Genomic DNA, 57,671 nt, shown 5'->3' with positions numbered 1-57,671 from the left:
ATGTCTTTTGCTTGCTTAGCAAGTGGGTGTATCTCTGGGGAAGCTAAATCGACTACCCGTTCGATGGCTGTATTGATCATTTCTAGTGCAAACATTAGTGCTATTAATAGTAGCACAATATACCATTCGATACGAGATAAACCCGTTAAATAACCAGCCAATATAACAATAATTGCACTTACTACATGCGATTTAAAATTCTGTTCTTTACTCGCTGTTAGGATGCCTTCTATTGCATAGCCAAAAGATCGCAAGTATTTGCGCCAATCCATTTAGTCTCGTCCTAAACCGAAAGTCTTTAATATGTCATCTTGCTTTGCAAACATTACTTTTTCATCTTCTGGCTCCATATGGTCATAACCAAGTAAATGTAAAAAACCATGCACTGCTAAAAAGCCTAATTCTCGCTCAAAGGAATGATTGTATTCCTCAGCCTGCTCTTTTGCACGATCGGTTGAAATAATGATATCGCCTAATATTCGTGGCATACCTTCAAACGTTACTTCTATTTCCCCCTCACCCAGCTCCTCTAATGCAAAGGAAATAACATCTGTTGGCTGATCCTTGCCACGGTATTCACGATTAATATCTTGAATCGCCTCGTTCGTAACAAACGTCACAGAAACCTCTGTTTCTGGCTCAATGTTTTCAATACTCGCAGCATGCTGCAATAGCTTTTCAACAAGCTCCGTATGCTGTACTGATACTTCATTTGTTTCATCTGTAAAATCAATTGTTAAAATCATAGATCCTCCTACTTGTCTGCCTTTGGATATTCAATACGTGAGTGGAAAATCCCATTCAACGTTTCACAAAGAACTCTCTCTATACATTTTAACTCTTTTATTGAAATATCGCATTCATCAAACTGATTATCCTGTACTCGATCATCAATAATAGCTCGTACTAGCTTATGAATTTTTTCAGCATTAGGTTCTTTCATTGAACGAACCGCTGCCTCTACACTATCCGCCACACTAATAATGGCCGCTTCCTTTGTTTGAGGTTTTGGCCCAGGATATCTGAACGTAGCTTCATCAATGGATTTCCCCTGCTCTTTTGCTTTAAATAAGAAAAATTTTAACAAACTTGTTCCATGATGCTGTAAGGCGATATCAATTATTTCTTGAGGCATTTTATAGCGTTTTAACATGTCAGCTCCGTCAGTCGTATGGGCTATAATAATTTCCGCACTCGTTTCAGGTGGTAATGAATCGTGTGGGTTAATACCAGACATCTGGTTTTCAATGAAAAAAGCTGGACGCTTTGTTTTACCAATATCATGATAGTAGCATCCAACACGGGCTAATAATCCATCAGCACCAATTTCTTCACACGCTGCCTCCGCTAAGTTCGCAACCATTACACTATGATGATATGTGCCTGGTGCTTCCATTAGTAATTTTTTTAATAATGGATGATTCGGGTTGGATAGCTCGATTAAACGTAGTGACGATAATAAGCTAAAGGCTGATTCAAAAAATGGTAAAAGTCCCATTGTTAAGGCCCCTGAAAGTAAAGCAGATAACATTGCTGCAATAAAATAAAACATTAATTCTGGTAGGCCATAGGATGATTGTGTCATTAATAAGTAAAAGGCGATAAAAGCCATATTCACAAGTGAAATCACACCAACCGCATGTAAAATATGTGAGCGCTTCTCCACACTACGTAAAAAGAATAGGCTGGCAAATCCGCCGAAAATGATATACAACGTAATTTCCATCTGCATTACCGATGAATAGCCTTCTTGAAAAATAACCCCAGCTGAAGCAGCTGTCATCACTGTAATCAAAACAGCCGCTCGCTCATCCGCTAACAATCTTACTAGCATTGTAGCTAATGCCGTAGGGAATAAAAAGGCAATCGTTACATCAAAGCCGCCAGACACTAAGCTAATAAACTTCATGAGCAGTATAGACAAACTATAAACAATTACTGTTACTAAAAGCGCATTACGTTTTTTTCGTTCGTCCGCCTCCCAACGCTCAAATAAAATATACATGAACATCATTTGCAGTAAAGTGAGAATAATCAGTCCTGCAATTGGCTTTAAGGAAGCTTTATTACTAATCATCCCCAATAGCTCTAGTTGACGGTACGCCTCATTATCAATAATTTGACCTTCCTGCACAATAATTTGACCTTGTAAAATTCGTGTAGGCTCTACACTTTCCTTTGCCTGTTCTTTTCGAATTTTTGTTTGTTCCTCATTGATTGTTTCATTTTCAATAATACTTGTCCGTCCTATTAACACCACTGTATTGAATATTTTATCTGGATACCCTCGTTGTCCGCGAATCTTTGTTTCAAAATCATTTTGAGCAACAAAGACATTTTCTGGTCGAATGGATTTTTGTAAATATTCCTCTACAAATTTGGATAATTGCGTACTTGTTCTATTTAAGTCTTCTTCACTTTGCACTAATAAAGCTTCTAACTGCGAATCTGTAAAGATTAAAGGCATCTGGTCTTCATCTATGGATTCAAACTTTTTGCGAAGCTGTGTAACTTGGTCGGCAATGGGAATAGGTTCCTTACTGCTTGCAACATCCTTTTTTACTTCTAGTACATAGTCAAATAATGATGTTACAATCGCTGCTCTTTGCTTGGCGACATCCTCCGAAAATTGATAGACCGAATCCACCGCATTTGCTGCTTTTTCTCGCTCTTGCTGTGTCTTATAAGTATCTTCGATCGTTTTAGTAGATCGTACGGTTTCAGGCGCAAGCTGTAATGGTTTGAAATCATATGTAACTCCTTTAACATTGCCATACATAAACGCAAATTGTAGGCCACCTGTTAAAATGAGAATAATGATAATAAAGTAGCGAAAACCGATAAACTCTGTAAATTTTCGAAGTTGTTTCTCCATCTGGCACCTCCTCTATCTACCTACTATCATACCAATTCAACATACATTTTTCTCGAAAAATGTAATAAGAAAGCAAAAAACAGCTATACATTTTCGTATAGCTGTCACATTTTTTTCCATATACTGATTGATTTTATGTTTACGACATTCGTCGACAACCCATTTCCCAGCGCGCTTCGCTTTCGGGACAGACTTCTTTAAAACTCGTTGCCCCTGGCGCTTCGCTTTCGGGGCAGACTTCTTTAAAACCCGTTGCCCCTGGCGCTTCGCTTTCGGGGCAGACTTTAGAATTGCTTTGCAATTCTAAAGTTGCTGTTCTTCGTAGGCTTGGATGATTTTTGCTACGATTGGGTGACGTACGACATCGCCTTGTTCTAATACTTGGAAATGTATTGATTTGACATACTTTAATGTACGTTCAGCTACGATTAAACCAGATTCTGTATTTTTAGGTAAGTCAATTTGCGTTTTATCCCCTGTAATGACCATTTTAGAGCCAAACCCTAAACGTGTTAAAAACATTTTCATTTGTTGATGGGTTGTATTTTGTGCTTCATCTAAAATAACAAAGGCATCATCTAATGTACGACCACGCATATAGGCTAGAGGCGCGATTTCAATTGTTCCACGTTCAATTAGTCGTTGCGTCTGTTCTGCTCCGTAAATGTCGTTTAAAGCATCATAGAGAGGTCGTAGATATGGATCTACCTTTTCCTTTAAATCACCCGGCAGAAATCCTAAAGACTCTCCTGCTTCAACAGCAGGGCGAGTTAAAATAATACGCTTCACGTGTCCATTTTTAAGTGCCTGTGTTGCCATGACTACCGCTAAATACGTTTTCCCAGTACCGGCAGGACCAATACCAAAAACAACGTCTTTGTGACGGATTGCTTGTATGTATTCTCGTTGACCAATTGTTTTTGCACGAATCGACTTACCTTTCGTCGTACGGGCTATTTCTTCATCATATAGTTCTGCAAAATATTCGATTGTTCCTTTTTGTGTCATTTCAATAGCTGTTGTGACATCACGTTGATCAATATTAATTCCTTTGCGAATGACCTTCAATAAGGCATGCAGAAGAAATGTTGCCTGTTCCTTAGCATTTTCTTCACCCGCAAGTTGAATTTGTTCACCTCGTGTAATGATATGAACATTCAGTGCTTCTTCAACTAATTTCATATTTGCATCGGAAATACCGAGTAGCATAACCGCTTCATTTGGATTATCCACTTGTAATACAGTTAACTGTTCTGACATAATCATTCTCCTTGTAGGCCTTGTATTGGACTTGCAATGTTTTCATTGACTAAAAATAGAACTTTCCCTTCAACTGTACCATTCCCCCACTTTGCCTGTAAAAGGTTTTCTTTTTTGATAATCGTTTTTTCAGGCAACGAACGTAGCACCTTTTCATGCAATAGAGGGAGAAGTAATGTCTCTATTTTCGATTCATCAAGCTCAACTTGTACAGTTTTCGTCTGCTGTTCCTCTACAATTGAAACATAGGGGTCTAACCAATTCGGTAAATCCTTTTTTTGTACATAATCTACTTTTTCTTGATGTATCCCCTTCACCAATACTCGCCATTGCTTTTGTTGGACAGTTTCCATTGTAATTTTCGTCGGAATTTTAAAGGAGCACTCTAACCAATAATCTGCATAAACCTCTCCCTTCGCACCAACAAAAACCTGATCTGTACCACTTTCTATTACGCCACTTACGAGGACATCCCCCTCATAGGCTGTATCGTTTATTGAAATTTTTCGTTCACCATTCTTAATATTAAAGTGCGTAATGACTCCGCTCTTAGTCGCTACTAAATGAGAGGCTAATTTCTCATTTGTTTGTTCTGTTTGTTTCGGTGACTCCTGTGGTCTAAGTATGACCCTTCCACCATGTTTATCAATATGCACCCATGATAGCTCTCGGTGTTGTTCTAACAGTTTTTGACGTATGGCAGTATTAGAAGGTAACTGTTTTTTAGAGAGTGGTGTTTCTAGTTGAAAAGTATTTTGAAAGGTCTTGCCTAGCCGTTGCTCTAATTCTGGCGTCGCTGCTTCGATATCCACCCGCCAAATGACTTGTGCACATAGGATTGGAATGACAATCATCAAGGCTAAACCAAGCAAAGTCCAAAGCTGTGCACGTAAAACTTGTAGCTCATCTGCATAAAAAACAGCCATTTTTAAGCGAAAGCGTCTACGAACGCGACGAATTTTCGGTAAATAATGCATCGTTGTTTCAAAGGAAACTTCTTGCTCACGAAAGACTACACGTTTTAACGGAATATGTTGAGCATGCAATGCTTGAATAAAAGGATGAACATTTTCATGCCGCTTTATACGTACAATGATTGGCCGATTATTCCACATTTAGCTCACACCCATATTCTTTGTCTTTTTCATATGAATCTCCTGTAGATTATTTACCGTGAGATGAAGCATTTCTTCCTTAAGAGCGTTAATAGTCACTGATTCTGCATTAACAGTAATATGATAATCTGCATAGTCAAACGAGCAAGTCGTCGCATCTGCATGGATAAAACGGTAGGGTCCAATAATTTTTAATGATTCATATTCTAACAATTCAAGTAGCGGCGTTAATTGAAACAATTTTTTCATAAAAAATGCCTCCTTCTTCGGCAATATATGCAGCGAAAAAGGAGGACATGCTAGTTATTTTCGTTTTGCTTTTGGCGGACCTAATATTTCAGCCATCACGATTGCTTGCACGAGCTCATTTTTAGATTGAGGCAATCGAAAAGTTGCTGGTTCAACTGCTGTGTGTGCCTCTTTTTTCCCAGCAGCAAGACGTCCCCTATTTTCTCGATTAGAAGAACGACTAGGTACATCCGCTTGAAGGACAGGCGGAGCAACATAGCTTGGAACTTCCTTCTTCTTCTGCGCTTCTACTTTAGGCTCTTCGGCTTTCTGATTTTCAGGAATCCATTCGCCTATAAAGTCCCGCGCAAAATCCTCAAAGCTTTGTGCTTTCCCTGTACGATGTGGCGTTTCCTCCGTTACTGGTGGCTCAACCATTGTGTCTTTATTAAAAGGAGGCATCTGTTTCTGAGGCTTTTTATTTTTTGATTTTCCGAAAATAGAGCTGACTATAGCAATTATGGCAAAGAGTATTAATTGTTCCATATGTTTAGTTCCGCTCCTTTCCGTTATTAAGCATTCGGTTCATTCGTTTCAGGTTTATCTGTGCTTACTTTTGAAATCGAGTCACGCATTGCAGTATCCGCTTGAATGTTACGATAGTTCATATAATCCATAATCCCCAGATTACCAGAACGTAATGCTTCAGCCATCGCTTGCGGTACTTCCGCCTCCGCTTCTACTACTTTCGCTTTCATCTCTTGAACACGCGCAATCATTTCCTGCTCATTGGCAACAGCCATCGCACGACGTTCCTCAGCTTTTGCTTGCGCAATGTTTTTATCCGCCTGTGCTTGTTCAATTTGTAATTCTGCACCAATGTTTTTACCGATATCTACGTCAGCAATATCAATGGATAAGATTTCAAAGGCTGTCCCTGAATCCAAACCTTTTGATAAAACGGTTTGTGAAATCATATCTGGATTTTCTAAAACTTCAGTATGATGGGTAGCCGAACCGATTGTCGAAACGATCCCTTCACCAACACGGGCAATAACTGTTTCTTCTCCAGCACCACCGACTAAACGCTCGATATTGGCACGTACTGTAATACGAGCTTTAGCTTTAACTTCAATCCCGTTCATTGCTACACCTGAAATAAATGGCGTTTCAATAACTTTTGGATTAACAGACATTTGAACTGCTTCTAATACATCTCGACCAGCTAAATCAATCGCAGCACAACGCTCAAACGAAAGTTCAATATTGGCACGATGAGCCGCAATTAACGCATTAACAACACGGTCTACATTACCACCTGCTAAATAGTGACTCTCAAGTTGATTGATTGTAACAGGTAAACCTGCTTTATGTGCTTTAATTAACGGATTGACAATTCGAGAAGGAATTACTCGACGTAAACGCATCCCAATTAATGTGAAAATACTAACACGAACACCTGCAGCCAGTGCAGAAATCCATAGTGCTACCGGTACAAAGGTAAAGAATACCGCGAGAACTATGAATAAAATAACCAATCCAGCAATTGGACCAATTAGAGCTAAATCAAATCCCATTTTCTATTCCTCCATCTCTTTATCTGTTCGTCTCACAACAATACGTGAGCCTTCTACTTTAATAATTTCTACATGTTGATTTACATCGATATAGCCACCTTCAGAAACAATATCAATGCGTTCATTACCAAGAACCATAGTACCTGCTGGACGAAGTGGCGTAAGCGTTTTCCCCACTTTACCTAGCAGTTCTGTGCGATTCACATTGGACACATACCCTTCCTCAGTCGTAGTTGCATCCATTAACACAAGCTTGTTTAAGACATGCAGTTTTTTCCCGAAAAATTTCATCAGAATCACCATTCCTATCATCGCTATCACCAACGCAATGAGAATTGCTATTATCATTTGCATCATATTTGCACCTGCCAGTATCAGACTTAGCACTATTAATACGCCACCTAAAATACCAACAATACCACCGGGGACAAAAAACTCTGCAACTACAAGCGCTAAACCAACAATAAATAACAATAATGTTTCATAACCCGCAAAGCCTGCAACCATATGTCCGAAGAAAAATAAACCAAGTGCTGATAACCCCATTATACCTGGAACGCCAAAGCCTGGCGAATAGAGCTCCATCACAAGTCCTAAACTTGCGATTGATAATAAAATCGGGACAATGATTGGATTTGTAATAAAACGAGCCAATTTTTCAGAAAAGGTCGGTTCGATTGAAACAACATCGCTACCATTCAGGTTGGTTACCTCTAATAGCTTTTGAAAATTTTTAACTGTTCCTTCAGAGTACTTGACCTTTAATGCTTCAGAGGCTGATAAAGTTAACAAGTTTTTCCCTTCCGCACGATATTCAGGCAGGTCATAATTAGAATCAGCCATTGCTAAAGCGTACTTTGGATCACGCCCAGATGTTTCTGCTGCTGCTTGCATTTGAGCAAGCCAGGCACTATTAGCCTTTAAATCTGCTGCATTCCCAGCTGAATCAATGACCGCTGCTGCACCGATTGTTCCATTTGGTACCATGTAGATTTCATCCGCATGTAAGGCTATAAAAGCACCTGCTGAATGGGCATCCTTATTAATAAAAGCAATCTTACGTATATCCGAGGCATCCATAAGCATGGCGATATCACTTGCTGCATTTACAAAGCCACCAGGCGTATGTATATCTAAGATAATGGCCTCGGCATTATTTTCTTCAGCCTCTTTAAAAGCTCGTTCTAAAAATGCGTGAAGTCCTCGCTCTACTTCATTATGAATAGGAACCTGGTAGACCTTACTGCTTGCAAAAGCCGAAGTTAATGGAAACGCTAACAAAAAAGTCATCCATATTACTAATAGATAGCTGAGGATTCTCCGTTTTCGCACCTTTTTCCCTCCCTTCTAACATGCTTCTCCTCTTATATACGGTCTATCATGCGAAAAGTTTCACAAATCTTAAAAGTTTATTAACTTCTTTAATTCTATTCCAAATACCAACACTTAGTATGTACAAAAAAGCCGAATGAATCAACTTGATTTCATTCGGCTTTTTCTTATGTACGTAAGAATGAGCAATGTAAAATACCTGAAATTAATCAACATTGTGATTAATCTCAGGTATAACTTTGTCTGCTCAGTGAATCATACAATTGCGTGTTATGAACGTAGGGATTTTTAATGGGAAATTAAATTACCACTTACGTTTACGTGCAGCTTCTGATTTCTTTTTACGTTTTACGCTAGGTTTTTCGTAGAACTCGCGCTTTCTAACTTCTTGAATTGTACCACTTTTTGATACAGTACGTTTGAAGCGGCGAAGAGCATCTTCAAGCGATTCGTTTTTGCGAACGACAGTTTTTGACATCTCTCTTTCCCTCCCTCCGAACACACGTCAATACACAATTAGGCAAATAACCTTCTGTTGTGTACTAAAAAATTATATCGTATTGTCTAATAATGGTCAATAGAAAGTGTGCGAAAATATCAAGTGAATTTTTGGTTTTATTTTTGCTCGAATTATTAATGAATATTTCGCTCACAATATAAAATAATTACATTTTCCTATTAATTAAGGGGTTTACAAAAAATAGAATATGGGCGTAGAATAATCACATTCAATTTCATATCGGCCAAATCTCAAACGTTGAGAACGGAGGACCCAATCTTTTGGGGTTAATTCTGCTATTGCAGAAGGGATGAGAATCTCTTTCGCCATCCTACCCGTCAGCTAACTTCGTCGGCTAAAGCGAAGGAGGTCATACAAGACCACCATTAAAAGCATGTTTTTCTATGCCTGTGCATGCTTTTTTAGTAGGTCTTTTTATTATGCCGTTTAATAAAAGATTAAGGAGAACACGATGAACAATTTTAAAAATACATTAAATCCTCCCAAAATTCTCGTACTTGGTTTTGCATTGATTATTGTGATAGGGACGTTTCTTTTAACGCTGCCTTTCTCCACTGAGGATGGGAACGGACTACCCTTTTTAGATGCATTATTCACCGCTACCTCTGCAACTTGTGTCACAGGGTTGATTGTTGTGGATACAGGAGATACATTTTCCATTTTTGGAGAATTGGTGATATTATCATTAATCCAAATCGGTGGCCTAGGATTTATGACATTTGCAACTTTATTATTTTTAATACTTGGAAAGAAAATTTCTTTAAAAGAAAGATTGTTGCTAAAAGAAGCATTCAATAATATTTCGATTGCTGGTCTTGTTAAATTAGTAAAAAGAATATTGCTCTTTACAGCGTTAATTGAAATAATCGGCGGCCTTATTTTAACTATTCGTTTTTCATTTGACATGCCGATAGGAAAAGCTTTTTATTTTGGATTTTTTCATGCCATTTCTAATTTCAACAACGCAGGATTTGATTTAATGGGTGGTTTTAACGGAATGACATCCTACGTAGATGACCCATTTGTTGTTTTGACAATTTGTGCGCTAATTACAATTGGTGGCTTAGGATTTATTGTCATGAATGAATTGTATGAATATCGAAAGACAAAAAGGCTCTCCGTCCATACAAAAATTGTCTTAGCGACTACACTTCTATTGACTGCTAGCGCAACCATTTTGATTTTTTTATTTGAATATAGCAATTCAAAAACAATCGGTCCATTATCTGAGTGGGGCAAAATATTAGGTTCTTTTTATCAAGCTGTAACACCAAGAACAGCTGGGTCCAATACTCTTGCAATTGGTGACTTAACCCATTCCACATTATTTTTAATCATTCTCTTAATGTTTATAGGAGCTGGGTCTGGTTCCACTGCTGGTGGTATTAAGATTACAACCTTCGCTGTATTAGTAGCTACCATGTGGTCACAAATCAGAGGGAAAGAAGATGTTGTTTTATTTAAACGTCGAATTGTCAACGAAACCATTTTAAAAGCGTTAACTGTCACAATGTGTGGCGCCATGATTGTTATAGTTGTGACAATTCTTCTTAGTATTATTGAACAACGGCATAGCTTCATGATGTATTTATTTGAGGCTACCTCTGCCTTTGCTACTGTTGGTCTTTCGATGGGACTAACGCCAGAACTAACACCAGGTGGTCGTGTTCTTATTATTTTGACAATGTTCGCTGGAAGACTTGGTCCATTAACTATAGCTTTCGCCATTACAAAACGACGAAAAAAAGAGGCTTTTCGACATCCAAAAGGAAATATTATGATTGGATAATCAAATTAGAGGAGTGTGTGATCTATGGCAATCAAACAATATGCCGTAATAGGCTTAGGAAGATTCGGAACAAGTGTCGCCCGACGATTACATGAAGCGGGACAAGAAATATTAGGAATTGATGTAAATGAAGAAAGAGTTGAGGATGCAGAACCCTATGTAACCCATGCAGTAGTAGCTGATACAACAGAAGAAAAAGCTTTAACATCCCTTGGTATAGGAAACTTCGATTGTGTCATTGTGGCAATCGGTAACGATATGCAGTCTAGTATTTTAACTGTGTCCTTATTAAAAGAGCTAGGAATCAAAAAGGTTATTGCAAAGGCACTTGGTAAAAGACATGGACAAGTCTTAGATAAAGTTGGTGCTGATTGGATTATTTATCCTGAACGAGATATGGGAGAGCGCGTGGCAAATCAGCTACTATCCCCCAATATGCTGAATTATATCGAACTATCCAAGGAATACAGTATTGAAGAAATTATGATTCCCTCCAAAATGGCTGGGCATAATTTGCGGGATTTAGATTTGCGTGCAAAATATAACGTCAGCGTGATTGCGATCGTGCGTGAAGGTGAAATTATTATTTCTCCATCTCCAGAGCAAATTATTGAAAAGGAAGATTTATTGGTGATGATCGGTCATCGAAAAGATCTTACTTTATTTTCTAACATTCAATAGCAAAGAAAAGGCTGTTTCAAGTTCACTTGAATACAGCCATCCATTTATTTTTTGTCTTAGAAAATTTTCTTCTGATTTCTGTCATCTTTTAAAATTTCTACTGCCTCTCTAAAACGCTGGGAATGGACAACCTCACGTTCACGTAAAAACTTCAAGCTATCATTTAAATCCGTATCATCTGATAAATCGATAATCCATTGATATGTGGCACGCGCTTTTTCTTCAGCCGCAATATCCTCATACAAATCCGCAATAGGATCTCCCTTAGCCTGAATATAGGTTGCTGTAAATGGTACTCCTGAAGCATTCTGATAAAATAATGCTTTATCATGATTCACGTAATGATCCCCTAGACCCGCTTCCTTTAGCATTTCTGGCGTAGCGTCTTTTGTTAGCTTATAAATCATCGTAGCAATCATTTCTAAATGAGAAAATTCCTCAGTCGCTATATCGGTTAAGAGCCCTACCACTTTGTCTGGAATGGTATAGCGCTGGTTCATATAGCGAAGGGCCGCTGCCAGTTCCCCATCTGCTCCTCCATATTGCTCTATTAAAAACTTAGCAAGCATTGGATTACATGTACTAACTTTCACCGGATACTGGAGCTTTTTTTCGTAATACCACAAAGATTATTCCTCCTAGTCTTTAGATTAGACTTGCCATGGCCATGGTGTATCAATCCAGTTAAAAGGATAATTCGAATAACTTCTCCCAAAATTCATGAGCGGTCCATATTTTTGTTCAAAATCAATTTTGAGCTTCATACTTTTCTCTGTATTTTCATTAAATTGCTGAATGGCATCATAATCGTGTGGATGGGTGTCTAAATAGAGGTTTAATTCAACGATGACGAAATCAATTGCCTGAATTTCTTCTAATTGTTTATAAAATTCTGGTGGCATCTTTTTAGTCATGCTTCATCCCTCCTTTTTAGGGGAATTGGGTATGGGCTAAATAATTGGGGCCATAGTGTTCCAGCCATTAAAGCTTCCCTTGGGGTTTGGAATTGTGGTAGTCCGGGTGGTTGAAAACCCATATATAGTTGTGGTGGCGTTGAATAATACTTTACTTCTATGGGCTTACAGGGATCAAAGGGGCTAATATAAGGCTTCCAATACTTATACTGTGTAAACATGGCATCCTCCTTCCTGATTCACATTCATCAGTGGAGTATATGTGAAGAAAAAAATATTATTCTAATTGCACACAAAGAAGCCACAAGCTCCTACAATAAATTGTATTAGCTTGTGGCCAATCGATATACGAATTTTAATAGTTAGAATCAGCAATTAAACCGTTCATAATGGCCACACCAGAGCTTGCCCCAATACGTGTTGCACCAGCTTCCACCATTTTTTTCATGTCTTCTAAGCTACGAACACCACCTGAAGCTTTAACGCCCAGCTCAGGACCTACTGTTTTACGCATAAGCGCAATATCTTCTGCTGTTGCGCCACCAGTAGAGAAACCTGTAGATGTTTTCACATAGTCAGCACCCGCAGCTACCGCTAGTTCACATGCTTTCACTTTTTCTTCATCTGTTAATAAACAAGTTTCAATAATCACTTTTACAAGTGCATGACCTTTTGCTGCTTCCACTACTGCCGCAATATCAGCTTGTACCAGTTCGTAGTTCTTATCCTTTAATGCGCCGATATTAATAACCATATCTACTTCTTTTGCACCGTTTGCAATTGCATCTTTTACTTCAAATGCTTTAACAGCTGGTGTATTAGCACCTAATGGGAAACCAATAACGGTACAAACTAAAACGTCTGAACCTTGTAATAGCTCGCTGCTGTGTTTAACCCACGTTGGATTTACACAAACAGAAGCAAAATTAAATTGTTTAGCCTCTGCACATAATGTTTCAATTTGTTCTTTTGTTGCCTCAGCCTTTAATAATGTATGATCAATCATACGCGCAAAATTTTGTTCCATTGTTAAACGCTCCTTCACTAAGCAAGATGTACGTACCTCTTCGAATCATATCATTTTTTCACGTTGGCGTCTAATTTCTTTCTATATAATAAAAGCTGAAATGTAAACTTTTAAGAACACAGAAGTTATCAGATGACTATATTGAAGCAAATCACTTAATTATTTCACAAAAAAATCTTATATGTACTGATTTCATAAGGTTTATGTTATCATAAATCACGTATCTAAAATATGTACACCAAAAAACTATTTAAATGTTGCAAACACAAGGTAATGTGAATTGAAAGGATGATATATATTATGAGTAACGAGCGATCAAAAATCGTGAGTTTCCATACTCTAGGTTGTAAAGTAAATCATTACGAAACAGAGGCAATTTGGCAGCTGTTTAAAGAAGAAGGCTATGATCGTACAGAATTTGATCAACAGGCAGACGTTTACGTCATTAATACATGTACAGTTACGAATACTGGAGATAAAAAATCTCGTCAGGTTATTCGTCGAGCAATCCGCCAAAATCCGGATGCAGTTATTTGTGTAACAGGATGCTATGCTCAAACATCCCCTGCAGAAATTATGGCTATCCCTGGTGTCGATATCGTTGTCGGAACACAAGATCGTACGAAATTACTTGGTTATATTGAACAATATCGTGCGGAACGTCAACCGATTAATGCTGTACGTAATATTATGAAAAACCGTGTATACGAAGAATTGGATGTACCTGCATTTACAGACCGTACACGTGCTTCATTAAAAATCCAAGAAGGCTGTAACAATTTCTGTACATTTTGTATTATTCCTTGGGCGCGCGGCTTAATGCGTTCTCGTGACCCACAAGAAGTATTACATCAAGCACAGCAATTAGTTGACGCTGGTTATCTTGAAATTGTCTTAACCGGTATTCATACAGGTGGCTATGGACAAGATTTAAAAGATTATAATCTTGCTCAATTACTACGTGATTTAGAAGCTAATGTGAAAGGCTTAAAGCGTCTTCGTATTTCATCTATTGAGGCTAGTCAATTAACGGATGAAGTAATTGAAGTACTACGTGAATCAAAGATTGTCGTGAATCATTTACATATTCCGATTCAATCTGGTTCTGATACAGTATTAAAACGTATGCGTCGTAAATATACAATGGAATTCTTTGGTGAGCGCTTAACAAAATTACATGAGGCTCTACCTGATTTGGCTGTTACTTCAGATGTAATCGTTGGGTTCCCTGGCGAGACAGAAGAAGAGTTTATGGACACATATAACTTTATCCGTGATCATAAATTCTCTGAGCTACACGTTTTCCCATTCTCTCCTCGTACAGGAACTCCAGCTGCACGTATGGAAGATCAAATTGATGAAGACATTAAAAATGAACGTGTCCATCGACTCATCGCTTTAAACGATCAACTAGCAAAAGAGTATGCTTCTCGTTTTGAAGATCAAGTGCTAGAAGTTATTCCTGAAGAATTTGTGCATGATGGCAGTGAAGAAGAAGGCCTTCTAACAGGCTATACAGACAACTACTTAAAAGTAGTTTTTGAGGGTCCAGAAAATCTAATCGGACAACTTGTAAAAGTAAAAATTACACAAGCAGGCTACCCTCACTCAAAAGGACAATTTGTACGTGTTTTAGAAACAGTTAATTAATATTGAAAAAAAGGGGTTGCCAATTTTTATAGGCACCCTTTTTTCATTGAATGGATATCATTCTATTGCTATTCATTCAAATATCATTAAGGACAAATCATATTGTACATTAATTGCTTCGAAAGATTACCAAAAGTAAACATCGATTCATATATCCTCAAATTCAATTTTATACTCTATTATTAGTCCAACTAAATACACTTTTATTGATCTATCCTACAATCAGAAAATTAGTAGTACAAACAAATATCTGTTTGTACTACTAGCTTTGTTAGTATATTATAAGTCGTTCTGCTTTCCTCTAATCTAGCAATGATCAAGGACTAGGAGGAGGTGTAAGTCCTAAGAGAACTGGCGTTATTACACTGCTGCCAGCACCAAGACGAATTTGCTGAACTTGCAATACTTTTACAGTAAGTTCTAAGACAATTTTTTCACGTAATGTGCTGAATGTTCCTTCAGGAGCTGCCATAATTGGTGAAAAATCAAGTTCGAAGAAGTTTGCTGCTACTAATTCACCAAATGGTTGTTCATTGTATTTAACGAGATTTTGGAAGAATGCCTTATCTAATCGTGCATCCATTTGCGTTCTTTCATTAAGGAAGTTCGCTTCCGCAAACTCGGAAATGCCTAGGATTGGTGTAGCTCCACCAGGTGCTTGTGGGAAAATAAGGTCTGTAAAACCTGAAAACGGTACGTCTGCAATTCTGTCTCGAAGTGCTCCATTACATGCTGATGAAGCATATTCAATATTTTTCCGAATATGTCCTGCTACAAATAATTTAGCTCTTGTTACTCTAAAGAAATCAGTGCCAGCAATACGAGCAAAGCTAACTGGTACTAGTTTTACTTGATTTAAGAAGACATTCTTTTTCACTCGTTTGATTTCTGTTGCAGCAGGGCTAAGTGTAATATCCGACTCGACAACAATTTGCAATGTTGGTTCTGCCAGTACAACCGGAACTTTAATAGTTGGTGTTGTAACTGGTGTAGTGACTACGGGTGTAATCTCATTCGTTAATGGAATTTGTTCAGTTGATGTTACAGGACAAGGTTGAAATTGACTTTCTAATTGATCGCTCAAAAAATTTCCCTCATTTCATTTTTTTAGTATTAGAGAGCTCTCCTATCGCTAGAATATGTGGCAATTAAATCTATACATAGACGTATATATTAGTTTTTCATTCATTTTATTTGAGTTGAGCGATAAATTTCTATAATCCTCCAAAACCTTCCCCGTCAAATAAGACTTTAATTTTTTGGACTTGTAGCATATGGATAACTAATTCTAATACTATATTTTGACACAATTGATTGGGATGAATGTCTGTCTCAATGGGCTTATTAGACACTGTATACTCAATATTGTGCTGTATATAACCTTCTATAAATAAATTCCCCTTTAATACCGTACATGTTCCATTATCTGATGTCTGAGATTTATAAATAGGTACAAATCTATAATCGGACAGTAGCACCTCATTTGTGATCTCTTTAACTTCTTTAATACCTTCATCAAAAGCTATATATTCCTCCATACATATTTCTATTTTGTATTCCCCTAGCACAACAGGAACTCGTATATGTATAAAAGAATCAGAGGAATAAGAGTTAGTTTCTCCTTTGTGAATTGTTTGCGAGTTATGTAAGGGAACTACTCCTGATTTACACGGATGACGATACTTATTTTTTTTATCATTTTTATCAGTCCTTATTAAAGAAATCATTTGATTAATGTTGGAGCGAACCAAACGATAATTAGGTTGTTCAGGGTAATCCCTAATCGTGTGGAATAACTTAGTTTCAAGTTGAGGTGTTAGATCGTCTTGTAAATCAAGAAATTCAAATGTAAACTGTTGAACATTTTCACCATAAATAGGAGCATGAAGAAAATCGGTAATTTCTACAAAGGTGGAAAAGGGACTTTTTTTGGTTGTGGTGTATACTTCCCCTTGTTTAGAGGTTGGACTCGCCTTATCAAGATCTGGTGGATTGTTTGACTTTAATTTTTCTATGTCATCTATATGTATATTATGTTCAACCTCAGGAAGAGCTTTATTGGGGAATTTTAGATTACTGTCTGCTTGAGTTGTTAAACCTTGTTCTTCAGACACGTTCTCATTACTATTTGGTAGATAGTCATTTTCTTCCGTATCATTTGATTCTGTAGGACTTGCTAGTTCTTGATTGGAGGCTATCTGATCTTTAATTAAATCCTCGACATGGTCCGCATCGATATGTTGAAATTGTTCGTTGTTCTCCTCTACTATCGGTTCGATAGGTATGTGAAGCCCTTCATTGGAGGTGAGTTGCTCTGATATGGTTGGTTCCTCCGGTAGACACTTCTCGATATGTGAGGGGTGGTCGTATTCTTCCTCAGAATTGGTTTCTGTAAATAGAGGTTGTTCTTCATGGATGATTAGTTGCTCGGTTATTGTCAGTTCCTCCGGGAGACTTCCATCGTTCGCTTGGAGATGGTCGTCTATATATATGAATTGCTCTTCATGGTTAGCTAATTGTTCCGTTAAGATCACTTCTGTGTGGCTCTCACTGATAGCTAGGGGATGGTCTTTTTCTTGCGCAACATTTGTTTCTTTATCTATTGGTAGCTCTTCATTAGATGCTAATTGTTCAGCTAAGCTAGCATCCTCCCTGAAGTGCTCAAAATTTGGATGATGTTCGTGTTCTTCCTCAATAATCGTATCAGTAAGTATGGGTAGCTCTTCATTAGAGATTACATGGTCTGTTAAAGTGGATTCCTCTGCAAGTATTGATATATCCCCTATTTCATCAAATGCATTAGTATCTCCGTTATAAGTAGGTTCTAATGGTGATTCGTGATCTATTTTAGTCTGATACGTCCACTCACTATATTTATTTTGTTTAGAGGATATTTCCTTCATCTCTCTAAAGTTAATCCATGGAGTTGCCATTCGTTCACTCCCAAATAATGATTTGACAAAAAAAGCACAACAATAAACAAACTTTTTTTGTTATCAGTTGCGATGATATTAATTCCTTTAAAACATGTTATATGATCGGAAACTTACAATACTAATTACAATTCATATTATGCATTATTTCTACTTTTGTCACAGTCCCCTCCATGAGATATGATTGTACATGTTCTTTTATATTGCAAAAAAGACAGTTAAAAGTTCAAGTAAAGTGAACTTTCAACTGCCTGACAACATATTTGATTTTATATTAGCTTTATTGTTACCATATCTGCTCCACTACATAAAAATATTAACAAGACTCAGTAGGAGGAATAATTTCAGGGACAATTGGTGTTGCTGGTGGAGTAAGCCCTGGAAGAACAGGTGTTACTACACTACTTCCAGCGCCCAAACGGATTTGTTGAACTTGCAATACTTTTACAGTAAGTTCTAATACAATTTTTTCACGTAATGTGCTGAATGCTTCTTCAGGAGCTGCCATAATCGGTGAAAAATCAAGTTCAAAGAAGTTGGCTGCTACTAATTCACCAAATGGTTGTTCATTGTATTTAACGAGATTTTGGAAGAAAGCCTTATCTAATCGAGCATCCATTTGCGTTCTTTCATTAAGGAAGTTTGCCTCCGCAAACTCGGAAATACCTAAGATTGGAGTAGCGCCACCAGTTGCTTGTGGGAAAAATAGTTCTGTAAAACCTGAAAACGGAACATCAGCAATTCTATCCTGAAGTGCTCCATTACATGCTGATGAAGCATATTCAATATTTTTCCGAATATGTCCTGCTACAAATAATTTAGCTCGTGTTACTCTAAAGAAATCCGTGCCAGCAATCCGTGCAAAGCTAACCGGTACCAGTTTCACTTGATTTAGAAAGACATGCTTTTTCACTCGTTTGATTTCTGTTGCTGCAGGACTAAGCGTAATATCCGACTCGACAACGATTTGCAGTGTTGGTTCTGCCAGTACAACTGGAATTTTAATAGTTGGCGTCGTAAGCGGTGTAGTGACTAGCGGCGTAATCTCATTCGTTAACGGTATTTGTTCAGTAGATGTTACTGGACAAGGTTGAATCTGATTAATAAATTGTTCACTCAAAAAATCCCCTCATTTCATTTATAGTATTAGTGAGCTCTCTATCGCTAGAATATGTCGCAATAAAATCTATGTATGGACAATGAACTTGTTCACTTACATATTTTATTTGGAATGTTTGAGCCTGTGATTTTCCGGGGTGACTTTGACTATCCTTTATGTATTAGTAATGATACATATCTTTAATCATAGATGTATAAATCCACTTATAGCACGGATTTAACACCGATCCGCTTCAAATACTAATTAAATAAAAAGCCACTTAAAATAATTTTTAAGTGGCTTTTTCTAGGTCTTGTTGATAGTTAGTTGTACATTACTGTTATTCGAATTCATAGGATATGGCAGACAACGCATATAGTGGCGCTGTTTCTGCACGTAAAATTCTTGGCCCTAATGACATCGTTTGAGCACCTGCTTGTATTAGAGCTTCAGACTCATGACGAGAGATGCCTCCCTCTGGCCCAAAAATAATCAACATTGATTTTGATTTCTTATCATCGACATTTTTTAGCTTGTCCGCAAATCTTGTCCGCTCATCAGCCTTGGCATCTTCTTCATCTGCGATAAAAACGGCATCAAAAAGTTCTATTTGTTGTAACAGTTGCTTAAATCCAATTGGTTCAAAAACTATTGGAATATGTGTACGATGAGCTTGTTCAGCTGCCTCTTTAGCAATCTTTTGTAATCGTTCCTGCTTTTTTGCTCCTTTTTTCTTGTCCCATTTCACAATGGAACGCTCGGCTTCAAATGGTAATAAAGCAAACATTCCGAGCTCTGTTGCTTTTTGCGTAATCAGCTCTAGCTTATCGCCCTTTGGCAAGCCACAAGCTACTGTTACTTGAATCGGTAGCTCTGGTGAAGGAATCGTTTGACCTGTCGCTTCAATTACGACTTCATCATTATCAAACCCTTCAATTGTACAAATATGAGCTGTATTTTGTGCAACAACAACGATTTTGTCGCCCTGTTTCATACGCATCACTCGCTCAATATGGCGTGCATCTTCTCCACTAATACGTGCATTTTCTATGGCTGTCTCAATAAAATAACGTTGCATGCTACACAGTCCTTTCTACTACTGGTAGAGAAAACGCCAAATCACAAGCACACGGCTCACGATTTGGCGCTTCTTCAATCATGTTATAGTGGTCGACGGGCAATAATAGCGACCCAATCTTCCATCAATAATACTTCTTCAATAACGAAGCCTGAAGCTTCAAGTGCTGCTTTTACATCATCACGTTTTGCCCCGATGATGCCTGAAGTGACATATAATCCACCTGGTTTCACAATTGTATAAGCGTCGTCTGTGAAGGACATAATGATCTCTGCCAAAATATTAGCTACAACCACATCTGCTGGTTCTTTTACTGTATCTAATAAGTTCCCATGGAATACCGCTACTTTATCTTCTACTTTATTTAAGGCAACATTTTCTTGTGCTGAGCGTACAGCTACCTCGTCTAAATCGAGAGCATGCACACTTTTGGCACCAAGTAATGCTGCTCCAATAGATAATACACCTGATCCTGTTCCAATATCGACTACTGTATCCCCTTCTTTAATGACTTTTTCAAGTCCTTGTAAACACATCACTGTAGTAGGGTGTGTACCTGTACCGAACGCCATGCCAGGATCTAACTCAATAATCAATTCATCTGTAGAAACAGGCGTATAATCTTCCCATGTTGGTACGATAGTAAAGCGTTCAGAAATTTTGACAGGATGGTAGTATTGCTTCCAGGCAGTTGCCCAATCTTCTTCGTTGACTTCAACAATGGATACTACATTTTCACCGATATCGATGTTAAAGTTTGTTAAATTTGTGATAGCTGCTTTAATTTCTTCGACAGTTTCATTTAAAAAGCTAGACTCCGATAAATAAGCTTTGACAATCACGCCATCTTTCGGAAAATCCTCTTCATTTAGCGCGTAAATTTCACCATATTGATCCTCACGTGGCTTCGCAAATTCTGCAGAATCTTCGATGACAACACCACTTGCACCTGCTTCATGCAAAATATTCGAAATTGCTTCTACCGCTTCATTTTTTGTATGAATGGATAATTCTGACCACTTCACGTAGCTCTTCAGCTCCTCTAATTATTCACCTTGGAATTTTTTCTTAATTTTATCAAATAGTGAACTACCCTGTTCTTCAGGAATATCGCCACTAATTTCTGCAAATTCTCGTAGTAATTGCTTTTGTCTCTCCGTTAATTTTTCTGGTGTCATGACTTTCACCGTTACGTATTGATTACCCATACCATAGCCATGAACATTTTTAACACCTTTATCTTTTAGACGGAATTGAGCGCCTGACTGTGTACCAGCTGGGATACGTAATTTAACTTTACCATGAACTGTTGGCACTTCAATTTCGTCCCCTAGTGCTGCTTGTGGGAATGTTAATTTTAGCTCGAAGTAAATATCGTCCCCATCACGTTCAAATTCATTGTGACCTTGGACACGGAACATAATATATAAATCCCCTGCAGGTCCACCATTTATACCTGGTTCACCTTGACCAGATACACGAATTTGTTGACCATCATCAACACCAGCTGGAATCGTCACTTTAATTTTTTTGCGTTTTTGGACTTTTCCTCCTCCACGACAAGTTGAACATTTTTCTTTTATGATTTTACCTGTACCATGACAAGTTGAACATGTACGACGGTTCATCATACGACCAAATGGTGTATCTACTGCTTGATTGATTTGTCCAGCACCATTACATGTTGAACATGTTTCAGGCTGTGTACCTGGTTTAGCTCCTGAACCATGACATGTTTCACACGTTTCATCTTTCGGGATTTCTATTTCTGTTTCTTTCCCAAAAATAGCTTCTTCAAATTTTATGTTCATGCGATATTGCAGGTCATCACCTTTGCGTGGCGCATTTGGGTCTTGACGGCGACCTCCACCGCCAAAGAATGAGCTGAAAATATCCTCGAAGCCGCCAAAGCCACCGCCTCCGAAGCCACCACCAAAGCCTGCATTCGGATCTTCATGACCAAATTGGTCGTAACGAGCTTTTTTCTGGTCATCACTTAATACTTCATATGCTTCAGCGATTTCTTTGAATTTTTCATCTGCACCTGGCTCTTTATTAAGGTCAGGGTGATATTGTTTTGATAATTTACGGTATGCTTTTTTAATCTCATCTTTTGAAGCCGATTTTGTTAAACCAAGCACCTCGTAATAATCGCGTTTCTCCATGATTCACACTCCGCTCTGTTTGCATAAAATCTATTGTAACATGCAGTTGATAAAACTGCCTCTTTTTTTCGAACTAATTGTCTTATAATATAGAGTTTTTTTACTTCCTAGCAGCTAACGTATGCAGCTATTCCATAAATGGTGCCATTCACGTGAAGTGTTCTCACATCATGACAAAAGCCAAAGCCGCAAGCGGTCTTTGGCTTTTCACTTAACTGTGTTAACTCTTATTTATCGTCTTTTACTTCTTCGAATTCAGCATCTACAACACCGTCATCTTTTTTACCTGCACCAGTGTCTGCTCCTGCTTCGCCACCTTGAGCTGCTTGAGCAGCTGCTGCTGCTTGTTCGTAAACTTTCATTACTAATGGTTGTAATACGCCTTCTAATTTTTCTTTCGCTGCTTTAATGCCTTCTAATTCACCAGCTTCAAGTGCTTTTTTCAATTCATCACGAGCATCTTCAACTGATTTTTTCTCGTCTTCTGTAATTTGCTCACCTAAGTCAGCAATTGTTTTATCCACTTGGAATACTAATTGATCAGCTTCATTGCGTAGGTCTGCTTCTTCTTTACGTTTAGCATCTGCCTCAGCATTCGCCTCTGCGTCTTTTACCATACGCTCAATTTCTTCGTCTGATAATCCGGAATCAGATTGGATTACAATTGTTTGCTCTTTGTTTGTACCAAGGTCTTTCGCTTTTACAGATACGATACCGTTTTTATCAATATCGAATGTTACTTCGATTTGAGGTACACCACGTGGTGCTGGTGGAATGTCTGCTAATTGGAAGCGACCTAATGTTTTATTGTCAGCTGCCATTGAACGCTCACCTTGTAGAACATGGATATCTACTGCTGGTTGGTTATCTGCTGCTGTAGAGAATACTTGTGATTTTGATGTAGGGATTGTTGTGTTACGATCAATTAACTTCGTGAACACACCACCCATTGTTTCAATACCAAGTGAAAGTGGTGTTACGTCAAGTAATACTACGTCTTTTACATCACCTGTTAGTACGCCACCTTGTACTGCAGCACCCATTGCAACAACTTCGTCTGGGTTAACACCACGGTGAGGTTCTTTACCAGTTTCTTTACGTACTGCTTCTTGTACTGCTGGAATACGTGTTGAACCACCAACTAAAATAACTTGGTCGATTTCTGAAGTTGAAAGACCTGCATCAGATAATGCTTGGCGCACTGGTCCTACTGTACGGTTTACTAATGGTAATGTAATTTCATCGAATTTTGCACGAGTTAAAGAGATTTCTAAGTGTAAAGGTCCTGCTTCACCCGCTGTAATGAACGGTAAAGAGATTTGCGTTGATGTTACACCAGATAAATCTTTTTTCGCTTTTTCAGCTGCGTCTTTAAGACGTTGCATAGCCATTTTATCTTTTGATAAATCAATACCATTTTCTTTTTTGAATTCTGCTACTAGATATTCGATAATTGCATCATCGAAATCATCTCCACCTAGCTTGTTATCACCAGCAGTTGCTAGTACTTCAAAGACACCGTCACCTAATTCAAGGATTGATACGTCAAATGTACCACCACCAAGGTCAAATACTAATACTTTTTGATCTTGATCTTGTTTGTCTAATCCATAAGCTAGTGCAGCAGCAGTTGGTTCGTTAATGATACGCTCTACTTCAAGACCTGCGATTTTACCAGCATCTTTAGTCGCCTGGCGTTGTGCATCGTTAAAGTAAGCAGGAACTGTAATAACAGCTTTTGTTACTTTTTCTCCTAAGTAGTCTTCTGCGTAGCCTTTTAAGTATTGAAGAATCATAGCAGATACTTCTTGTGGTGTATAATCTTTATCTTCCACTGTTACTTTTTCAGCTGTACCCATTTTTGATTTAATAGAAATGATTGTATTAGGGTTTGTAACTGATTGACGTTTCGCTACTTCACCAACTTGACGTTCACCATTTTTAAAGGCAACAACAGATGGTGTAGTACGGTTTCCTTCTGGGTTTGGAATTACTTTTGGTTCTCCACCTTCAAGTACAGAAACGCAAGAGTTTGTTGTTCCTAAGTCAATACCAATAATTTTGCTCATTAAAATTTCCTCCTATTATTTCAACGCAAGGGATGCGTTTTTAACTGATTTTAATTGACTAAATAGTACAAGGACTATTCGTTCACAGATACCATTGTAGGGCGTAACACACGATCCTTTAAGATATACCCTTTTTGCAGCTCGCGTAAGACAACACCCGTCTCTTTTTCACTATCTTGTTCTTGCATAACAGCTTGGTGTACATTTGGATCAAATGGTTCACCTTCTGCTTTAATAACTTGCAGACCTTCTTTTTCTGTTGCTTCAATTAAAGAGCGATACACCATTTCAATCCCTTTAATAATAGATGCAGCTTCTTCCGAAGTTGTCTCAACTTGTAAGGCACGCTCAAAATTATCAAGAACTGGCAATAAATCAGATAGTAAGTTTTGTGCGCGGTATTTTTCAGCAGCCTCACGGTCTAACTGATTACGACGACGCATATTATCGAAGTCAGCGCGTAAGCGTAGGTGACGGTTTTCCTCGTCATCAAGCTTGGCTTGTAGTTCAGCCAGCTTTGCCTCATACTGTTCTTCAATTGATAATTCAACTTCTTCTTGAACTTCTGCTTGTGCTACTTCCTCTTCTGTCGTTTCAGCTTGTACATCTTCTTGTACTAAATCTTTGTTTTCAGTTGTTTCTGTCACTTGAATCCTCCTCATTATCATTCACTACGATTCTTCGTAAAGGCCTGTGTTAAATCCAAGCGCATTACGTCTAATAAAGCCACGACACGCTTATAATCCATGCGTGTTGGGCCAATAATAGCAATGGCTCCCTGTTGATCATCACCAATGGAATAAGTAGTAGTAATGACACTGCAATTTTCCATTTCTAATTGTTTATTTTCTGAGCCTATCCGAATATGAATACCTGATTCGTTCGGATGAAAAAGTGACTGCACTTGGCTAGTCGTCTCCATTAAGTCCAAAATCATACGGACTTTGTTTAAATCATGGAATTCTGGTTGGTTAAACATATTCGTTTTACCACCATAGAAAATTTTACTTTCTGGATTTTGCATAGTGGCTGTCACGAGTGCGCGAATAAAATCATCCGCTGATCGAACATGCTGCTGTAGCACAGCCAGCACTTCAGCCTCAAGTCTTTTATGGAGATCTTCTAATGATACACCGATTAAGCGCTCATTTAAGATATTCACCATTTTCTCTAAATCCGAAGCGGTAAAGTCAGGCGGTAAGTTGAACATGCGATTTTCTACATGCCCATTGTTCGTCACGATAATTGCTACTGCAGTATCGCTCGAAAGAGGCACAATTGAAAATCGTTTGACACGATGCCTTTGAACATCAGGTCCTAAAAGTATGGAAGTATATGATGTCAGCTCCGATAAAATATTGGCTGACTTTCGGATAATATGCTCTACTTCTACTAATCGATCATTGAAAATTGATTGGATTTGTTGTATGTCCTTCGAATTAATACCTTGTGGACTCAACAAATGATCTACATAAAATCTGTAACCCTTTTCCGAAGGCACTCGACCAGAGGAAGTATGAGTTTTTTCTAGAAAGCCTAATTCCTCTAAATCCGCCATTTCATTTCGAATAGTGGCTGGACTAAATGTAATCCCTTGTTTTTTGGAGATTTGGCGAGAACCTACCGGCTGTGCAGACACAATAAAGTCGTCTACAATGACTTGCAATATCTGTAACTGCCGATTTGTTAGCATGATTATCACCTCTGTTAGCACTCGACTAAGAGGAGTGCTAATACTATTATTAAATTATCAAATCCCACATTTTATGTCAACGATATCGCTCAATCTTCTAGCAAAAATTGTTGAAATACTTCATTCCCTACGAAACGTCCTTTGCGCGTAAGACGAATTCCCCTCTCATCATGTTCCAAAAGCCCTTCTGATTCTAGCTTTTCGATGACTTGCTCATACTGTGCATTCATCGGCTCATTAAATTTCTCTTCATATATAGAGTGCATAACGCCCTCTGTTTTTCGCAGTCCTAAAAACATTTGTTCTTCTCTCTTCTCCGCTTGTGTTACCTCATGCTCATGTACAATTGGTAGCTCTTCTGCAAAAACAGCATCCATATACTTTTTCAATGGACCATGATTAGAATAGCGTATACCCGCTAGGTACCCATGAGCACCTGCCCCAAAACCGGCATACTCATCATTATCCCAATAAATTTTATTATGTTCTGAATGAAAACCGGGTTTTGCAAAATTACTAATTTCGTATTGTTGAAGTCCGTGTAAAGACATTTCTTGCATTAGCACATCATACATATCCGCTTCAAGATCCTCAGTCGGTAAATGCAATTTGCCTTTAGCATATTGATTATAGAAAATGGTTTTTGGCTCTACAATAAGGGAATAGGCAGAGAAGTGCGGTAAATCTAGCGCAAAAGCTTTTTCTAATGAATCCCGCCATTGAGCCATCGTTTGCCCAGGCAACCCATACATTAAATCAATGCTAATATTGTGAAAGCCATGCTGTTTTGCCAAAGCGATTGTTTCGTAGACATGTTCATTACTATGTGTGCGTCCAATCTTCTGTAACAGTCCTTGGTCAAATGATTGCACACCCATACTCAGGCGATTAACACCGCCATCAAACAATACTTGCAATTTTGCTGCAGACAGTTCATCAGGATTGGCCTCTGATGTAAATTCTTTCACACTACTCATTGGAATATACGCATGAATATACGTTAGTAGTTTGTCCAATTGTTCTGGAGATAAAGCAGTTGGTGTCCCTCCACCGAGAAAAATCGTTTCGATGTTACGAAAATGCTCAGGATATTTTTTTGTTACTAGGGCCATCTCTTTCCCTAGTGCTTCTATATATTCATCCACTGGTTGATTTTTAAAATAAAATTTATTGAAATCACAGTAATTACAGATTTGATGACAGAAAGGAATATGAATGTAAACACCTCGCGCCATAGCCATCCCTTCTTTCTCGTTAAGTCTTTTCCATTTCTACATTATAACGAATCAATAGCAGGAACGCTATGAAACCATCTAGAGAGCTTGCAATTCAACACTCTTAAGATGATGTATATTTGATTGGTCTCCACAAAAACGAACTGCACTTCAAATGTTAGTTAGACTCTAACAATCGAAAGTGCAGTTTTTTCATGTATAACAAACAATTCCCACTATAATACCTAAGAGCACCAGTATGTAGGGTTGCATTTTCCAACGAATTAAACACCATATAAAGACCGCGACTATACAAATATCTAACCCGCTTACAATGGTTTGCGTCACAATTGGATGGATAAATGCAGCAGCTAAAATGCCTACGACTGCAGCATTTGCCCCTGCCATCGCCCCTTTGAGCCGTGCAATACGACTTAAACTAATCCAAAATGGAAGAGTCCCAATGACTAGTAAAAAAGCAGGTAGAAAAATCGCTAAAGTAGCAATGATTGCTCCTGGAATACCAGCAATGACCATACCTATATACGCTGCAAACGTAAATAAGGGTCCTGGAACTGCCTGTGTCATACCATAGCCAGCTAAAAAATCGGACGTAGTAATTTGGCCGCTTTGTACAAACTGTGCTTCCAGTAAAGGTAAAACAACATGACCACCACCAAATACTAAGGCCCCAGCAGTATAAAATTTCTCAATCATAGCGATCCATTCATGATTCCAAATGGCACTTATGAATGGTAGACCGATCAGTAACAGTAAAAAAAGTGCTAATAACACCATGCCAGTTATTTTAGAAATTGGTATATGAACCATTTTGGATGAATGGTCCTCATGGTCTTTTTTAATATATTGAAAACCTATACAGGCAGCTACTACTATCGAGGTAATTTGTGCAAATGGATGCAACCATGTCAACACAATTACAAGTGCCAACAAGGCAATCAACCAATGCAATGTGGTAGAAAGTATTTTTTTGCTCATATCAAAAATAGCCTGCGCCACAATCGCCACTGCCACTAACTTCAAACCATGTATCCAATCCATTTTTAGTTCTGTCAAAATGGACAGATAAGCAAATACCATGAGTATTAATACTGAGGGTAATGTAAAACCAACAAAAGATAGAAGGCTCCCTAATAGCCCACCTCTTATTAAACCGATCCCCATCCCCACCTGACTGGATGCGGGACCAGGTAAAAATTGACTTAATATGACAAGTTGACTATAGTCATGCGCAGACAGCCATTTCCTTTTTTGCACATATTCCTGTTGAAAATAGCCTAAATGAGCTGTTGGCCCTCCAAACGAGGTACAGCCTAATTTTAAAGAAACCCAAAATATCTCCCATAGCGTTCGCAAACTCTCAACTACTTTCCCTGTCTTTTCTTTCATTTTACATGGAAAGCAGATCCTTTCATTTTAAAAGTTTGTAAATTTTACTTACAGGCTAATCTTCCTTTATTTTAATGGCAGAACCAACTTTTTGACCTTCTTTATCGACTGGGATTAATTGATAATTCCCCTCTGTTAAATAGAGAGCATCCACACGGCTCCCCCACTTTGTACGCTCTTTATTTAATGGATAGGGTGTTTCAAAGCGCCACGATTGCCCTGCTTTTGATTGGATTTTAAAGTATAAAGTGTCATTTATTATACTCTTTTCAGACTGAAAATAAATTGTGGTCGAAATAGGTGTTGAAACGACTCTGTCAATCGTTATTTCCTGTTGATCGACATGCTCGATTTTTTTTCCTATAGAAAAGACTTGCCGATCTTCTTGTAATTGTTCCTGAGATGCCTCTATTTGAAATTCCCACGGCTTGTCAATTGGTGTTTCTACATTCCAATCTTTATACCGAATAACTAATTCTAATTGTTCATCAGACGGAAAATCATCCATTTTAATGCTATTGTATATTGTATAAACGTGTGCAGATTTTGCTATGGACTGTCCACCATTACGAACCATATAATCTTGACCATTGACAAGTATTTGCGGGAAGAAGAATACTTGATGATCAGGCGCAAACTCTTTTACAGGCTCGAAGGTTGCATTTAACAAAATTTGATTATCATCAATAATCACTTCATTTAACGTTAAACGACCTAAGCTATTGGTAGCTGTCTTACCTACTTCTGTTTTGTAGGCTTCAAAGTCAACATCTTTATCCCAACATAAATACAGCACAAACCCACTAACCATCATCAATAAAAGAAATACAACTATACTCCTACTCCATTTTTTTCGTCCTCGATTTTCCTTATCCAAATCAACAACTCGAAGTATATCATCGGACAACATGTACACCTCATTTTTTAATAATCGTTATGTTTCATTGTAGTTTGTCTCGATGCATTATATAACCTTGATTTACCGGAAGGATGGATAAATTCATATGTAAAAGGAATTATTACATTCCTTTATTTGAATGACGGACTTTATTTGCTTCCTGCATTAAATAGTCCACAAAGACATCATCTCTTACTAGCCATGCTTGGTAATTCCGTTTCAAAAACCACTCTGCTTCATTAAAACTTGAAAAAATTTGCTCTAAGGGTGTTCGATTTTTTTCTATTACCCAGTCTATTTCATTATTTGTATATAGTAGAAACACTTCATCTTCAAGGTTTTTATAAAATGTTCCAAATGATGTTCCTTTGATGTTATAGCGATTTCTTTTTGCATCCTCTGGAATAGGCTCTATATGAAATGTTTCTAACACAAACTGTTTATAGGCTTCCACTGTTAAAGAGCAACCGGCAGCCTTTTGATGCCCACCACCACCATATTGGGCTGCGATGGAGGATACATCAATATGGTCATGAATCGTCCGAAATGAGATTTTTTTACTTCCCATATTCATCATGGCAATATAATCAAGATGAACATTTTCTTTTCCTAATTCATTGCCAAGCTCAGAATGGTACGATTCCGCATAGACAATGCCAGCATAAAATTCGCCCAAATTTGTTTGGACAAGCTCTCGTTTCTTACGTCGAATATAACGCTCTATTTTTTCTTCTTCCATACTTAAAATTTTCTTTTCGAATTCATCAAAATCAAAGTGATTATTTGTTTTTAAACGATCAAGCATTTTCTCTTCAAACTCTTCAATAGACACTAAAAAAAAGAGGGCATTTAACCGTTGTGCTTGAAAATTCCCATTCTTTTCCCATTCCCAAGTATCGTACTGCCTTACTAACTCTACAAACTCTGAAATGGCCTCTGTTTTTTCTAATAGTCCATGGGTCACAAGGTATTGATAAAATAATGAAGTAGCTGATGTTAAGCCTTGCTCATCTTCAATTAAAACCTTTCCCCATTCATATTGATTTAAATGAAGAGCTGTTTTATGATGGTCCAGCAATTGCACATTACCAGTGGCTTGGTAATAATCCTGAATCCTTTTTTCATTTTTTTCATTTGGAGAAAGATCGGTAATAAACAAAAACGTTTTCTGTTGGTCATTCTCCAAAAAGAACTCTATTTCACGGTCAAGTGCCGTAATGGAATTGTAGCGTATCTTCACTTTATCATTAAACGCAAGCTTCGCTAAAATTCCACAACCTACTCCATCTAAATCGTTATGTGATAATAGTTTATACATCTCCTCACCTCAAACGTAGTATGCTTAATTTTTTGGTATTCAAACAAAAGAAGATGAAACTTCGTTGTGATCGCATTTGAGATGACATACATTTAAACAATAACCGTCATGATGAAAGAAAGGAGTTTGTCAATGAAACGGAGACTAACTTATACCGGAATGGGGATTTTATTCATCATTGCTTTAACATTTGCTGCCTATAAATTAATGAATGCTCGTGATTATCAATTGTTTGGTAATATTACCTCACATGTTAAAACAGAGGAAAAGGTTGTTGCCTTAACCTTTGATGATGGACCTACTAAAAATACTAGTGCCATTCTCGCGTTACTTGACAGTTACCAAGTAAAAGCCACGTTTTTTCTAATTGGGGATGACATTGAGGAAAATCCAGAGGAGGCTAAAAAAATTGTGGAAGCTGGACATCAAATTGGCAATCATACGTATTCACACAAGCGTATGGTATTAAAAAGCCCTTCCTTTATTAAAAATGAAATAGAAAAAAACGATGCGCTTATTGCTAGTATTGGTTACCAAAAAACACCTGTCGTAAGACCACCGTATGGTAAAAAATTATTTGGATTGCCTTACTACTTAAATAAACATCAACGCAGGACGATTACTTGGAACTTAGAACCCGATACATTTTTTACAAACGCAGAAGACAAAATTAACTATGTAACTGAAAATATTCAACCAGGATCTATCATTTTAATGCACCCGATGTATGATCCTACTGACAATGAATTGCAGGCAATAGAAGGAATGTTGCAAGCTCTTAGTAATGATGGATATACATTTGTTACAGTAGATGAACTTCTACAATTTCAGCAATAAACATACAGTTACCTCGGGTCTGTACTACTCTCCGTGCAGACTCAAGTTAGTTAGAAAGTATCACCTTCTCAATCTTTATATATAACATCAACATTATAAATTATATAACTTCACACCTCCCCTTTAATCAACATTTTGTACACCTTCATCAGCTATTATCTCTACACAGAACAACAATGTATTTTATACCAACGAAAGTAAGACTTTTCAGAAATGTTAATAAATATTTTTTCAGTAAAATATAATAACCAACTCTGCTAAAATATGCTATTATACCATTAGTATAAGGTCCTATTTTTATTAAGTTAAAAATAGAGGAAATATGAACTAAAAAAGGATGATGATGATGCACAATATCCAACAATTATTCCAGAGCGAAGATGGAAATATTCAACAAAGAGAGAATTTTTTATCCCTATTAGAGAAAATTGTTTCCTCATTAGATGAATTAAAGAATCCTAATAAAACTACACTTGGTCCAATGAAAGAACGTTCTGCTAATTTTTACCAAGAACTAATGCAGGACCATCAAGTACCAACAACAGGTGTTGGGCTCGATCAAGTAGTAGATGAATTAACACAATTAATGCAAGGACATCCCTATCATACACGTAACTTTGTTACCAATGTTTTACCGATGGCAAGTATCCCAGGTGTATTAGGCCAGTTTACAAATGCCCTACTGAACGGCAATAACTTATGGGATGTTTACGGTCCAGCTGCTGCTGAGTGTGAAGTAAAAGTAGTATCGATGATGTCAAAATTAGTAGGCTATGATTATACAAAGAGCTTTGGCTATACTACATGGGGCGGTCAAGGTGCGGTATTCAGCGGATTACGTCTGGCTATTGCAAAACAATTCCCACATGCAAAGGAAGACGGTGTACCAAATAACTTATATTGCTTTGCTTCAGAAAATGCCCATTATAGCCTATTAAAATCTGTAGAAGCAGTAGGCATCGGTAGTAAACATTTAGTACGTGTAAAAGCAGGCAAAGATCATGCTATGGATGTGGAAGACCTACGTGCTCGTATGACAGAAGTTATCGAAAATGGCGGTATTCCTGTCTATGTAGTAGCAACTACAGGTGCAACAGATCAATTTGGGATTGATGATGTACAAGCCATCAAAGAAGTCACAACAACGCTTGAGAAGAAATATAATTTACAGCCAGTACATATTCATGCGGATTCAGCGTTAGGTGGATTTTATGCTTTTTTCAATGATTATGATTTCAAGAATAACCCACTACAATTTGAAGAGGAAGTATTACAAGGTTTATCACAAATCCATAAACGTATGCAGCATTTAGCTATTGCAGATAGCCTGTGCTTCGACTTCCAAAAGCTTGGACAAACACCTTATTTAACAAGCTTATTCTTAGTTAAAGATGGTAAAAGCTTGCAATTATTAGATATTGAGGACTTCGATACGCCATATGTCGGGAATCGTGGTTATGGCTCTTATCATACTGGCTATACATTAGAATGTTCTCGTATGGGTAGCTCTATTGCTATTTTCGCTGCATTACAGGCGTTCGGTAAAGAAGGCTATCAACAATTACTAGCTAATTATGTACGAGTGAATTTAGCTTTCCGTGCTCAATTAGCTGAGAAAACACCAATGTTACAAGTGGTAAATGAAACGAATATCGGTCCTGTAACAGCTTTCCGTTTGTATCCAGACGGGTTGAATTGGCAAGCTGAACAAGCTGGTCATTATACACAAGATCAGATTGAACATATTAATGGTATCAACGCTTCATTCTTTGAAATTATTGGAGAAGGACGAGACGAAGTATTCTTTGGTGACACGACACGAGTTTGTACCGTTCATACTAGTGATACAACACAACATGTTCCAGTTGCAGCGGCGAAATTCTTCTCTATTTCACCTTATACAGAAACAGCTCATATTCCAGATATGATTCATTTCTTACAGCAAAAGCTTAACGTACTGGAGGCGTCTCACATTGCGTATCGTCACTAAATTTAAGAGCTCTTTACTCTATAAATATATAGCCAGTTTCACTATTCCAATAGCGATTATCTCTTTGCTATTTAGTGTTGTATTATTTGTAGCTTCTTATCGGATTATCGACAATTTTGTGATTAAACAATTCGAATCTACTTTAGAGATTACATCCAATACGATTTTTGAAGATATTGAGAAAAATGACGTCAAAGCAGCGGATAACGGTAGTCCTGACAAATATAAAAAAGTATTGGATCAATTGAACACAGTAGTTAAAAAGTATGATATTGAAAATGCCTATGTGCTTTCTAAAGCCAATGGTAAGGAGCATATTGTCGCTTTAAGTAATACCGATAATCATCAACAAGACTATGTGTTTAGTGAAGAAATGCATGAAGCCTTAAACTCTGGAACTAGTCAAACGAGTGAATTATACGAGGATGAATATGGAATCCATAAATCTATTTTTATCCCATTTAAAGATACTGATATTATTTTCGGTTTAGATATGGATGCCTCTTTCATCTCTGAACTTCAAACGGAAACACTATGGATTTGTATTGTTCTTACCGTTATATTTATTATTTTTGGGGTGATCGTTGCTTACTTTATTAGTGTAGGTATTACGAAGCCAATCAAAAAAATGACTCGCTATGTCGGTCAAGTTGCACAAGGGGATTTAGCTGTCGAACCTCTGCAAATAAAAGGTTCCAATGAAATTGCCCAGCTGTCTTCAGGGATAGAAAATATGACGGAAGATTTACGCTCATTGATTCATCAAATAGCTCAGAATGCTGAACAAGTGGCCGCCATGTCAGAAGAATTAACAGCAAGCTCTGAACAGACAAGTGCATCCATTCAGCAAATTACATCTTCTATGCAAGAGGTAGCAGTGGGCTCAGAAAAGCAAACTTCTTCGATTGAAGAAGTAGAAAGTCATATTACTACTATTTCAAGCAAAATGACAGAGGTTGTAAAAAGCGTCACTGATGTTACAGAAAAAGCATTTCACACTTCAGCAATCTCTGAAAAAGGAAATACGACGATTCAGGATGCTACAGAAAAAATGGCCGTTACATCTCAAGCCATTCAAGAGTCTGCAACTGTCGTAGAACGATTAAGCACATATACAAATGAAATCGGGGATATTGTAACATTGATTACCCAGATTACAGATCAAACAAACTTATTAGCTTTAAATGCATCGATTGAGGCAGCTCGTGCCGGTGAGCATGGTAAAGGCTTTGCCGTAGTGGCTGAGGAGGTACGTAAGCTAGCAGATCAATCTTTAGATGCAACAAACAGTATTCGTACACGTATCGAAACCATTAAAGAAGAGACCTCACAAGCAGTAAAATCAATGGCTATCAGCAGTAGTAATCTTGCTGAAAGCTCAGCTACATTTGATGCATCAGGAGAAGCATTCGCAGATATCAATAGTCAAATCACTGCATTGACGCAGGAAATGGATCATGTGAATACTATTATGTCCAACATCAATGAAGGCGTTAGCAGTATAGCTATTTCTGTAGAGCAAGTGGGCGTAGTAGCTATGCAAGCCTCAGGTAATATTCAAAACGTAGCGGCTGCCTCTGAAGAGCAATCAGCAAGTATTGAAGAAATAACCGCTTCTTCAAATAACTTAGCTGAAATGGCGCAACAGCTTCGTAATATTATTCAAAAATTCAAGCTATAAAATGAACAGATCCGCTATCCTTAATTATGGAATAGCGGATTTTTCCATCCATAAAAAAACTTCTACCGTAGTGGTAGAAGTTTAGGCAATAATACTCTTCACAACTTTAGAAATAACAGCGCCTTCTGCTTGACCTGTAAGCAATGGTTTAGCAATTTTCATAGCCTCGCCCATGTTCATTCCTTTTCCAATACCAGCTGCCACTAATTTCTCAGTAATTTCTTCTTCTGTCAATTGCTTTGGTAAGAAAGATTTCAATAGAGTCAATTTGGCTTCTTCTTTTTCAATCAGGTCAGCTCTCCCAGCTGTTTGTGCACCCTCTAAAGCTTGGTTGGTTTGCTTGACCTCACGATTAATAATGGCCATTTCTTCTTCAGCAGTTAATACCTCTCCCTTTTCCTTTTCAGCTGAATCTAATGCTGATTTTAAAAGAGATAGTACACCTTTCGCTAAAGTATCTTTCTCTCTCATTGCCGTTTTTAATTGTTCAAATACTTCCGTTTTTAACAATGATCTCACTCCTTCTAGCCATCTATATCAGAGAAGATTATATCATAAAACATCCTCAAGAATGACAATCATTGCCTCCATCAGTAAAATAAGCATCTATTATTTTACTTGATAATGTAGCTCCCCTTCTACACATTGATGGAATGGATTTCTTTCATTTTCGAGCGGGTTGCTCTTCCTTTGAGCGGGTTCCTCCCATTTCCGAGCGGCTTTTCCCTTCCTTTGAGCAGGTTCCTCCCATTTTCGAGCGGCTTTTCCCTTCCTTTGAGCGGTTTACCTCCCATTTCGAGCGGCTGGTCCCTTCCTTTGAGCGGTTTACCTCCCATTTCGAGCGGCTTTTCCCTTCCTTTGAGCGGGTTCCTCCCATTTTTCGAGGGGGTACCCCTCTGTGGAGATACCTTCCATTTTCAAGAGTAAAACATACACATTTGTAGCTCAAACCAAGGCCGCTACAAATGTGTTCGTTTGTTATTGATCGTTCGTCAAAAAAACTTTTCCTTTATTAGACGATTGAACAGCATCTATTGCCTTATGAATATCTAGTAATGGAAAATGGGTTTGCACCTTCATCATTTTTAACGAACCATTATGTACAAGATGAATGAGCTGTTGCATTGTTTGCTGCCATTTTTCTGTTGACGTTTGTCGCTGCCAATTTCTTAAATGAAACATCATAGCCTGTACTTTTGCTTGCTTCACAATGTTTGTCCAATTCACTTGTATGCCTGATAAAAGACCAATGGCTAGAAATTTTCCACTGGGCTTTACGCAGAAAGCAAGTTGATTGCCTGCTTCCCCTCCAATAGAATCAATTGCTGCATCGGCTCCTCTTCCCTTGGTTAATGCCATAACTGTTTCATATAAAGGCATTTGAGAAGTATCTATGACAAAGCTTGCTCCAAGCTGCTGTAATTCCTCAGTATGCCGTTGACTCCGTGTCACTGCGATAAGCTGAAAACCTAATAGTTTCGCAAATTGAGCATACATATGCCCGATAGCAGAGCCACATGCATTCACTAACAAAACATCATTTTGCCGTAATTTGAGAACTTCTGTACAGGTCACCAAAGCTGTTAATGGATTAATATACATTTGTGCTGCAGTAAAATCATCCATTGCCGCAGGGAGAGCTACAGCAAATTCAGCATTAGTTTTCACCACTTCCTGCCAAGTTCCCTCTCCCCTGAGAGGCAATACTCTCTGTCCAATAAGCTTCGGACTAGCGAGCGGCCCAACCTCTTCTACAATCCCTACACCCTCATAGCCTGGGACTGTTGGTAAAGTGATTCTATGGGCATATTTCCCCCATATCGGTATTAAATCAGAAGGATTGATAGGTCTCGCTCGCATACGAACTAGGATTTCTTGACCTTGTGGAGGTAGGATCGTTTTATTTTCTATCCTTAACACCTCTTGAGGATTTCCAAATCCATAAATTTTAAGGCATTTTGCTTTCAACAACTCTAGCTCCTTTATTAAATATTTGACAACATTCTACGGAACAGCTACTTCTATAAAAATGTATACGACTCTATTGAATATTATAATGGCTTAATGGTTAGTTGACCTTTTTCATCCATATTTAATTGAACAGCTTCATTTATTTCTATACAGATCGGACTGACAATTGCTTTCTTACTCGAAAAATACCAAAGCCTCTCACTTGGCCCTAATAGAATATTAGCACCATCTTCATAGTTACCTAGAAAATTCAGGACATCTGGTTGAATGTCCTTGTTTTCTATAGACTTTATATCAAAGTGTTTTAACTTCCTCGCAACCGTTAGAATGTCATCAGTCGTTAAATTAATTTCTCCGATATTTAACACATGCTCAACGGAAAAACTAGAGGAAGAATGTTTTTGATTCACCTCTTGTCTTGAAATAAATTCTATAATATTACCTTCAGGATCGTAAAAATAACAGGAGTAAGCCTTTAAAAATTCAAAATAGATTTCATCCTGCCCCTCTGAATGCAATAAGGCTACTCGCTCTTTTACCCAATTTTTTGCCTGCTGAAATAAATTACTAGGAATATTTAGTGCAAAATGATACTGCTTTTTAATACTTAATGGAGCTTTTTCAAAAGTCATCCTACTATCACCAACGGCTATTGTAAAATAGTCCTCTGTACTTACTAACAACACAAATCCTAACAGCTCACTATAAAATTGCTCCATTTTTTGTAGATCGTGAACAAAAAGTTTAGCCTTCGTAATCCTCATCTTTTAGCCCCCCTTTACTTTCTCTTACTATAACAAGCAGGTGGCTGAAAAGACTTCCTGCAAAAGAATGAAGTTCCAGTTTAGAAGCTATTTTTCCCATATTTGCTGTGGCTATTTCATTTTCTTCATGCCACGTTAAATATATGCTTTTCTATCTATGATAGCTATGCACGATAATGGTAGTGGCTTATTACCGCTGTAGTTGCAGCCCTTCTTTCTAGACTCAGCCAACTATTTTGTATAGTTGCCTTAGTAAATTTTAGATTGCCTCTGTATCTGAAGAAACAGCCTCTGGAATTGAACAAGTGACTGCTACAACTTTTTAAAGGAACCACTTTCATCCTCATGATTCCTTTTCATTATCCTCTTTGGAGAAATTCCGCCAAACTGATTTTCTTTTTTTCATAGTCTGCACAAATATGCTGTAGCTCATTTTCTACTCTTAGGGCACCTGCTTCAACTCCCCTAAAAATCAATAGTGGACGCTGTTCTAGAGCTATTCTTGCCTGTGCATAATCGCAAGATAATATTTTTTTAAGCAACAATAATGTCTTTATTTTATCCTGCCCATTACCTGTAATATACAGTTCATAGTACGTTGCACAGCTTGCTTCGGGCAAATCTTCCTCTAAACCAGGCGCAGTTAGTACACTCTCCAGGAACATCAGTAAATTATCATAAGCCAGTGTAAAATCCCAGCTACCTGTTCCATGATGCGCGGTAAAAATAGCGCTATCCCCTCTTGATAAATCGAGACAATAAGGGTCTCCCTCATCAGTTGCAATGACCAAAAAGTCGTCCGGCCAATCTAAAATTACCTCATTTGTCACTGGATTATAGTTGTAACCTTCCTGCCCTCGTAATAAATCTCTTGCTCCATAGATCTGTAAATTTATATAATCACCAGTACTCCATGTGACCCCCTCCACTACATAATGACTCAAAAAGTATACATATTCTTTAGGCAATGACCAACGGCTATCAACAAAAGAGCTAACATCTTCTTCGATATAATTATGAAAAACCATTGGATATGCTGATTCTTGCTTATGAGTCTCTTGGATAAAACTGCGCATTTGTTCAAGTACTGTATCCAGCTTTTTAAGTAAATCTATCAAAATCTATTCCCTCCCTTTAGTTGTTTTTTATTTTACCATATTCCATCATTAACCAATTAAGGAGAACATGTTATAATCATATAATAGACTTATATTAGGCATATTTAGGACAAAACTAACGGATGGAGCATTCGCGCTGCCCTTTACTATGCATTGGGTTACAGCTTGCACTTGATTGATTAATGCTGTATAGGCAGTTATGAATCATTTACTAGAAATTGACGTTTAACGAGCTTACCTTGTTCTAACAAAATTTAGAAGGGACAAATAAACTTGAAATTACTTTTGAGACGTCCACAACAATCGGACATACAGGCATTACACCAATTCTTTTCCCATGTTATTCAGGATACTTATGCAAAAGAAGGGATTGCGGAGCTAGTGGATGATCAACAGCATGAATGGGAATTGAAAAAAAAGTATGTAGCAATGGACCTAGAGAGCCGCGGCGAAAAAAGATTTTTTTGGCTAGCTGTTGACGAAGAGTCAAATAAAATAATAGGTACCATCGAATGTGGAGAAGCCAACGAGATCATTCAACAAACAATCAAAGAAGATTTATCCTATTGTCCAGAAATCGGTACCGTTTTTGTTCATCCAGACTACCAAAATCGTGGTATTGCGACATTGCTTGTACAAAAAATACTAACAACGTTGGAAAAACAAAAGAAATCTAGCTTTTGTTTAGATAGTGGATACAAACAAGCACAAATCATCTGGCAGAAAAAGTTTGGACAGCCTGACTTTATACTTGAACATTTTTGGGGAACAAATAATCACCATATGATTTGGAAGCGAGCATTACCATTCCAACTTTAAGGAGTAAAAATATGTCCTATCATATTACACAAGAAATACATCAAAAAAACAAAATGTTTGTCAATAACATGCTTTATGAATATAATGTAAAACACTTTCCAACACATTTACAGGGCCGCTATCAGGAAATTAATTTATTTCTAACTGATAATGCTGGTCAAGTTTTTGGAGGCCTTCTAGGAGAAATTTGCTGGAACTGGTTAGAGATCCATACGCTGATGGTTGACGAAAAGCTTCGTGGCCAAGGGTATGGATCAACATTATTGAAAACTATTGAACAAATGGCTTGGGACAATCAGTGCGATTTCATTAAAGTAGACACACTTAGCTTTCAAGCGTTAACATTTTATGAAAATCATGATTATGAAATTTATGGAACTCTCGATAATGTTGGAAGAGATTTTAAACATTATTATTTAAAAAAGACTTTACGACAGAATCTTTAAACATAGGAAACAAAATTAATAAATGTGTGTATCATCTATGTATTTTCTATTTTAGTATTCGGTAGAAGCATTTTAAAAAGTAAGGACTAAATACTTAATTGGTGACTATATTTATTATGTTTGGAGGGAAATGAAATGTTAAAATTCATTGATGATTTAGCCGGTGCGGTTTTCGATGTCTTTATGTTATTTTGTTATTTCTTTGCAGGCGTAATATTGGTAGGAGTCCCCATCTTTTTATTAGCTAAGTTTTTCCAACTGTTTCTCTAAATAAATTTTAAAAAGGAATCGAGAAGTCTACTCTCGATTCTTTTTTGTTTATTAAGCAATGCAAAATTATGGAAGGTATTTGTGCTACCGCTAGTTCCATTACTTGTTGTGTAGTAGATACAGGCATATCTGTGGAGGAATATTGTCATTGAGTTTCATAAACATAAATAGCCCTGTTCCCACTGCAACTATGGATGGGAATGTTGCAGCTATTGCTACATGCTTTAGAGTTGCATACTTTTCATCACCTTCAAATCAATCACTGTAATCTGTATATTCATGAGCAGGTACAACCACTGATTTAATACGTTTCTTAAACATCTATATTCCTCCTCTTATTGAATATCGTTATTTGTGTACACCGTGCACTTTAGCCCACCACAGGATGCTTCTAGCTGTTGCCTACGCGATTCTGTTGTGGTCAACCATACAAGGGTAATAACCTAATTGCTTGACAACGCTTGGTATAAGCTCTTTATACCATTTAATCTTTTCACGATACTCCTTCATGGTTTGAAAGTTATCGACTTCTAAAAAATGTTGAATTCCATTCCTTGAAAACATGCCGTCCACAATGATACTTGTAGTGCCATCTGATATTTTGACTTCACTCTTCCAGTCACTTGGACATTTTTAAAATAGCCAGAATTAATTTCGCATAATTGTGTGTTGTACATGGCCGCCTTTCTTAGGTACCTTATCACAATCAACGTAATGAGCAGTCTAAAATGAAGTGCAAACCATTGATACAACAGCATTTCATATATGCCCACTTCAATACTCGAATGGCATTAATCAGGCATGGTATCGAGTATACAAATGGGCATAAAAATCACCGTACAATATACCCAACTTTGCGAGGTTCTTTTACTTTCTTATCAACAGTTTTATTAGCATCTGTGGAAGGTGGATGACAATAGCCTTTTAACACCCACCCCCTCTGAATAGACTGATGAAAAAGGAGGTATTAAATGCGTGATAATAATTCCATAAATTGTGGTTGTTCGTCAGCTAAAAACAATTGCAAAATCGGACCTTTTGAAGCTTTAGATGCCACATGTTCACCAGTACCTTCAGTTGCCTCAGGAATCTCAATCATCCCCTTCTCTTCCGGACCTTTTACTTCTTCTATATCTACAACTTCTGTGGGATTACCAAGTGGTATATCTTTAATCGGATTCGGAAGTGCTGTAAATGGATTAGCGTTACTACCCAATGGTGATATTGATCTAACTACTCAAGTGACAGAAGCTTTTTCTAACCCACAAGCAGGCAATATAACAACCATCTCTGCATCCTTTAGTTCTACTACTACTTTTCAACCTCAGATAGAAAGTACAATTAGAGCACAGATTTACCGTGCAGCTGCAGATAGCAATATTTTCTCTCCTACAAACGCATTTGTTGATTTAACCCCAATATCTACCCTATTTTCCGTAGCTAGGGGTCTTAAGAATGTTTCACCACCTGTATCTGTAGCAGCAGGTGATCTTTTATTAATGGTGTTTGCAGTCACTTCATCAGGAACTGTTACCATTATTGGTAATGCAATGGCAGGTATCACTATAGCTTTATAGATTTAAATAATCTCTCTCTGGCTATAGATAAGATTTATTAGGCTTCACTTTTGAACGTCCTACAGCCTTGTTATAAGCTCCTGTGAAAACGGCTCTTAATGTACTAGCAATAGTTTATGTACCGTTCGCAATATCACGGATAATGTTAGCCCCTTAGCGTTCACAAACTCACGTACATCGTTCATTTTTGTAGCTAAGATACATTTGTGAAGTTGGTCTTTCAATTTATCTTGTAAAGGTAATTAGTGCATGAAATCGTAAAGCATCATTTGGTACTCGTTCATGTACTCCTTTTTCTTTAAACTGGAAATTATATAAAGGTGAGATTGTAAAATAATGATGAATGATCACGCTTATGGGTGATTTTATTATTGCATAAAAAAACAGGCCTCATATGAGTACCTGTCTTTATAAAATAGATTCTTGATTTCTTTCCGTTGTTCTAATGGTTGCTGTGTATGAGGTTTATCGGTTGACAGTACATCAAACGCAATAAAGGTTGCTGGAAGGGTTAAAGTAGCCTGTTCAATTTTGGAGGGATTCTCCATCCATCCATTTTAAATCGTAAATCCCGATGTTGATCGAAAGTGGACAACCAATAAAAACTGTTCAAAAAAGATTAGGACACAGCAGATCAGCAATTACTGAAGATCGCTATGTCCATTTAACACAGAAGATGGCAAGAGATGCTGCCGATATTTTTGATTCCATCGCTAAGGATTTATAAATTGCTGGCACAATTTCAATGCGGTGGCATATCGGTGGCAATCTCCCCCCAACAGATACAAAGCTATTTAATTAAAGCCTTATAAATACTGTTATTTCAAGGTTACTTCGAATCATCCATCTTCAGCACAGCCATGAACGCTTCTTGAGGGACTTCAACGGAACCTACTTGTTTCATACGTTTTTTACCTTCTTTTTGTTTATCAAGAAGTTTACGTTTACGTGAGATATCCCCACCGTAACATTTTGCTAACACGTTTTTACGGATAGCTTTAATTGTTGAACGGGCCACAATTTTTTGTCCAACTGCTGCTTGAATTGGTACTTCAAATTGTTGACGTGGGATTAATTCTTTTAATTTTTCTACGATAATTTTGCCACGATCATATGCAAAATCACGGTGGACGATAAAGCTTAATGCATCGACTTGTTCACCATTTAGTAAAATATCCATTTTCACTAGTTTCGATGGTTGGTAACCAATGAGTTCATAGTCGAATGATGCATAGCCCTTCGTATTGGATTTTAAATAGTCAAAGAAATCATAGACAATTTCTGATAAGGGCATTTCGTAAATAATACTTACACGAGAAGTATCAATATAATCCATTGTCATGAAATTACCACGCTTCATTTGACAAAGCTCCATAACCGCTCCTACATAATCATTCGGCACCATAATGGTTGCTTTTACATATGGTTCCTCAACACGATCAATTTTTTGTGGATCTGGCATAAAGGAAGGGTTATCTACCTTAAGGGAAGTCCCATCCGTCATATGGACTTCGTAAATTACTGAAGGCGCGGTAGTAATGAGGTCAATATTAAATTCACGCTCAATACGCTCCTGAATAATTTCCATATGTAGCAATCCTAAGAAACCACAGCGGAAACCAAAGCCAAGTGCTTGAGATGTTTCTGGCTCATATTGTAGAGCAGAGTCATTTAACTCTAGCTTCTCTAAAGCTTCACGTAAATCATTATATTTGGCTGTATCGATCGGATACAAACCACAGTAAACCATTGGGTTTAAGCGGCGATAACCAGCTAATGGTTCTGCTGCTGGTCGGTTAGCAAAGGTTACCGTATCCCCGACACGTGTATCACCCACGTTTTTAATGGATGCTGTTAAATACCCTACATCACCCACTGTTAATTCAGCCTGTGGCACAACCTTTGGTGTATGTACCCCAACTTCAATAACCTCAAATTCCGCTCCTGTCGCCATCATGCGAATTTTATCGCCAGGTTTAACAGTACCGTTAATAACACGAATCGAAATGATAACACCTTTGTAAGCATCGTAAACAGAGTCAAAAATTAGCGCTTGTAGCGGTGCATCAGGATCACCTGTTGGTGCTGGTACTTTCTCAACGATTTGCTCTAAAATATCTTCAATACCGATACCTGCTTTTGCAGAGGCTAATACCGCTTCCGATGCATCTAGCCCGATGACATCCTCTACCTCTTGACGTACGCGTTCAGGATCCGCTGCTGGTAAGTCGATTTTATTAATAACAGGTAAAATTTCTAAATCATTATCAAGTGCTAAGTAAACATTTGCTAATGTTTGCGCTTCAATACCTTGTGCGGCGTCCACAACTAAAATGGCACCCTCACAAGCAGCTAAACTACGGGATACCTCATATGTGAAATCGACATGTCCTGGTGTGTCGATTAAATGGAATGTATACACTTCGCCGTCTTTCGCTTCGTATTTTAATTGAACTGCATTTAATTTGATCGTAATGCCTCGCTCACGCTCTAAATCCATTGAGTCAAGGAGCTGTGCTTTCATTTCACGGGAAGTTAAAGATTTTGTTTGCTCTAAAATACGGTCAGCAAGCGTTGATTTCCCATGGTCAATATGTGCAATAATAGAGAAATTTCGTATATTCTCTTGTCGTTTTAAACGTGCTTCTCGGTTCATCTTTTCCACTCCTAATTAAACTATAATGAATTATACTATGAACGATATGCAAAGTACAACAGCAACAAGAGTGGAAAGCCTATAATATCAATACTTTAGATGTTTAATGCCACTTTTAGGTTTTACATTATTAAGTATATAAATGCAGAGAAATTGGCTGAAGTAGCCTGTATAGAAAGCGGTAGACACTCGAAGTAATAGGTTGAAAGTTAATAATGGATAAATCATAGTCAACAGTATAGAAAAAAGAGGTGTAATTCTCACCTCTTTTTTTAGAGCTCTATTGATTACTCGGTTTAGTGGCTTCCATCGAATTATCAACTCTCCAAGAAATGATAGTGGTGCTATCTCTGACATGATTATCTTGGATGTTTTTCAACATCGACTGAATGCTTTTATCATCGTTGCTGTTCATAGAATGATAAATGTTTGCTGGATTAGCATAAGGTTCATTCGGACATTCAATTAGACCATCTGTCGTTAGAAAAAAAAGATTCTCACCTTTTCTTAACTCCCTAATTCCCGCGCTATAACATGGGACGTCCTGTTCAAAAGTATTCACTTGTCCGATCCATTCATAGAATTGCCTTTGATTTATTTGGTACTGACCTATTGAAGCTAGTTCAGGGTGAAATAAATAAAAAATACAATCTCCAACGGAAAACCACCAACTATATTGATCTTTTCTTACAACAATTAAACAAGCAGTTTCTCCCTTTACATTTTTACAAATCGATAAAAACTCGTTCGATTGAAACATACTTAATATCTTTTCTTCTAGCATGTTAAAAGTTCTTTTAGTTGTGGCCATAGATAGCAAATGCTTAATGGCGTATTTTTCATCATTAAATAATGCTATAATTTTTTCTGCACTTTCAGATGTATTATGTGCATCTAAAATAATGGCTAATTCCCAATTTTCTTTTTCGTTATACCAAACTAAACATCCATCCTCATTCTTATATTGTCCTGCATTCGAGTTACCCCCATAACGACCGACAATGATATGATTTAATTGTTGAATAGTTATTTGATCAACAAAATTTTCTTCGCTACCAACCCAGCTAAAATCTTGGCTATTGTTATTCATATTGGTTATTCTCTAGGTGTGTTTTTAAACGATTACATAGATCGATAACCTCATTATTATCTCCCATAGGAGCCTCTTTCCAATTGTAGACCTCCATAGGACCCCAACATTCTTTTGGTGTATTAGGGTAGCGAGCCACTAGGTGCATATGGAGATGCGGAACTGAATTCCCTGAAACAAGTGCATAAACATGTTCAGCATTTTCTGACTCCTTTAGTGCTTTGCTGACTCTAGCCATGATGATTCCAAATGCCTGTGCTTCCTCAACAGTCATTTCAGCAAGGGTCGGTACATGTCTTTTTAAATCAATCATAATATGCCCTAAATAGTTCGGTTGACCGTTGCTATCAATATGACCCACATAAACATATTTGTCTTCATAAATCACCACGCCAGCAGCCTCAATATTGCCAGCATGTTTATTGCAAATAAAACAGTCTTCCAAAGAAATCACTCCTTTTCCATCATTAGTAAAATTATAACATCACATATCATTTATTTTTTACCATATTTGTATGTTCCACCTCGAATAGCTACTAGGTGTATCTAAAAAGTCAGCTACACAGAAAAACTGTGTAAACTGACTTTTTCATTAGTTTTGCTTTTGTAGGGATTGTTGAATCAGGTTTGTTAAAACTTCTACCCCTTTTTTCTCTAAATGAACGCCATCTGGGGCAAAGTATTCTGGATGATTGAGTGCTGCTGCATGCCAGTCAATTAGTGTAATATGCTCATGCTCCTGTGCTTTTTGGAGTAAAGCTTCATTCACTTTAGCCTCCCATGAACGTGGCACCCGTGTATTTACTAAATAAATATCCGCATTCGAAAATGCGTTAAGGAGTGTGTCCATTTGGTCATTCGTAAAATAACCATTCGTCCCTAACTGAAGAATCACTGCATTATTAGGTTGATTAAAACTTGCATAATTTGGTGCTAGTTTAACAGCTTGTGAAACTTGGCGACCTATTTTTCCATCGATCGTAATAGTTGGGTAAATAGTATGTAAGGTCGGTGCAATATCAATCATAAGCGAATCACCAATTGCTAATATGCCACTATAAAATTCTTTCTTTTCAGGCACTGCATGGACGTCATTTTCATCTTGCTTTGGCGTTTCTGTTTGCTGAACATCCTCGACTTCCTTTTCCTTACTAGTGGTAGCTTCGTCTGTCTCTGGTTGTTTGTCATGCTCATTCAGATTGGCTGTAGGTTCATCTCCATTAATTTTAATGGTTGTTGGATAGGAACTGGATGTGCTTTCCTGCCCTTCCCCTACAACGCCCGTCATTCCTGTAAAAAACACAAGAAGGAAAAGTGGTACCATGACGGTTGAAATTTTTCGTGATAGTGAAATACTTTCCCATTTATTTTTATTAAAGACAAGGTATTTTCGATAATAGTCTTTGAACCCCTCTTTACGAATAGGCATCTCAATGAAGCGATACGATAACTCTGCAATCATAATGATGAGGACAATCTGCCATGCAACTCGCCAATAGGAGGGATTACCGATTTCATGAATAGGTGTCCCCAACACCATAACAGGATAATGCCATAGATAAATCCCGTAGGATCGAGATCCAATCCAACAAAGTGGCTTCCAGGCTAATATTTTTCCTAAAATACTCACTGGGTGACAAACACATGCAATTAATATCGCCGCATTCAAGCAAAATAAGAACATTCCCCCTCTATAAAGAAAGGATTGATATTCATCCACATATACTATACTGACTAAAAAAATAGTAAGTGCAATAAAACTCATACTATTTAATTTCTTCACATGGTTTGTCGATAATTTTTGAGAAGATAGCCTTTTCATTGGCCAAACAAGGGCTAGCCAACAGCCAATTAATAACTCAAAGCAGCGAGTATCCGTTCCATAATAGACGCGACTAGGATCAGCACCTGGCTGATAAAGGATCGCCATGACTAATGCTGAACAAATGGCCCCAAGAAAGACGACCTTTGCTAGCTGACTTTGTTTTTGGACAATATAAAGCCCAATCATTAAGAGCAACGGCCAAATTAGATAAAACTGTTCTTCAATGGCTAAGGACCATAAGTTTTTTAAAGGTGACGGAGATCCGAAACTATCAAAATAAGAAAGCTTATGAAAAATGAACCACCAATTACTTGAATAAAAAATAGAAGACAGTGCATCTCCTCTTAATGTATGGAGGAGCTCTTTATGAAAGAGCATTGTCCAAACAAATGATGAAACAATCATAACGTAGGCAGCTGGTAGTAATCGTCTAAACCGTCCGATCCAAAATTTTTTGAGGCTGACTGTTAATTGATTGCCCTTTAAAGGTAAAATGGTAGAGGTGATTAAATAGCCTGATAATACAAAAAAGATATCTACTCCTAAAAATCCCCCTCTAGCCCAACTGAAGTTAAAATGGTAAGCAATAACTGCTAATACAGCTAATGCTCGAATCCCGTCTAGTCCAGGAATATAACGATGATTTAATGACTTGCCTGACATACTATTCCTTCCTTCAATAATCTATCAAATTCTCCTCAGTATAATGGCCCTTAAAGAGTACTAAATCTTGATTGACGCATAGTTGCGCCCTTTAATGAATAATCATCCCCTCTCCATCGTTCATTCATTTATGTTCACTATATGTTTGACGATTGAAAAACGATAAAAGTTTTAGAGAAAAATGAAACATTATCACTTTTTTAATCTTTTAAAATTCATATGTATGTATGCTATATTTTTAAAAATACATCCTCCAAAAATGGTAGATGTTTCAAAATCATATTTACCTTACTTGCATATGCTTTTCATTTACGTTTAATCATGCAATCGGAGTCAACTTGAAAATTATAAGACAAGAATGGAGCAATGAAAAGACAAATAATGAGATTTTTTTCTGGAAATTTTATTATAATACAATAGTAAAAAAGTGAGTCTACAAGAGCCTCACTTTTTGCTGCCATTTTATTTTTTTGAATCATTTACAAATGCTTTTGATATAGCCTTCCCAATTACAGCAATCGTACGATTGATCTCTTCTTCTGTATTGCCAATTCCACCTATCTCAATAATCATCATTTGCTTCGCTAAATCCTGATTGTAACGTCCATCGACACCGTCACCGCTTTTGGAAATAACACCCTTAGAAATTTTAGGGACAATCGCGTTTAATGTGGAAGATAAACTTTCCGCATAGGCTGTATTCCAGCGGAAGTTGGCATGTTCAGCTCCAACAACGATTGCGATTTTCGCATAGTTTTCCCCGTTATACGAAATTGTTGTAAGATCATGTTTTAATGAGTCACGATGTAGATCCAGTATTAAATCATAATTATTTGTTTCTAAATGCTTACTTAAATAAGGTCTCATCACATTATAAGATTCGTGATATCCCTTACCTTCTGCTTGTAATTTCTTCATAATATCTACATCAAGAACATCTGTCTTCAAGCCATTTACATTAAAATGATTCACAATCTTATCTTTCAAGCTCATAATATTAACCGTTTCATGAGAAGTCGCTACCTTACCGCTCACTGCCTTTACCATTGGTTCATAGGCTTCATGGGAATGAGTAAATAACACTAACACTTTAAATGGGTCAGGTCCCGGATCCGGGGCTTGATCTGCTTCAGGTTCTTTCGTTTGTTCCAACACACTTTGTTCAGCTAAATTGGTAGCGGCAAACACGACCTGCTTATCTTCTGGTTGTTTAATCGGAGTCGATGCTTGCTTGTTGAACGGAAGTTGCCCAGCAATGACAGGTAATACGAAAAAGAACAATAATATACCAAATGACCATTGTAGTTTTTTTAGCAAAGTCACACCCTCCTCCCCATATCGTATGGAGGGGGGGTATTTTTTAGAACGAAAAAATATTTCTTGTTTTCTGCATAAAAATCAGTGCTTCAGAAGAGCTCTCATTTTACTTTTTTATATTTCACTTGCCCAATTCATTAGCATAGAAGCCACTAATCTTGCATAGCGATCAATCCAATAGTCTGCTTCTTTAGGCGTTACCATCAATTGTGTATGGGAGCCTGCGAAGGTTTCTTCAAAAAGCTGTTGACGTTCCTCTTTCGTCCATGTCGCCCATTCACCGAAAATAGGTTGAACTAACGTCATATCTAGGTCCTTACTGATGTCTGGTTGCCAAGAGGATAAAGAAAGCTTTGATGATGGTTTACTTCGTTCAGCCACTCGAGCAGCTATCGAACGAAGCATTGTTTCTACTGCATCTGCAATTAAAACTGGTGCATCAACTACAGTCGGGATGCCAATTGCAGTTACTGGAATACCCAGCATCTCATAGGAGATTTCCTGACGTTGATTCCCTACCCCTGATCCTGGATGTATACCTGTATTTGTTAGTTGAATGGTTTTACATAGTCGATTACTCGCTCTCGTAGCAAGTGCGTCCACGACAATGATTAATTTTGGTTGTAGACGTTCAGCAATGGCAGCCACGAACTCACCTGTTTCATAGCCTGTTTGTCCTGTTACACCAGGCGCATACATCACAAATTTTTCATCAATCACATCTAAACTATGCAGATGATCAATCAAATACGGACCAATCGCATCGGGTGTAATTGTGCGATTCCCCAAGCCGACAATTAGAATTTTATCGTCTTCTTGCCAGGAAAGGGATTCATGCAATTTCTTAAAATTCACCAATAGCTCTTGTTCTAGTTGTGTAAATCCATCTTGATCTTCTAATGTTAGGGTCGGGACAGAAAGTGTAATATACTGTCCTTCTTTTTTACCAATTTGCTTTTCCCCTTCAGCATCTACAAGAACGTCTGTAATTTTCACTCGACCAGCATTCCGATCTACTATTTGAATGCCACTTGATTGTTCCAATTTTTCTTTTTGTTCTTTTGTCTGATGGACAACTACCTCTTCTGATTCATCGATTAAATCTGTTCGTTGCCAATTAAAATTTTCCATACAGTTCACCTCAAGCTGTAGTTTGTTCAAACTGTCAAGTAAATATTCTTTGCATTTATCTATTGCAATTTGGCCAAGCGTTTGTTAAAATGATTTTTGTTGTATTGACACAAGAAATCAATGAGAAGATATCATCTCGTACCTAATTTAGGAGGTGAAATATATGCCAAACATTAAATCTGCGATTAAACGCGTAAAAGTTAACGAAAAAGCTAACATTGCTAATTCTCAAGCTAAATCTGCAATGCGTACTACAGTGAAAAAAGCTGAAAACGCTGTTGCTGCTAACGCTGAAAACACACAAGAACTTTTACAAGCAGCTTTCAAATCTTTAGACAAAGCAGCTTCAAAAGGACTTATCCACAAAAACGCGGCGGCTCGTAAAAAGTCTCGCCTTGCTAAAAAAGCGTAATTGTTTAAAGGATCAGATACTCTATTAGGAGTAGCTGATCTTTTTAATTTTGATAGATAATCAGAACCACCAGTCTAACTGGTGGTTTGCTCTACGCGTGAAACGCTGGGGTACTGGCCCATGTCTAAAGACACACTGAAAGGTCCGCCAACCGCACTCCGTTTTCACGCTACCACTAAAGTGGTTTTATTATTTTCGCTTTTTTGCTTGTATTTCTTCTCCTGTAAATGGATCAATGAATTCTTTCATAGTCATTTGATCCTCAAGAATATCCTCTTGCAATTGATTTTTTATATATTCCTGTATGATTTTTCTGTTTCGACCTACTGTATCTACATAATATCCGCGACACCAAAACTTCCTATTTCCATATTTGTATTTCAGGTTCGCATGCCGATCGAATATCATTAAACTACTCTTCCCTTTCAAATAACCTACAAACGATGAAACACTTATTTTTGGTGGAATACTCACCAACATATGAATATGATCAGGACAGGCTGTAGCTTCAATGATTTCTACTCCTTTTCTTTCACATAACTGGCGAAGAATTCTACCTATATCTGCTTTGATTTTTCCATAAATAATCTGCCTTCTATATTTTGGCGCAAAGACGATGTGATACTTACAATTCCATGTCGTGTGTGCTAAACTTTTATTATCCATTTGGAGCCCCTTTCGTACGAAGTCGGTTGACCAGACCTGATTTCATTGTACGGCTGGGGTTTTTTTCTTGTCCATAGCTAGAAGCCCTTTGGAACCCCTCGCATAGCAAGGGGTTTTCAAAAGATACAATAAAAAAAGCTGTCGCAATATTGGACAGCTTTCTGTGTTAAAGTTGACGTAATAAGAAAAGCTCTAAAAAGCGTTCTCGGTTACCGCTTGTCGATTTCAGTTGTAAATCAACCTCTGCTAACTGATATAAGGCTCTTAACAAACTTTCTTCTGACGGTCGATTCCGCTGCTCAACCATTAATTTGACACGATACGGATGTATTTTTAAATTTTTAGCAATTTGTTGCGGATGATATCCTTTCTTCAACAAATAAAAAACATTCGACATTGTACGAACATTGGATGCGAGTAACCCAACTAACATAATAGGTTCTTGTTTTTGTCGTAATAAATCATGATAGATAGACAAGGCTCCGACAGAATCATTCGCCAAATAAGCATTGAGCATTTTAAAAGCATCTTGCTCCAATGTTTTGGCCACTAAATCCTCCACTAAAGTAGATGTAATTTCACCACCCTCACCTAAATAAAGGGTTAGCTTATCAATTTCCATTTGTAATTGTAGCATGTTCGCTCCAACCATCGTCACAAGCAGTTCAATTGCATCTTGTGTAATGCTATTGCCCTGTGCTTTCACAATGCCTTGAATCCACACCGCTAAGTCCTGTTCCTTTGGTGTTTCTGCTTGCACAAGTAACGCATGCTCTTTCATCATTTTGGTTACTTTTTTACGTTCATCTAATTTTTCATATGGGGCAATAAATACAGTTACTGAAAAATCGGATGGATTCGATAACCACGTTTCTAAACGCTTCACATCATGATCGATTTTTTCCTTCCCTTTTTCGGTTGCCTTTAAAAAAGAGGCATTTTTAGCAATAATCAATTTTCGTTCTGAGAAGAAAGGAATTGTATCTGCTTCATCCATGACAGCATCTACTGGCATTTCATCCAAATCAAATGTTGTCATTTCTAGCTCTTCTTCTGGGCCCATCGCTTTTTTTAAACGCTTGATGGTCTCATCTATAAAATAGCTTTCTTCACCAACAAGTAAATATACTGGTGCCAGCTCACCTTTTTTTATTGTATTCCAAACCGTTGAAATCATAATTTCCCCTCCATCTAGCAATACTATTAGTATACATGATTTTTTATTGATATAGCAGAAGACACGATAGCTCTTTCGTGAAAGATGAATGAGTTTTACTTTCTACCCTTTAAAGGCTATTTGTGTCTTTGACTAAATTGTGTCGATTCCTTGCCAGACGGGGAATTCTCCTTTTCAATATAGCTTTTATGCACATGTTGTCTTATAATAAATAACAGAATTGGAGGGATAACAATGAATCCATTTGAAGGAAAAAACATACAATGTCGACGTAACGATGCCATCGATTCTGGTGTTGGTTTCGGTGTATCATTTGGCGTTTTCACAATTATGTTTATTATTGCAACTATAGTAGAATTTGTATCACAGTAATTGGACTTATGCACAGAAAAGGGCTTTGTCATTGGACAAGGCCTTTTTCAATTTTTGACACTGACCATGTAGTATTGCCACGAATACGAATTTCAATTGTTCCATCTACTCCTGTTGTAAAAGTCGCCAAATTCCGACTTGTAAAACGTTGGACCACTTCTTCATGTGGATGTCCATAGCGATTCTGGAGACCTGCACTGAAAATCGTTAATTGCGGTTGGAGTAACTCGACAAATGATTCTATACTTGATGTTTTACTACCATGGTGACCTGCCTTAAGTAGTGTTAGATTGGCTATTAGATGCCCGTAACGCTTAATTAGCTGTTGTTCACCATATTGCTCCAAATCGCCGGTAAAAAGCGCTGTAAACCCCCTCTGCTGCATGTATAAAACAAGTGAATCATCATTTCCTTCATAAAAGGTATCTTGAGGCCATAAATAATAAAAACCCACCTCTCCGATATGCCACGCTGTCCCCTGCATCTTTTCCTTGATGGGAACTTTGAATTTCTTTGCCTCCTTCAATAAATCTCTCATGACAGGCTGTTCCAATGAACCCGGCGTAACATGAATTTCCTTCATTTTAATCTCTTGTAAAACTTCCTCTGCCCCTTCTACATGATCTGCATCTGCATGTGTGGCAATAAAAATGTCGATAGCTCTTATACCCTTGCCTTTTAAAAACGGCACTACAACTTGCTTTCCCACCTCATAAGGTCTATCTGTTTTCTTCCATTGCTCTTGTTCAAATCGCAATACCCCTCCCGCGTCAATGACATACACAGCTTTCCTAAATGGTAATTCAATCACGATACTGTCCCCTTGTCCAACGTTTAAAAACGTGATCTTTGTTTCGCTATACAACATGGGTGATAAATGAATCCAAAGGGCTGGTATGAAGAGGATGACAATTGCCTTCCCATATCTTCTTGTTTCTAAGTAATAAAAGCTCACTAGAACACTTAGCATTGCTACACAACTAAGCCAAATAGCTGGTTTACCTGGTGACCATAATTGGAAAGGTAGCCCCTGCATGTAAAAAATCATATCGGTTAACAAATGACGTAATGGTTCGTAGACAATAAATAACATGTCTGCAAGTGGTAAGGGAAGATACGTTAGAACAAAGACCACTAGATTAAAGGGCAATATTACAATGGAAAAGAGTGGAACAAACATAATATTTACAATGAACGAGGATAGGGATAGTTCATAAAAATGATAAAGTAATAAAGGATAGACGAGCAGCTGGCACACGAGTGTAATGCAAAAAGAGCGAGCAAGCTCATTTTTTGTTTGTTTAAAAATGGTGCCGGAATAAACAAGACTTACGGCTGCTAGATAGGATAGTTGGAAGCCTATTTGAAAAATGACGCCAGGTTCAAGCAAGACAAAGCCTATAAAGCTAAAAGCTAATGCATCATCCATTGGTAGGTCCAACTTAATCATGCGCAGTATCATCATTAATTCGACCACAGAAACCGCACGCCACACAGAAGGTGCGCCTCCTGCAATGACGCCATAAACGGGTAAGAGGATCAATAGAACAACCGTAGCCAATTCTTTGCGAACGCCTATTCTAAGTAATCCTTCAAAAAATAGCCAAGATATCAAGGCAACATGTAAACCTGAAATTGCAAATAAATGCGTAATACCTAACTTTTGATAAGCACGCTGCAATTCATCATCCATTTGGTCCTTCTCCCCAATTAAAAGTGCTTGTGCCTCTACTACAAGGGATTTTGGAAAAGTACGTTCAATATGCTTTTCTATGCTGTATCTTCGTTCTGCAAGGAAGGTAACGAAGGAAGTTTGCTTTTCTACGTAACTCCAATTCGTGATTTCAACTATACCTATTGCTCCCTTACTCGTTAAATAATCTGACATTGAAAATGCATAAGTATGAGCAGCAGGTGATGGCTCAACAAGTTCACCTTTTACTAAATAGGTTACGCCTGTTAGGGACGTATTTTCATATAGCTTTTTCTCTTGCTCAGAAGAAAATGTATAAACAACATAAAGTTTTTGGCCATCTGTGGTTGTTGCAAATCCTCGAAGTGTTTGACCGTTAATTTTATAGTCATTTGACCATGTTAATGGGAAGGTTGACGGTAAAGGGGAAGGTTCCGACAAATGATAGATTGAAAGGAAAAAATACGATAGTAACCCACAAGCCATTACAAGCGTTGCAAGAAAACGTGACTCATCTTTTATGATGAGCCACAGTGCTAAAAGAAGTATTAACATGAGTAGCCAAGCCGACTTGTGTGCCGCAAGAGCAGCTACAAGTACAGCAAGTGCTATATGGATCCATTTATGCTTTAAAGCTTGATGCCAAATAATGCGCTCACCTTCTGTTCATATGGGAGCAATTTTTCTTGTGACACACCACTCTCGCGAAGCTCATCTAGAATCTCTGTGTACAAGGCTAGTTTTTCATCTCGCAAAAAATCAATTTTACGCTCATCAAAGGGTACATGAACGACTTCCACTCCTGCTTTTTCAAATAATTCCTGAGCATATGGATTATTTTTATAGTCTGTTGCATAATACACACGTTCAATCCCTGCTTGAATAATGGACTTTGTACATGGTAGACATGGGAAATGAGTTACATACAAATCTGCACCTTTTGTTGGTGTTCCATATTTAGCGCATTGTAGCAATGCATTCATTTCGGCATGCACCGTACGAACACAATGATTGTCCACTACATAACATCCCTTTTCAATACAATGTTCATCTCCTGTAATAGACCCATTATAACCACCTGCAATAATGCGTTTATCACGTACCACAGTTGCTCCTACTGCTAGTCTAGTACATGTACTTCGTAATGCAAGTAAATGGCTTTGTGCCATAAAAAATTGATCCCAAGTAATTCGCTCCATATGACTACCTCCAAAATTTGCCTAACAAATGATTTTTCTCTTGTTTTTCTACTATAGTGTAGCCCTTTTTGAAAAGGGGCGTCAATATCACAAAATCTACAAGGTTTAGTTTACGGTAATAGAATCTTGTAACTTCTCAAATGTTTTATCACCGATGCCACTAACATTTTTTAAATCATCAATCGTTTGAAAAGGACCATTCTCCTCTCGGTATGAAAGAATACTTTGAGCTTTAGAGGGACCAATACCTGGCAATGTTGAAAGAGCTGACACATCCGCTTTATTAATATTAATCTTTTGCTCATTACTATTATTTTCAGCAGGCAAACTAATAAAATTAGTAGTTCCTTCCTCTAGTTGTTCACCTTTTTCGGGAATATAAATGACCATTTCGTCCTGCACTTTTTGAGCATGATTTATAAGCTGTGTGTCTGCATCCTCTGTATAGCCGCCTGCAAGTTGGACAGCATCTCGAATACGTTGGTCTTGCTGAAGCTCATAAACACCTGGGTATAGTACAGCACCCTTTATATCAACAAACACTTGCTGTATAGCCGTTTCTTTAGTCGAATCAATAAGGTTATTTTCTTCAATAGGTTGGATTGTTTCGATGAGCTCTTCTTGGGGAGGTGAAGAGTCTGAACTCGAAAAATAGAAGTAACAAAGTCCACAGAGTACGAGTATGCCGGGGAATAACATACTTTTTTTATACTTTTGCCATAAAGATTGGAGCATAGCACCACCCTTTCTTTGCAAAAGATAATCATATGGAGGTACATATATCTTACACTATCTCATGTTATTTGCAAACCGGTAAAGAACTATAGTTTTAGAACGTCGTTCCTCTCATTTTATCCTAGAGTTCTATCCATCACTCTAGCCTTTCTATCGACCAATTCAAAGACTTTTCCATCAAAAGAGCCACACTGTTACTTGAACAATGTGGCTCTTTTCTAAATTATTTTACTGCACGAATAAAAATGCGCTCGCTGTCATATTCTGGTGCTTCATCTGTAAAATCTGCTGTAATTTCAACATGATCAAAACCTATCGTACGCAACCAAGTCATATACTGGTCAATAGAGAAGGTGCGTTGAATATGCTCTTCGTCAAAACGCTCATATAATTCACTCGCGATATCCCGAACATAAA

General features: G+C 37.6%; 55 protein-coding genes and 1 riboswitch (2 of these 56 cut by a window edge). Of the genes, 12 read left to right on the top strand and 43 right to left on the bottom strand.

Annotation, left to right across the window (positions count from 1 at the left end):
- The 10 genes from SJW71_RS08530 to rpsU form a co-directional block, all read right to left on the bottom strand.
- Positions 1-272, bottom strand: partial view of a diacylglycerol kinase family protein gene (locus tag SJW71_RS08530; RefSeq protein WP_407134185.1) — the 5' portion only. 79 nt of this gene lie to the left of the window's left edge; the window shows 272 of its 351 coding nt (coding positions 1-272); it begins with the start codon at positions 270-272; the stop codon falls past the left edge of the window.
- Positions 273-746, bottom strand: a complete 474-nt coding sequence (gene ybeY / locus SJW71_RS08525; RefSeq protein ID WP_322605674.1) for an rRNA maturation RNase YbeY — start codon at positions 744-746, stop codon at positions 273-275. It lies immediately after the preceding gene.
- Positions 747-754: 8 nt separating this feature from the next.
- Positions 755-2,875 carry an HD family phosphohydrolase gene (locus SJW71_RS08520; RefSeq protein WP_274793799.1) on the bottom strand — a complete coding sequence of 707 codons (2,121 nt, stop codon included), beginning with the start codon at positions 2,873-2,875 and terminating at the stop codon, positions 755-757.
- Positions 2,876-3,178: 303 nt separating this feature from the next.
- Entirely contained in the window at positions 3,179-4,135 is a 957-nt protein-coding gene (locus SJW71_RS08515; RefSeq protein ID WP_274793800.1) for a PhoH family protein, read from the bottom strand.
- 2 nt (positions 4,136-4,137) lie between these two features.
- Positions 4,138-5,250 carry a sporulation protein YqfD gene (locus tag SJW71_RS08510; protein ID WP_274793801.1) on the bottom strand — a complete coding sequence of 371 codons (1,113 nt, stop codon included), beginning with the start codon at positions 5,248-5,250 and terminating at the stop codon, positions 4,138-4,140.
- Positions 5,251-5,499, bottom strand: coding sequence for a hypothetical protein (locus SJW71_RS08505; protein ID WP_274793802.1), 249 nt, complete (start codon positions 5,497-5,499; stop codon positions 5,251-5,253).
- Between the two features lie 54 nt (positions 5,500-5,553).
- Entirely contained in the window at positions 5,554-6,024 is a 471-nt protein-coding gene (locus SJW71_RS08500) for a hypothetical protein (protein WP_322611587.1), read from the bottom strand.
- A gap of 26 nt (positions 6,025-6,050) precedes the next feature.
- Positions 6,051-7,055: a flotillin-like protein FloA gene (floA, locus tag SJW71_RS08495; protein ID WP_004227087.1), complete on the bottom strand. Its 1,005-nt coding sequence runs from the start codon at positions 7,053-7,055 to the stop codon at positions 6,051-6,053.
- A 3-nt stretch (positions 7,056-7,058) separates the two neighbouring features.
- Positions 7,059-8,387: an NfeD family protein gene (locus SJW71_RS08490; RefSeq protein ID WP_431812004.1), complete on the bottom strand. Its 1,329-nt coding sequence runs from the start codon at positions 8,385-8,387 to the stop codon at positions 7,059-7,061.
- Positions 8,388-8,691: 304 nt separating this feature from the next.
- Entirely contained in the window at positions 8,692-8,865 is a 174-nt protein-coding gene (gene rpsU, locus SJW71_RS08485) for a 30S ribosomal protein S21 (protein WP_004227078.1), read from the bottom strand.
- Positions 8,866-9,118: 253 nt separating this feature from the next.
- A riboswitch (cyclic di-AMP (ydaO/yuaA leader) is annotated at positions 9,119-9,258 on the top strand.
- Between the two features lie 100 nt (positions 9,259-9,358).
- On the opposite strand from rpsU, the gene SJW71_RS08480 reads away from it, so the two are divergent.
- A complete protein-coding gene (locus SJW71_RS08480; protein ID WP_274793806.1) occupies positions 9,359-10,696 on the top strand; it encodes a TrkH family potassium uptake protein in 1,338 nt (445 codons plus the stop codon).
- Between the two features lie 24 nt (positions 10,697-10,720).
- Entirely contained in the window at positions 10,721-11,377 is a 657-nt protein-coding gene (locus tag SJW71_RS08475) for a potassium channel family protein (RefSeq protein ID WP_322611589.1), read from the top strand.
- 56 nt (positions 11,378-11,433) lie between these two features.
- Here the strand turns inward: SJW71_RS08475 and SJW71_RS08470 are convergent, their stop codons facing one another.
- The 4 genes from SJW71_RS08470 to deoC form a co-directional block, all read right to left on the bottom strand.
- Entirely contained in the window at positions 11,434-12,003 is a 570-nt protein-coding gene (locus SJW71_RS08470; RefSeq protein ID WP_274793808.1) for a manganese catalase family protein, read from the bottom strand.
- Positions 12,004-12,027: 24 nt separating this feature from the next.
- On the bottom strand, positions 12,028-12,291 hold the full coding sequence (locus tag SJW71_RS08465) for a spore coat protein CotJB (RefSeq protein WP_016994107.1): 264 nt from the start codon (positions 12,289-12,291) through the stop codon (positions 12,028-12,030).
- Positions 12,288-12,512 carry a spore coat associated protein CotJA gene (locus SJW71_RS08460; RefSeq protein ID WP_274793809.1) on the bottom strand — a complete coding sequence of 75 codons (225 nt, stop codon included), beginning with the start codon at positions 12,510-12,512 and terminating at the stop codon, positions 12,288-12,290. The genes SJW71_RS08465 and SJW71_RS08460 overlap by 4 nt, the downstream gene beginning before the upstream one ends.
- A gap of 134 nt (positions 12,513-12,646) precedes the next feature.
- Positions 12,647-13,318: a deoxyribose-phosphate aldolase gene (gene deoC, locus SJW71_RS08455; protein WP_274793810.1), complete on the bottom strand. Its 672-nt coding sequence runs from the start codon at positions 13,316-13,318 to the stop codon at positions 12,647-12,649.
- A 300-nt stretch (positions 13,319-13,618) separates the two neighbouring features.
- Here deoC and mtaB point away from each other — a divergent pair, with 300 nt between their 5' ends.
- On the top strand, positions 13,619-14,968 hold the full coding sequence (gene mtaB, locus SJW71_RS08450; RefSeq protein WP_322611591.1) for a tRNA (N(6)-L-threonylcarbamoyladenosine(37)-C(2))-methylthiotransferase MtaB: 1,350 nt from the start codon (positions 13,619-13,621) through the stop codon (positions 14,966-14,968).
- Between the two features lie 316 nt (positions 14,969-15,284).
- Here the strand turns inward: mtaB and SJW71_RS08445 are convergent, their stop codons facing one another.
- From SJW71_RS08445 to SJW71_RS08385, 13 genes are all read right to left on the bottom strand, one after another.
- On the bottom strand, positions 15,285-16,052 hold the full coding sequence (locus tag SJW71_RS08445; RefSeq protein ID WP_274793812.1) for a CsxC family protein: 768 nt from the start codon (positions 16,050-16,052) through the stop codon (positions 15,285-15,287).
- A gap of 130 nt (positions 16,053-16,182) precedes the next feature.
- On the bottom strand, positions 16,183-17,901 hold the full coding sequence (locus SJW71_RS08440) for a BC_2427 family protein (RefSeq protein WP_274793813.1): 1,719 nt from the start codon (positions 17,899-17,901) through the stop codon (positions 16,183-16,185).
- Between the two features lie 316 nt (positions 17,902-18,217).
- Positions 18,218-19,021, bottom strand: coding sequence for a CsxC family protein (locus tag SJW71_RS08435; protein ID WP_274793814.1), 804 nt, complete (start codon positions 19,019-19,021; stop codon positions 18,218-18,220).
- 319 nt (positions 19,022-19,340) lie between these two features.
- Positions 19,341-20,078, bottom strand: coding sequence for a 16S rRNA (uracil(1498)-N(3))-methyltransferase (locus SJW71_RS08430; protein WP_431812003.1), 738 nt, complete (start codon positions 20,076-20,078; stop codon positions 19,341-19,343).
- A gap of 83 nt (positions 20,079-20,161) precedes the next feature.
- Positions 20,162-21,103, bottom strand: a complete 942-nt coding sequence (gene prmA / locus SJW71_RS08425; RefSeq protein ID WP_274793816.1) for a 50S ribosomal protein L11 methyltransferase — start codon at positions 21,101-21,103, stop codon at positions 20,162-20,164.
- A 21-nt stretch (positions 21,104-21,124) separates the two neighbouring features.
- Positions 21,125-22,243 carry a molecular chaperone DnaJ gene (dnaJ, locus tag SJW71_RS08420; protein ID WP_431812002.1) on the bottom strand — a complete coding sequence of 373 codons (1,119 nt, stop codon included), beginning with the start codon at positions 22,241-22,243 and terminating at the stop codon, positions 21,125-21,127.
- 227 nt (positions 22,244-22,470) lie between these two features.
- The gene (gene dnaK, locus SJW71_RS08415) at positions 22,471-24,312 is read right to left on the bottom strand and encodes a molecular chaperone DnaK (protein WP_274793818.1); all 1,842 of its coding nucleotides are present in this window, start codon (positions 24,310-24,312) and stop codon (positions 22,471-22,473) included.
- A gap of 74 nt (positions 24,313-24,386) precedes the next feature.
- Positions 24,387-24,959, bottom strand: coding sequence for a nucleotide exchange factor GrpE (gene grpE / locus SJW71_RS08410; protein ID WP_274793819.1), 573 nt, complete (start codon positions 24,957-24,959; stop codon positions 24,387-24,389).
- A 17-nt stretch (positions 24,960-24,976) separates the two neighbouring features.
- Positions 24,977-26,005 carry a heat-inducible transcriptional repressor HrcA gene (gene hrcA, locus SJW71_RS08405; RefSeq protein ID WP_274793820.1) on the bottom strand — a complete coding sequence of 343 codons (1,029 nt, stop codon included), beginning with the start codon at positions 26,003-26,005 and terminating at the stop codon, positions 24,977-24,979.
- An 89-nt stretch (positions 26,006-26,094) separates the two neighbouring features.
- Complete coding sequence (gene hemW, locus SJW71_RS08400; RefSeq protein ID WP_322606466.1) at positions 26,095-27,240, bottom strand: radical SAM family heme chaperone HemW; 1,146 nt, start codon at positions 27,238-27,240, stop codon at positions 26,095-26,097.
- Between the two features lie 192 nt (positions 27,241-27,432).
- Positions 27,433-28,629: a chromate efflux transporter gene (chrA, locus tag SJW71_RS08395; protein ID WP_274793822.1), complete on the bottom strand. Its 1,197-nt coding sequence runs from the start codon at positions 28,627-28,629 to the stop codon at positions 27,433-27,435.
- Positions 28,630-28,684: 55 nt separating this feature from the next.
- Positions 28,685-29,539 (bottom strand): DUF4179 domain-containing protein, encoded by an 855-nt coding sequence (locus tag SJW71_RS08390; RefSeq protein ID WP_274793823.1) that lies wholly within the window; start codon positions 29,537-29,539, stop codon positions 28,685-28,687.
- A gap of 109 nt (positions 29,540-29,648) precedes the next feature.
- Positions 29,649-30,845, bottom strand: a complete 1,197-nt coding sequence (locus tag SJW71_RS08385) for a DHH family phosphoesterase (RefSeq protein ID WP_274793824.1) — start codon at positions 30,843-30,845, stop codon at positions 29,649-29,651.
- Positions 30,846-30,977: 132 nt separating this feature from the next.
- On the opposite strand from SJW71_RS08385, the gene SJW71_RS08380 reads away from it, so the two are divergent.
- From SJW71_RS08380 to SJW71_RS08370, 3 genes are all read left to right on the top strand, one after another.
- On the top strand, positions 30,978-31,682 hold the full coding sequence (locus SJW71_RS08380; protein WP_431812001.1) for a polysaccharide deacetylase family protein: 705 nt from the start codon (positions 30,978-30,980) through the stop codon (positions 31,680-31,682).
- Between the two features lie 346 nt (positions 31,683-32,028).
- A complete protein-coding gene (locus tag SJW71_RS08375) occupies positions 32,029-33,672 on the top strand; it encodes a pyridoxal phosphate-dependent decarboxylase family protein (RefSeq protein ID WP_322606462.1) in 1,644 nt (547 codons plus the stop codon).
- Entirely contained in the window at positions 33,656-35,353 is a 1,698-nt protein-coding gene (locus SJW71_RS08370) for a methyl-accepting chemotaxis protein (protein ID WP_274793827.1), read from the top strand. Before SJW71_RS08375 ends, SJW71_RS08370 begins: the two co-directional genes overlap by 17 nt.
- A gap of 81 nt (positions 35,354-35,434) precedes the next feature.
- On the opposite strand, the gene SJW71_RS08365 is transcribed toward SJW71_RS08370, so the two are convergent.
- From SJW71_RS08365 to SJW71_RS08350, 4 genes are all read right to left on the bottom strand, one after another.
- The gene (locus tag SJW71_RS08365) at positions 35,435-35,863 is read right to left on the bottom strand and encodes a GatB/YqeY domain-containing protein (RefSeq protein WP_322606460.1); all 429 of its coding nucleotides are present in this window, start codon (positions 35,861-35,863) and stop codon (positions 35,435-35,437) included.
- Between the two features lie 468 nt (positions 35,864-36,331).
- Positions 36,332-37,321 (bottom strand): zinc-dependent alcohol dehydrogenase family protein, encoded by a 990-nt coding sequence (locus SJW71_RS08360; RefSeq protein WP_431812000.1) that lies wholly within the window; start codon positions 37,319-37,321, stop codon positions 36,332-36,334.
- 83 nt (positions 37,322-37,404) lie between these two features.
- The gene (locus SJW71_RS08355) at positions 37,405-38,088 is read right to left on the bottom strand and encodes a VOC family protein (RefSeq protein WP_429978718.1); all 684 of its coding nucleotides are present in this window, start codon (positions 38,086-38,088) and stop codon (positions 37,405-37,407) included.
- A 359-nt stretch (positions 38,089-38,447) separates the two neighbouring features.
- Positions 38,448-39,206 (bottom strand): SMI1/KNR4 family protein, encoded by a 759-nt coding sequence (locus SJW71_RS08350; protein ID WP_322606456.1) that lies wholly within the window; start codon positions 39,204-39,206, stop codon positions 38,448-38,450.
- Between the two features lie 273 nt (positions 39,207-39,479).
- Between SJW71_RS08350 and SJW71_RS08345 the strand changes: the two genes are divergently transcribed.
- The 4 genes from SJW71_RS08345 (at position 39,480) to SJW71_RS08330 (ending at position 42,318) form a co-directional block, all read left to right on the top strand.
- On the top strand, positions 39,480-40,025 hold the full coding sequence (locus SJW71_RS08345; protein ID WP_431811999.1) for a GNAT family N-acetyltransferase: 546 nt from the start codon (positions 39,480-39,482) through the stop codon (positions 40,023-40,025).
- Positions 40,026-40,036: 11 nt separating this feature from the next.
- Positions 40,037-40,471, top strand: a complete 435-nt coding sequence (locus SJW71_RS08340; protein ID WP_431811998.1) for a GNAT family N-acetyltransferase — start codon at positions 40,037-40,039, stop codon at positions 40,469-40,471.
- 135 nt (positions 40,472-40,606) lie between these two features.
- Complete coding sequence (locus SJW71_RS08335) at positions 40,607-40,741, top strand: hypothetical protein (RefSeq protein ID WP_274793835.1); 135 nt, start codon at positions 40,607-40,609, stop codon at positions 40,739-40,741.
- A 971-nt stretch (positions 40,742-41,712) separates the two neighbouring features.
- Positions 41,713-42,318, top strand: coding sequence for a hypothetical protein (locus SJW71_RS08330; protein ID WP_312506833.1), 606 nt, complete (start codon positions 41,713-41,715; stop codon positions 42,316-42,318).
- Between the two features lie 829 nt (positions 42,319-43,147).
- On the opposite strand, the gene lepA is transcribed toward SJW71_RS08330, so the two are convergent.
- The 6 genes from lepA to gpr all read right to left on the bottom strand — a co-directional run bounded on the left by lepA (position 43,148) and on the right by gpr (position 51,000).
- Entirely contained in the window at positions 43,148-44,974 is a 1,827-nt protein-coding gene (lepA, locus tag SJW71_RS08325; RefSeq protein ID WP_431811997.1) for a translation elongation factor 4, read from the bottom strand.
- 280 nt (positions 44,975-45,254) lie between these two features.
- Positions 45,255-46,064, bottom strand: a complete 810-nt coding sequence (locus SJW71_RS08320; protein ID WP_431811996.1) for a protein phosphatase 2C domain-containing protein — start codon at positions 46,062-46,064, stop codon at positions 45,255-45,257.
- Positions 46,057-46,509 carry an HIT family protein gene (locus SJW71_RS08315; protein WP_431811995.1) on the bottom strand — a complete coding sequence of 151 codons (453 nt, stop codon included), beginning with the start codon at positions 46,507-46,509 and terminating at the stop codon, positions 46,057-46,059. The genes SJW71_RS08320 and SJW71_RS08315 overlap by 8 nt, the downstream gene beginning before the upstream one ends.
- A 147-nt stretch (positions 46,510-46,656) precedes the next feature.
- Positions 46,657-48,552 carry an acyltransferase family protein gene (locus SJW71_RS08310; protein ID WP_431811994.1) on the bottom strand — a complete coding sequence of 632 codons (1,896 nt, stop codon included), beginning with the start codon at positions 48,550-48,552 and terminating at the stop codon, positions 46,657-46,659.
- Positions 48,553-49,014: 462 nt separating this feature from the next.
- Positions 49,015-49,875 carry a stage II sporulation protein P gene (gene spoIIP / locus SJW71_RS08305; protein WP_274793841.1) on the bottom strand — a complete coding sequence of 287 codons (861 nt, stop codon included), beginning with the start codon at positions 49,873-49,875 and terminating at the stop codon, positions 49,015-49,017.
- A gap of 108 nt (positions 49,876-49,983) precedes the next feature.
- Complete coding sequence (gene gpr / locus SJW71_RS08300) at positions 49,984-51,000, bottom strand: GPR endopeptidase (protein ID WP_274793842.1); 1,017 nt, start codon at positions 50,998-51,000, stop codon at positions 49,984-49,986.
- 163 nt (positions 51,001-51,163) lie between these two features.
- Here gpr and rpsT point away from each other — a divergent pair, with 163 nt between their 5' ends.
- Positions 51,164-51,412, top strand: a complete 249-nt coding sequence (rpsT, locus tag SJW71_RS08295; RefSeq protein WP_274793843.1) for a 30S ribosomal protein S20 — start codon at positions 51,164-51,166, stop codon at positions 51,410-51,412.
- 189 nt (positions 51,413-51,601) lie between these two features.
- Here rpsT and tnpA read toward each other — a convergent pair whose 3' ends face one another.
- Both tnpA and holA read right to left on the bottom strand, forming a co-directional pair.
- On the bottom strand, positions 51,602-52,078 hold the full coding sequence (tnpA, locus tag SJW71_RS08290) for an IS200/IS605 family transposase (protein WP_274797225.1): 477 nt from the start codon (positions 52,076-52,078) through the stop codon (positions 51,602-51,604).
- A 166-nt stretch (positions 52,079-52,244) separates the two neighbouring features.
- Entirely contained in the window at positions 52,245-53,255 is a 1,011-nt protein-coding gene (holA, locus tag SJW71_RS08285; protein ID WP_312506829.1) for a DNA polymerase III subunit delta, read from the bottom strand.
- Positions 53,256-53,489: 234 nt separating this feature from the next.
- Here holA and SJW71_RS08280 point away from each other — a divergent pair, with 234 nt between their 5' ends.
- A complete protein-coding gene (locus SJW71_RS08280) occupies positions 53,490-53,627 on the top strand; it encodes a YqzM family protein (RefSeq protein ID WP_036121877.1) in 138 nt (45 codons plus the stop codon).
- Between the two features lie 28 nt (positions 53,628-53,655).
- On the opposite strand, the gene SJW71_RS08275 is transcribed toward SJW71_RS08280, so the two are convergent.
- From SJW71_RS08275 to SJW71_RS08260, 4 genes are all read right to left on the bottom strand, one after another.
- Positions 53,656-55,875, bottom strand: a complete 2,220-nt coding sequence (locus tag SJW71_RS08275; protein ID WP_431811993.1) for a DNA internalization-related competence protein ComEC/Rec2 — start codon at positions 55,873-55,875, stop codon at positions 53,656-53,658.
- Positions 55,876-55,949: 74 nt separating this feature from the next.
- Positions 55,950-56,519 carry a ComE operon protein 2 gene (locus SJW71_RS08270; protein ID WP_274793846.1) on the bottom strand — a complete coding sequence of 190 codons (570 nt, stop codon included), beginning with the start codon at positions 56,517-56,519 and terminating at the stop codon, positions 55,950-55,952.
- 105 nt (positions 56,520-56,624) lie between these two features.
- Positions 56,625-57,254 (bottom strand): helix-hairpin-helix domain-containing protein, encoded by a 630-nt coding sequence (locus tag SJW71_RS08265; RefSeq protein ID WP_322611605.1) that lies wholly within the window; start codon positions 57,252-57,254, stop codon positions 56,625-56,627.
- A gap of 223 nt (positions 57,255-57,477) precedes the next feature.
- Positions 57,478-57,671: the final stretch of a class I SAM-dependent DNA methyltransferase gene (locus tag SJW71_RS08260; protein WP_274793848.1), read on the bottom strand. The gene runs 547 nt beyond the window's last position; the window shows 194 of its 741 coding nt (coding positions 548-741); the start codon falls outside the window, past its right edge; it ends in the stop codon at positions 57,478-57,480.

The organism is Lysinibacillus sp. FW12 (assembly GCF_050817245.1).
GTDB lineage: Bacteria > Bacillota > Bacilli > Bacillales_A > Planococcaceae > Lysinibacillus > Lysinibacillus irui.
Note: the sequence above shows the minus strand (reverse complement) of the source record. Positions and strands in the feature narration are given on the sequence as shown.

Coding starts and splice junctions, on each gene's coding strand:
- ybeY (WP_322605674.1), bottom strand. CDS start 746: ATGATTTTAACAATTGATTTTACAGATGAAACAAATGAAGTATCAGTA.
- SJW71_RS08520 (WP_274793799.1), bottom strand. CDS start 2,875: ATGGAGAAACAACTTCGAAAATTTACAGAGTTTATCGGTTTTCGCTAC.
- SJW71_RS08515 (WP_274793800.1), bottom strand. CDS start 4,135: ATGTCAGAACAGTTAACTGTATTACAAGTGGATAATCCAAATGAAGCG.
- SJW71_RS08510 (WP_274793801.1), bottom strand. CDS start 5,250: ATGTGGAATAATCGGCCAATCATTGTACGTATAAAGCGGCATGAAAAT.
- SJW71_RS08505 (WP_274793802.1), bottom strand. CDS start 5,499: ATGAAAAAATTGTTTCAATTAACGCCGCTACTTGAATTGTTAGAATAT.
- SJW71_RS08500 (WP_322611587.1), bottom strand. CDS start 6,024: ATGGAACAATTAATACTCTTTGCCATAATTGCTATAGTCAGCTCTATT.
- floA (WP_004227087.1), bottom strand. CDS start 7,055: ATGGGATTTGATTTAGCTCTAATTGGTCCAATTGCTGGATTGGTTATT.
- rpsU (WP_004227078.1), bottom strand. CDS start 8,865: ATGTCAAAAACTGTCGTTCGCAAAAACGAATCGCTTGAAGATGCTCTT.
- SJW71_RS08480 (WP_274793806.1), top strand. CDS start 9,359: ATGAACAATTTTAAAAATACATTAAATCCTCCCAAAATTCTCGTACTT.
- SJW71_RS08475 (WP_322611589.1), top strand. CDS start 10,721: ATGGCAATCAAACAATATGCCGTAATAGGCTTAGGAAGATTCGGAACA.
- SJW71_RS08465 (WP_016994107.1), bottom strand. CDS start 12,291: ATGACTAAAAAGATGCCACCAGAATTTTATAAACAATTAGAAGAAATT.
- SJW71_RS08460 (WP_274793809.1), bottom strand. CDS start 12,512: ATGTTTACACAGTATAAGTATTGGAAGCCTTATATTAGCCCCTTTGAT.
- deoC (WP_274793810.1), bottom strand. CDS start 13,318: ATGGAACAAAATTTTGCGCGTATGATTGATCATACATTATTAAAGGCT.
- mtaB (WP_322611591.1), top strand. CDS start 13,619: ATGAGTAACGAGCGATCAAAAATCGTGAGTTTCCATACTCTAGGTTGT.
- SJW71_RS08440 (WP_274793813.1), bottom strand. CDS start 17,901: ATGGCAACTCCATGGATTAACTTTAGAGAGATGAAGGAAATATCCTCT.
- SJW71_RS08430 (WP_431812003.1), bottom strand. CDS start 20,078: ATGCAACGTTATTTTATTGAGACAGCCATAGAAAATGCACGTATTAGT.
- dnaJ (WP_431812002.1), bottom strand. CDS start 22,243: ATGGAGAAACGCGATTATTACGAGGTGCTTGGTTTAACAAAATCGGCT.
- dnaK (WP_274793818.1), bottom strand. CDS start 24,312: ATGAGCAAAATTATTGGTATTGACTTAGGAACAACAAACTCTTGCGTT.
- hrcA (WP_274793820.1), bottom strand. CDS start 26,005: ATGCTAACAAATCGGCAGTTACAGATATTGCAAGTCATTGTAGACGAC.
- hemW (WP_322606466.1), bottom strand. CDS start 27,240: ATGGCGCGAGGTGTTTACATTCATATTCCTTTCTGTCATCAAATCTGT.
- chrA (WP_274793822.1), bottom strand. CDS start 28,629: ATGAAAGAAAAGACAGGGAAAGTAGTTGAGAGTTTGCGAACGCTATGG.
- SJW71_RS08390 (WP_274793823.1), bottom strand. CDS start 29,539: ATGTTGTCCGATGATATACTTCGAGTTGTTGATTTGGATAAGGAAAAT.
- SJW71_RS08385 (WP_274793824.1), bottom strand. CDS start 30,845: ATGTATAAACTATTATCACATAACGATTTAGATGGAGTAGGTTGTGGA.
- SJW71_RS08380 (WP_431812001.1), top strand. CDS start 30,978: ATGAAACGGAGACTAACTTATACCGGAATGGGGATTTTATTCATCATT.
- SJW71_RS08375 (WP_322606462.1), top strand. CDS start 32,029: ATGCACAATATCCAACAATTATTCCAGAGCGAAGATGGAAATATTCAA.
- SJW71_RS08355 (WP_429978718.1), bottom strand. CDS start 38,088: ATGAGGATTACGAAGGCTAAACTTTTTGTTCACGATCTACAAAAAATG.
- SJW71_RS08340 (WP_431811998.1), top strand. CDS start 40,037: ATGTCCTATCATATTACACAAGAAATACATCAAAAAAACAAAATGTTT.
- SJW71_RS08335 (WP_274793835.1), top strand. CDS start 40,607: ATGTTAAAATTCATTGATGATTTAGCCGGTGCGGTTTTCGATGTCTTT.
- SJW71_RS08330 (WP_312506833.1), top strand. CDS start 41,713: ATGCGTGATAATAATTCCATAAATTGTGGTTGTTCGTCAGCTAAAAAC.
- lepA (WP_431811997.1), bottom strand. CDS start 44,974: ATGAACCGAGAAGCACGTTTAAAACGACAAGAGAATATACGAAATTTC.
- SJW71_RS08320 (WP_431811996.1), bottom strand. CDS start 46,064: ATGAATAACAATAGCCAAGATTTTAGCTGGGTTGGTAGCGAAGAAAAT.
- SJW71_RS08310 (WP_431811994.1), bottom strand. CDS start 48,552: ATGTCAGGCAAGTCATTAAATCATCGTTATATTCCTGGACTAGACGGG.
- gpr (WP_274793842.1), bottom strand. CDS start 51,000: ATGGAAAATTTTAATTGGCAACGAACAGATTTAATCGATGAATCAGAA.
- rpsT (WP_274793843.1), top strand. CDS start 51,164: ATGCCAAACATTAAATCTGCGATTAAACGCGTAAAAGTTAACGAAAAA.
- tnpA (WP_274797225.1), bottom strand. CDS start 52,078: ATGGATAATAAAAGTTTAGCACACACGACATGGAATTGTAAGTATCAC.
- holA (WP_312506829.1), bottom strand. CDS start 53,255: ATGATTTCAACGGTTTGGAATACAATAAAAAAAGGTGAGCTGGCACCA.
- SJW71_RS08280 (WP_036121877.1), top strand. CDS start 53,490: ATGAATCCATTTGAAGGAAAAAACATACAATGTCGACGTAACGATGCC.
- SJW71_RS08275 (WP_431811993.1), bottom strand. CDS start 55,875: ATGTTAATACTTCTTTTAGCACTGTGGCTCATCATAAAAGATGAGTCA.
- SJW71_RS08270 (WP_274793846.1), bottom strand. CDS start 56,519: ATGGAGCGAATTACTTGGGATCAATTTTTTATGGCACAAAGCCATTTA.
- SJW71_RS08265 (WP_322611605.1), bottom strand. CDS start 57,254: ATGCTCCAATCTTTATGGCAAAAGTATAAAAAAAGTATGTTATTCCCC.